The sequence below is a fragment of the Nonomuraea sp. WAC 01424 genome (assembly GCF_003947315.1).
In the GTDB taxonomy this organism is placed as follows: Bacteria; Actinomycetota; Actinomycetes; order Streptosporangiales; family Streptosporangiaceae; genus Nonomuraea; species Nonomuraea spiralis.
In genome coordinates this window covers 111,866-157,165 of record NZ_QHHZ01000026.1, presented here as the reverse complement: position 1 = coordinate 157,165, position 45,300 = coordinate 111,866, and the positions used below count along the sequence as shown (strand labels likewise).

The 45,300-nt window shown below is 68.6% G+C and carries 34 protein-coding genes and 1 pseudogene (1 of these 35 running past the window's edge); 15 read left to right on the top strand and 20 right to left on the bottom strand.

Features of this window, described 5'->3' with window-relative positions; genetic code table 11:
- Positions 1-51: 51 nt before the first annotated feature.
- Complete coding sequence (locus tag DMB42_RS48755) at positions 52-3,675, bottom strand: hypothetical protein (protein ID WP_125647781.1); 3,624 nt, start codon at positions 3,673-3,675, stop codon at positions 52-54.
- 1,755 nt (positions 3,676-5,430) lie between these two features.
- On the opposite strand from DMB42_RS48755, the gene DMB42_RS48750 reads away from it, so the two are divergent.
- The gene (locus DMB42_RS48750) at positions 5,431-5,859 is read left to right on the top strand and encodes an RICIN domain-containing protein (protein WP_125647779.1); all 429 of its coding nucleotides are present in this window, start codon (positions 5,431-5,433) and stop codon (positions 5,857-5,859) included.
- Positions 5,860-6,421: 562 nt separating this feature from the next.
- On the opposite strand, the gene DMB42_RS48740 is transcribed toward DMB42_RS48750, so the two are convergent.
- Positions 6,422-7,414 (bottom strand): hypothetical protein, encoded by a 993-nt coding sequence (locus DMB42_RS48740; protein ID WP_125647776.1) that lies wholly within the window; start codon positions 7,412-7,414, stop codon positions 6,422-6,424.
- A 299-nt stretch (positions 7,415-7,713) separates the two neighbouring features.
- On the opposite strand from DMB42_RS48740, the pseudogene DMB42_RS56550 reads away from it, so the two are divergent.
- Positions 7,714-7,962, top strand: a pseudogene (locus DMB42_RS56550) (transposase); the annotation flags it as partial.
- 167 nt (positions 7,963-8,129) lie between these two features.
- Here the strand turns inward: DMB42_RS56550 and DMB42_RS48730 are convergent.
- Both DMB42_RS48730 and DMB42_RS48725 read right to left on the bottom strand, forming a co-directional pair.
- Positions 8,130-8,462 carry a hypothetical protein gene (locus DMB42_RS48730; protein WP_125647773.1) on the bottom strand — a complete coding sequence of 111 codons (333 nt, stop codon included), beginning with the start codon at positions 8,460-8,462 and terminating at the stop codon, positions 8,130-8,132.
- 162 nt (positions 8,463-8,624) lie between these two features.
- On the bottom strand, positions 8,625-8,948 hold the full coding sequence (locus DMB42_RS48725; RefSeq protein ID WP_125647770.1) for a hypothetical protein: 324 nt from the start codon (positions 8,946-8,948) through the stop codon (positions 8,625-8,627).
- Between the two features lie 812 nt (positions 8,949-9,760).
- Here DMB42_RS48725 and DMB42_RS48715 point away from each other — a divergent pair.
- Entirely contained in the window at positions 9,761-10,630 is an 870-nt protein-coding gene (locus tag DMB42_RS48715; RefSeq protein WP_125647764.1) for a sigma-70 family RNA polymerase sigma factor, read from the top strand.
- Entirely contained in the window at positions 10,611-11,345 is a 735-nt protein-coding gene (locus tag DMB42_RS48710) for a TetR/AcrR family transcriptional regulator (RefSeq protein WP_260478383.1), read from the top strand. The genes DMB42_RS48715 and DMB42_RS48710 overlap by 20 nt, the downstream gene beginning before the upstream one ends.
- Before the next feature lie 94 nt (positions 11,346-11,439).
- Here DMB42_RS48710 and DMB42_RS48705 read toward each other — a convergent pair whose 3' ends face one another.
- From DMB42_RS48705 to DMB42_RS48690, 4 genes are all read right to left on the bottom strand, one after another.
- Positions 11,440-13,347: a caspase, EACC1-associated type gene (locus DMB42_RS48705; protein ID WP_125647761.1), complete on the bottom strand. Its 1,908-nt coding sequence runs from the start codon at positions 13,345-13,347 to the stop codon at positions 11,440-11,442.
- Between the two features lie 139 nt (positions 13,348-13,486).
- Positions 13,487-13,855, bottom strand: coding sequence for an effector-associated constant component EACC1 (locus tag DMB42_RS48700; RefSeq protein ID WP_221762698.1), 369 nt, complete (start codon positions 13,853-13,855; stop codon positions 13,487-13,489).
- A 209-nt stretch (positions 13,856-14,064) separates the two neighbouring features.
- Positions 14,065-18,570, bottom strand: coding sequence for a caspase, EACC1-associated type (locus DMB42_RS48695; protein WP_125647756.1), 4,506 nt, complete (start codon positions 18,568-18,570; stop codon positions 14,065-14,067).
- Positions 18,551-18,976, bottom strand: coding sequence for an effector-associated constant component EACC1 (locus tag DMB42_RS48690; protein WP_125647753.1), 426 nt, complete (start codon positions 18,974-18,976; stop codon positions 18,551-18,553). The genes DMB42_RS48695 and DMB42_RS48690 overlap by 20 nt, the downstream gene beginning before the upstream one ends.
- A gap of 760 nt (positions 18,977-19,736) precedes the next feature.
- Here DMB42_RS48690 and DMB42_RS48685 point away from each other — a divergent pair.
- The 5 genes from DMB42_RS48685 (at position 19,737) to prfH (ending at position 29,053) form a co-directional block, all read left to right on the top strand.
- Positions 19,737-25,760, top strand: a complete 6,024-nt coding sequence (locus DMB42_RS48685; protein WP_125647750.1) for an RHS repeat-associated core domain-containing protein — start codon at positions 19,737-19,739, stop codon at positions 25,758-25,760.
- 62 nt (positions 25,761-25,822) lie between these two features.
- Positions 25,823-26,728 (top strand): hypothetical protein, encoded by a 906-nt coding sequence (locus tag DMB42_RS48680; RefSeq protein WP_125647747.1) that lies wholly within the window; start codon positions 25,823-25,825, stop codon positions 26,726-26,728.
- A 25-nt stretch (positions 26,729-26,753) separates the two neighbouring features.
- Positions 26,754-26,879 (top strand): hypothetical protein, encoded by a 126-nt coding sequence (locus DMB42_RS55750; RefSeq protein WP_260478382.1) that lies wholly within the window; start codon positions 26,754-26,756, stop codon positions 26,877-26,879.
- Between the two features lie 291 nt (positions 26,880-27,170).
- On the top strand, positions 27,171-28,361 hold the full coding sequence (locus tag DMB42_RS48675) for an RNA ligase RtcB family protein (RefSeq protein WP_125647744.1): 1,191 nt from the start codon (positions 27,171-27,173) through the stop codon (positions 28,359-28,361).
- Positions 28,358-29,053, top strand: a complete 696-nt coding sequence (prfH, locus tag DMB42_RS48670; RefSeq protein WP_125647741.1) for a peptide chain release factor H — start codon at positions 28,358-28,360, stop codon at positions 29,051-29,053. Before DMB42_RS48675 ends, prfH begins: the two co-directional genes overlap by 4 nt.
- Before the next feature lie 339 nt (positions 29,054-29,392).
- On the opposite strand, the gene DMB42_RS48665 is transcribed toward prfH, so the two are convergent.
- From DMB42_RS48665 to DMB42_RS48645, 5 genes are all read right to left on the bottom strand, one after another.
- Positions 29,393-29,692 (bottom strand): hypothetical protein, encoded by a 300-nt coding sequence (locus tag DMB42_RS48665; RefSeq protein WP_125647738.1) that lies wholly within the window; start codon positions 29,690-29,692, stop codon positions 29,393-29,395.
- Between the two features lie 160 nt (positions 29,693-29,852).
- Entirely contained in the window at positions 29,853-30,650 is a 798-nt protein-coding gene (locus tag DMB42_RS48660) for an ABC transporter permease (RefSeq protein ID WP_125647735.1), read from the bottom strand.
- The gene (locus DMB42_RS48655; RefSeq protein WP_125647732.1) at positions 30,647-31,411 is read right to left on the bottom strand and encodes an ABC transporter permease; all 765 of its coding nucleotides are present in this window, start codon (positions 31,409-31,411) and stop codon (positions 30,647-30,649) included. Before DMB42_RS48655 ends, DMB42_RS48660 begins: the two co-directional genes overlap by 4 nt.
- A complete protein-coding gene (locus tag DMB42_RS48650; RefSeq protein ID WP_125647729.1) occupies positions 31,404-32,318 on the bottom strand; it encodes an ABC transporter ATP-binding protein in 915 nt (304 codons plus the stop codon). The genes DMB42_RS48655 and DMB42_RS48650 overlap by 8 nt, the downstream gene beginning before the upstream one ends.
- Before the next feature lie 68 nt (positions 32,319-32,386).
- Positions 32,387-32,677 carry an antibiotic biosynthesis monooxygenase gene (locus tag DMB42_RS48645; RefSeq protein ID WP_125647726.1) on the bottom strand — a complete coding sequence of 97 codons (291 nt, stop codon included), beginning with the start codon at positions 32,675-32,677 and terminating at the stop codon, positions 32,387-32,389.
- A 60-nt stretch (positions 32,678-32,737) separates the two neighbouring features.
- Here DMB42_RS48645 and DMB42_RS48640 point away from each other — a divergent pair, with 60 nt between their 5' ends.
- Entirely contained in the window at positions 32,738-33,400 is a 663-nt protein-coding gene (locus DMB42_RS48640; RefSeq protein WP_125647723.1) for a TetR/AcrR family transcriptional regulator, read from the top strand.
- Here the strand turns inward: DMB42_RS48640 and DMB42_RS48635 are convergent.
- The 7 genes from DMB42_RS48635 to DMB42_RS48605 form a co-directional block, all read right to left on the bottom strand.
- Positions 33,397-34,512: a VanZ family protein gene (locus tag DMB42_RS48635; RefSeq protein WP_125647720.1), complete on the bottom strand. Its 1,116-nt coding sequence runs from the start codon at positions 34,510-34,512 to the stop codon at positions 33,397-33,399. The genes DMB42_RS48640 and DMB42_RS48635 overlap by 4 nt on opposite strands.
- 80 nt (positions 34,513-34,592) lie before the next feature.
- Positions 34,593-35,423 (bottom strand): urease accessory protein UreD, encoded by an 831-nt coding sequence (locus DMB42_RS48630; RefSeq protein ID WP_125647717.1) that lies wholly within the window; start codon positions 35,421-35,423, stop codon positions 34,593-34,595.
- Complete coding sequence (gene ureG, locus DMB42_RS48625; RefSeq protein ID WP_125647715.1) at positions 35,420-36,097, bottom strand: urease accessory protein UreG; 678 nt, start codon at positions 36,095-36,097, stop codon at positions 35,420-35,422. The genes DMB42_RS48630 and ureG overlap by 4 nt, the downstream gene beginning before the upstream one ends.
- A gap of 91 nt (positions 36,098-36,188) precedes the next feature.
- Positions 36,189-36,863, bottom strand: coding sequence for an urease accessory protein UreF (locus DMB42_RS48620; RefSeq protein ID WP_125647712.1), 675 nt, complete (start codon positions 36,861-36,863; stop codon positions 36,189-36,191).
- A gap of 47 nt (positions 36,864-36,910) precedes the next feature.
- Complete coding sequence (locus DMB42_RS48615) at positions 36,911-38,683, bottom strand: urease subunit alpha (RefSeq protein ID WP_185845266.1); 1,773 nt, start codon at positions 38,681-38,683, stop codon at positions 36,911-36,913.
- On the bottom strand, positions 38,680-39,339 hold the full coding sequence (locus DMB42_RS56205) for an urease subunit gamma (protein ID WP_125647706.1): 660 nt from the start codon (positions 39,337-39,339) through the stop codon (positions 38,680-38,682). The genes DMB42_RS48615 and DMB42_RS56205 overlap by 4 nt, the downstream gene beginning before the upstream one ends.
- A gap of 196 nt (positions 39,340-39,535) precedes the next feature.
- Positions 39,536-41,077, bottom strand: a complete 1,542-nt coding sequence (locus DMB42_RS48605; RefSeq protein WP_125647703.1) for an alpha/beta hydrolase — start codon at positions 41,075-41,077, stop codon at positions 39,536-39,538.
- Between the two features lie 136 nt (positions 41,078-41,213).
- Between DMB42_RS48605 and DMB42_RS48600 the strand changes: the two genes are divergently transcribed.
- From DMB42_RS48600 to DMB42_RS48580, 5 genes are all read left to right on the top strand, one after another.
- Positions 41,214-42,341, top strand: coding sequence for a histidine kinase (locus DMB42_RS48600; RefSeq protein ID WP_260478381.1), 1,128 nt, complete (start codon positions 41,214-41,216; stop codon positions 42,339-42,341).
- A gap of 19 nt (positions 42,342-42,360) precedes the next feature.
- Positions 42,361-43,035, top strand: coding sequence for a response regulator transcription factor (locus tag DMB42_RS48595; protein ID WP_125647697.1), 675 nt, complete (start codon positions 42,361-42,363; stop codon positions 43,033-43,035).
- Positions 43,036-43,161: 126 nt separating this feature from the next.
- Entirely contained in the window at positions 43,162-43,695 is a 534-nt protein-coding gene (locus tag DMB42_RS48590) for a hypothetical protein (RefSeq protein ID WP_125647694.1), read from the top strand.
- Between the two features lie 27 nt (positions 43,696-43,722).
- On the top strand, positions 43,723-44,742 hold the full coding sequence (locus DMB42_RS48585; protein ID WP_185845263.1) for a hypothetical protein: 1,020 nt from the start codon (positions 43,723-43,725) through the stop codon (positions 44,740-44,742).
- A gap of 23 nt (positions 44,743-44,765) precedes the next feature.
- Positions 44,766-45,300 carry the 5' portion of a Dyp-type peroxidase gene (locus DMB42_RS48580; protein WP_125647691.1) on the top strand. Its footprint extends 800 nt past the window's final position, so only the first 535 of its 1,335 coding nucleotides appear in the window; its start codon is at positions 44,766-44,768; the stop codon falls past the right edge of the window.

The window sequence follows — 45,300 nt, the reverse complement described above, 5'->3', positions numbered from 1 at the left end:
CAACCGGCTGAAGAACTTCCGGGCCGTGGCCACGCGCTATGACAAGCGCGCCTACATCTTCCTCGGCACCGTCACCCTGGCCGCCCTGGTCATCTGGCTCCGGACCTGATCCAAGAAACAGCTCCTAACTGCAGGCGCCGGCTGCGACATAGCCTCCTGGATCACATGCTGACTGATGGCGTCTGCGAGCGATGCCATGCCCTCGTCGTCAGCGTCCTCCGTGTGCTCGGTCTCCGATACCACGCTGGGCCGCCAAGGAATCTTGCGGCGCTTCAACTCGCGCTGCATTTCCAGTGCGGATCGGCAACGCAGCAAGAAATAGACAGCGTCGCCGAGAACCTGTTCGCCGAGCCGCCCTGGGTCGGCCAAGACAGCGACCGTATTAGCCACGGACCGGCGCAGCTCATGAGCGCTCACGACCCGAGCGAGGACGATCTGATCGTCGCCTACGTCGTAGTCCGCGTCCACGGCGACCTCGTGTCCGCCGATGCGATACCTGCGCTGTATCCCGCTGACAATAATGATCCGCGCGATCTGAGCCAGCCGAGCTGTGAAGCTGGCAGTGGTACGCGATTGGTCTGGCCCCGAAACTGTAAAGGCGAGAGCAGCAACCGCAGACACGAAATTCGGGTCGCGAAGTCGGGCAAGCATGCTTTCTGCTCGCAATCTTGGATCCGACTCGATTTCGGGCCCATACTCGATATCCGCGAGGGCCGCTGCTCCCGACAGCGGCTTGGCCCCGGCGGCTTTGGCGAACCCGATGACGCCATCGGAAGGTTCGGCGAAGGATAAGGGGGCGCGCGCGGCCAGCGCTGCGGATGCCAGCGCGGGATCGTCGTTGATGAGGAAGCTCCCCGCAATCGCCTCTCCTAGGGTGTGCAGGCCACCCTCGTCGTCCAGGAGGCAGTATGTGCCGGGGCGTAGCCCCTCGGGAAGCTTGTCGAGGTTGCGGTACGCCCGCCGCAACGTCTCGGCCACGAACCGGGGGATCGGCTTCTGCGTGCGGTAGCGTTCGCCGATTCGCTCGAGCAGACGCCGCCAATGTGCATCAGTAGGCCGCTGGGGAGCACCGAGGAAGACCCAAGCATCGTGCAGTCTCTCCGGAAGCACCGTGACGGCGTCGAGGAACGTCTTGCGGTTGTCCCTGCCGACGAGGCAGTCGCCTGCTGTCTCCCATCTGTTGCCGGTCCAGATGACCTGTCGATTTCGCAATTCGCCGGGCGGTCGCTTCTCCCGGCGCAACGCCGATACCAGTGCCTGGTAGACAAGATCCGGCCTGTTCACGCGGCCACCGGTCTCGCGCAGTTTCGCGAGCGCTGTGAGGATGTCGTCTGCTTGGGGTTCGGTACGGCATCCCAGCTGCCGCAGCATGGCCGATGACAAGCCCACGGAGTACGGGACATCCTCCCCCAGCACGGCGACCAACTGGTCAGACCGTATGTAGGTGTCGCAAGGGGCCGCGACTTTACTCGGTCCGGCCTCGAGAAATTTGATCGTTTTCATCTGGCTGAGCACGGATGGGATAAGCAGTCTTCGCTGCCGCGTCACCGCCTGTCGCATGACTGCCGGGGAAACACTGCCCTGCTCCACCAACCGCGCCAGCGTCACAAGGTCGCTGCCACGAACTGCGCGCCGAAACCGCAAATGCTTGAGCGACACGTTCGCCTCGTCAGCGGGCGTGGGCAAGTGCAGTGCCGGCGCTAACAGTGATGCCCCGCTCGCCGATCGGCTCACCATGTCCACCGGAGCAACCCACTCTCCGCGTTCATCTTGGAGCACTGGGGAACGGCGAATAGCAGCCCATGCCTTCCCTGTCAGGGTCGGTCGGCCGCGGATATAGCGTCCGAGAGCATCACGCTCCTGCTCGGAGGCAATCCTCTCCTCGACACGTCTCGCCGTCTCGATCGCCCATTCAGAGAACTTGAACGACCTGCACAATTTGGCAAGGACAAGAAAATCGGCCAGCTCAGGATGCAGGATCTGATCTTGGGGAATCACGTCGGCAACCGTCTCGTGGACTAGCCAAAGTTCGTTCGGTGAGCTAAGCGTGCCTGCGCCAGTCAGCGTTGTGGGCGACGTGCAGAGGTCCTTCTTGTGGCTGGCGTTGAGCTCGCTTCTGCACGCATCTAGGGCGACCGCGAACCGCTGCTGGAGCGGAAGGCTGCGCAGTGCGTCGGGGAAGCGCGTGAAATAGCGCTCCACCTCAGTGGCCGCATCTACCTCGGTCGCCAGCCCCCTTGCACTCACTCCAGCACAGCGCAGGCGGATCAGCGAGTTGACGGTGAACGCCTTGCCTCCCAATTTGGTCGCCATCGCCCGGGCATCTGGCCGCGAAGCGAAGCCGGAGTGCAGGAGGTTCTCCGCGTCCAAAGTGCCGGCAGCGAAGGTCGCGAGCGCCGGGCTGACCGGTATCGCCAACGACCCGACCGTGGTGCACACCGGTCGCTTTGCGCGGCCTGTTGTCGCCTGGGTCGGCCAGCACGGCTCGCTACGAAGCAGTCGGTCAATCTCCTCGCTCAGGACAGGCACTGTCGACGAGTCGGCAGACTGCGGGTCGAAGGCGAGGAAAGCCTCGGCGCCGAATTCAGCAAACAGGCGCTCGGGAAGCAGCCGAACGGCGAACGCGGCGGATTGCTGGAGAAGCCAGGCGTTCCACTCACTGTTCTGGGGATCGACAAGCTGGCTACGGTCCTCGGTCATCTCAAACGGGGCGCTGATGCTGAACGCGAATCCCGTCCGTGACCGCGTGGCGCCAATCGGGTAGTAGAAAATCCCGGACGTACGCAGATCCAAGCGACCACGCCGAGTCCGGACCGAGACGCCCAATCGGACCCGGCCTCCGGGAACCCGGAAGTAGCCGGGCACATTCGGCTTCCGGAGACCAGCTGGCGGCATCAGGACATGCTGATACTCCATCTCAGTGATCGTTTCAAGCGCGTCGCCCAGCGACGGGCCGTGCTCCTGCAGCCGGGCAGTCCGCCTTATCACGTTCGGGCCGGACGACCCAGCGCGGGCAGACTGCCGCCACCGCAACTCGTGCCCAAGACGTGCGGAACGAAGCACCACAGCCCGCAGATTCTTTCCCCGCCCGGGATGCGCCAACTTGATGAGCGTAGGCGCGAGCTCGCCAGCAATGGTTTTCAGTGCCTCGGCCTCACGACGCTCGTCGAAGGCCAGCAGTGCCCCGTCGTCAACCTGACGGTACGGGACCACAAGGGTCGCCCCTGGCCATGCCTGCGATTCCGGATGGGCCAGCGGTGCAGCCAGCGCTCCCTTCGAACGATCAAGGATCGTGTACAGCCCCCCGGACATGATGTGGATACGGTCCCCAAACAAGAACAGAGACCGGAGACCGAAGTTCTTCGACCCGATGCCGTTGGCCTTCGGCTCGACACGGTCACCTGCACCCGGTATCAGACCGTGGCCAAGCATTACGCTCAGCCGACTCCACCCCGCACGGTCGATGGTCTTCCCGCTGCCTCGGACGATGACAGCATCCGGACCGAAGTCGATTACTAGTTCGACTCCTCCTGCGTCGTACTCATTCTGCACCAGCTCTCGCAGAACGTCCGCCGGGGTATGGCCGCGCACGAACTCGGTGAGCAGGCTCGCACCGATGCGGAACTGGAAGTCGAGGTCCGCAGAGTTAGCGGGGATAGGGGATTGATCAGGCACGTCTGTTATCCATCAAGCAGCTCCAGGGACGAATATGATGATGCCAGGCCCTGCCGACAGAAACGGTCACCCGACCATCCTGGGACACTGTGTGTCGTTTCGGAGATCGCCCTGACTTGTGGGGGCAAGCATGGAATCACGCTGCGCTCTACGGCCGTAGTGGTCGAGCGCTACCCGGCCGCCAACTCGACGATTCAGCGCGCGGCTCCTAGTTCTCGGGAAGAGGGCTTCGTACGAGGACAGGTCGGCAAGGGCGTGTTCGAGCGCGAGAAGCAACCGTTCCCCGTCACCGCGACGTGGCCAAGGTTCGAGACAAACAGCTTGGGGACATGCGCGGGATGATCACGGAAAGGACCGAGGCATTACATTGCGTTTTTCCAGCTCAGCACATATAGCCAAGCCCGCCCGCCCGCGCTCTCCTAAAGCGGGTGCCGCAGGTTTGAATCCTGCCAGGGGCACGCATCTGAACAGGCATTTCCGCCCCTGACCTGCGGTTTCACAGCCGCAGGTCTTTGCTGTCCAGACCTTATAGGCAGCCAACAGTGCCCGCATGCCGCCGTAAGACCACGCTCAGGGGATACAAGATGGATAATCTTGAAGGCGTTTCTCCAGGTCGGGCCCTGAGTTTGGGCTATTCGGGGCTCCGGTAGCCCGCTACAGCCGCCCCGGCGTGTGACGAACACAGCCATCAATCGTGCCAAACACGTGCATACATTCCGAGCGTCGCCCCGCCCCGGCCGTCTGGCTTTGTTCGTGAGTTTGGGCGCCGCCCCCTCGGTGGCGGCGGAGTGCATCTGTCTTCGGCCAGCGCTCCGCTCACGCACAGTGACGGGTGTCGGAGGCGGGACTCGCCTTGTCTGCGGACCGGCTCGCCGTCAAGGGGCGGCTCCCACAGCGGCCTGCTGGTGGCCACCGCCATCCAGAGCCGTACGCCGCCGCTGTGTGCTCCGACGCCGTCACCGACCTAATCCGCTACCTGTACTTCGGCCTCGGCCCGTGATGGACGCCCGAACCCGGCGACCCACCGACCCAGCCCACCTGCCGGACCTGCTCGACTACTCGCCCCATCACCAGGTACGACCGGGGACCGCGTACCCAGCCGTCCTGCTGACCACCCCACGCACGGACACCCGCGTGGACGCCATGCAGTGGACGCCATGCACACGCGCAAGCTCACCGCAGCCCTCCAGCACGCCACCACCTCGGCAAACCCCAACCTGCTGCGCTGCGACGACGGCGTGGGACACGGCGCCCGCGCCCGCGTCTCGCTGAAACGACCTTCAGGCCGACGCGCCGGCTTTCCGCGTTGCCCACACCGGGCTGACGCCCGCCGGCTGCGGATCCGATCGGCTGATCTTCACTTCTGCCACCAATGTGCGTCGCATCCCTCACGTCCTATGGAACCGCGATGTTGCGCCCGATGGCCTCGAAACGGTCCCGAAGCTCAATCCTGCCCACCGGCGTTCGGAACGGGTCTCGGGACGATCGTTCCTGCGGAAACGCGATCATGGGTCCGGCCCGGCAGACCGTCCCGCAAACGACCACTTCCGGGACGCCCCCTACCTGGTGGCTGGGGACACGTTCAGGAGCGGAGGGCCAACCAGGAAGGGTGGTCGACGGGCTACCGCCGCCTTCCTGCAGCGGGAACCCTGTCCGGAAGCGGTCACGACCGAAGGATGATTTCCCGTGCGTAATCGTCTCTTATGGAGACAAGGCGGCGCACCGCCCCCTCTGCTCCAGTTCGAGAGGACCCCTATGGACATCCCGGCCCGAGCCACCCTGATCAACAAGAAGTCCGGGCTCGCCCTCGACATCGCGCAATGCGACATGTCCGACGGTGGCTGGGTGATCCAGTGGACCCCCCACGGCCGGACCAACCAGATCTTCCGCCTGGAACCCGCCGATGGCGGCTACAGGTTCATCGCCGAGCACTCCGGCAAGGCCCTGGACGTCAGCGTGGCGAACCAGAACGCCGACTTCGCGATGCAGTGGAGCATCAACGGCAGCCCCAGCCAGATCTGGTACCTCAAGGAGCACGAGGCGGGCGTCTACCGGCTCATCGCCAAGCACTCAGGCAAGGTGCTGGCAGTCGCAAACGCCTCCACCGACCCGGGCGCGCGCGTGGTGCAGTTCGAACAGGGTCGTGACGAGAACGAACTCTGGCTGCTCAAGGCCGTTCTCTAGCGCCAGTGCGCGGCGTGGGCGCGTCCTGGAACAGCGCAGCGGGTCTCCCTTCCAGGTCGAGTCCCCGCGGACCCCGGCCTCGCCCACCGGGCCGCCGAGCGTTTTCTGGTCGCCACACTGGGCGGTGACCTCGGCGGGCCGATGGACGTCCTCGCCCCCGACGTCACCCTGTGGACCGACGGCGGCGGTGCGGTGCGGGCCGCGCTGCGTCCCGTGAGCGGCTCGCCAAGCTCGGTCCCCGTTATGATCACAGCTGCGCGTACGCTGGCTCCCGGGCGGCCGGCCCACCGCGCTGCTGACGACCGGTGACGAGCTGACCGCCGTCCTTGTGCTCGATCTGGACGCCTCCACATGCCGGGCACGCCACATCTACAGCGTCCTCAATCCGGGCAGACTCGGCGCCGCCCGCTGGTCATCCCGGGATTGCTGCGCTTCACGCTGACCCGCCACTTCCCCGGGATCAAGGTCCTCGATCCCGGCAGGACGTGGGCACCGGCGTCCGGTGACCTCGCCCGCTCCGCGGAGTGGCGGGGAAGTGCCGGCGCGACAAGGCCCCGTGATCTCAGGTGCACCGCCAGACGGCCGCGGCCGGCAGGTTGTTCTGGCCGCGTGTCGTACCGCCGATGGTGTCGTCATCCCCGATCGTCGTGACGGAGGCGGCATCGTCGAGCTGGCCCACCAGCGTTCCGAACCGCCAGACCCGATACGGCGTGGACGTCAGGGAACTGACGATGAGCCCGTTCCTGTTGATGTGCGCGGCCAGTGCGCTCTCGGGCAGCACGTGCGGCTGCCCGTTCCTGTCCCAGTACGCCGGCCGGTCCGGGTCGGAGCCCAGCCGGATCGATCCAGCCACCAGCCCGTCGGCGATGACCCGGGCGTACCCGAACTGCATGTCCGGCGCCTCCGACAGGCGGGTGAGCCGGCCGTCGCGCCACACGTGCGGCCATGGATAGGTCGCGTCCGTCCCCATCAGCAAGGTGCCGTCGTGGTCCACGTCGATCACCTTCATGCCCTCGGGCAGGCCGGGCACCCGCTCGACGACGCCCGAACGGTCGTAGGGCCAGCGCACCACCACGACGATGTTGCTCGTGCCCTGCCAGACCACGGCGTGGCCGTAGACGTCGCCGCTGTCGCTGATCCCTATGGCCCTGCTGTTCAGCTCCGCGCCGGGCAGCGGGGCCAGTCTCTCCCACTGGCCGCCGCGGATGCGGAAGGAGATCGCCGACGCTCCGTAGAGGCCCGTCACGGACGTTCCCGCGATGGTCCCGCTGCTGTTCTGGCCCACGACCCGGTCGGTGCCGTGTCCGGAGGATCCATAGTCGATGACCCGGCCGTCCTTCCAGTACATGACCCGCCAGCCGGTGCCGGGGAAGTAGGCGACGCCGGAGTACCCGCCGTTGTGGTCGGTGGCGTGGACCTGATGCTGCGTCGCGCCGGCGGGCGCCTGGAGCGCCTGCATCCGCCAGGCGCATGCCGAATTGGCCGCCGCCGCCTGGGGCACGACGGCGAACGCGGCGATGACCAGCATCGCCACCATCACGAATCTGCCTGTCATGACTCCAGTCGATCGGGATCCGCCGGGGCGGGCATCTCCCTGAATGCTCAGGAGCCGAACGCGCGCCGGCGAGCAGGGCCTTGGGCGTTGCCATGACGCTCGGCTGGCGGGGGGTGACCGGTTCAGAGGCGGGCGCGCGGACGCAGGAGCAGATGCGGCAGCGGAACCTGAGTGAGGTGCTGCGGCGCGTCCACGGGGTATGACGAGCATCCGAGCGAAAAGTCCCGTTAGCGGCGAGGCGGCCTGAGCACGAAAGTCCACCTTGCCGGCGACAGCCGAGCACGGCCACTGGCCTTCATGTCACCGCAGGTCAGACGGGTGACGCACCGGCCTTCGAGGCCATCATCGCCGGCATCCGTGTTCCGCGGGTCCGGCCCGGAAGATCGAGGACCCGGCCGGAGGCCGTCCTGGCGGATCGCGCGTACTCATCCCGCGCGATCCGGGATCACCTCCGGCGGCGCGGGATTCGTGCGGTCATTCCTCATCCCTCTGACCAGATCGGCCGCCGGCTGCGCCGGGGCCGCGAGGGGGCCGACCGCCCGCCTTGAATGCCGAGGCATACAGGCAGCGCAACGCTGTTGAACGCTGCATCAGTCGGATCAAGCAATGGCGAGGTCTGGCCATGCGTACGGACAAGCTCGCCCTCGCCTACCAGGCAGCTCTGCACCTCACCGCCCATCTCATCCGGACACGAAGATGATCAAGGAAGCAGAACTCAGGACGGGATAGGCGGGCACTCGAGGACCTCGATCGAGTTCCCTGGCATCAGAGCGATATGAGGGTGGTCACTGAAGAGCCGCGCCGCGTCTTCATGCGTCTCGGCCTCCACGATCGCGTATCCGGTCTTCGAGTCAGTGAAGTCCTCGACGCCTTGGGCCGTCACCAACTTCTTGCGAAAGAGTGGTGCCCCGGGATCGATCAGGGCGTGTTCGTTCTTCTGAGCCCACGCCGCCCAGGCATTCATGAACTCACTCTGCTGCTGCTCGGTGAGCTTCGCCTTGTCAGCGTTGTCGGCCGCGCCGTTCAGGACAGCGAGAAACTTACCCATGGCTGGAGGGTAGCCCACGAACAAAGAGACACCCTCTAGCTAGGCCGTGGAGTTCATCGCGGACATTCAGGTACCAGCCGCCAAATCCGTAGCCAACGACATACCTTCAGATATCACTGGAGATCATGCCAGAGCCTCTGAGGTGATACGCCTGTCGTGCGATCAGCCGGATGCGCACAACCTGTTGAACTCCGCGACGTCCGTATTGATATCCGCGATCACCTGGTTGGGGTCGCCGCCGGTCATGCCCGTCAGACGGAAGCTCAGTTCCTGAAACTCTGCGGCCAGTCGCCTGATCTTCGCCCCCACCGCTCCCTGCGCGTTGAGGCCTGCGCCCATCAAGTCGCTGTACGTCTGCTGGGCCGCGGCCGCCTGGCCGCTGCGGCTGGTTCCGGCATCCCTGCGGTAGGCGGTCAGGGCCGCCGCCGTCTCGTCGCAGCCGGCGGACCGGGCCTCCGGCAGCGGTGGAGGGGAATCCTGGACCACTCGCGTGCGGCTCGGTGGCCGGGACGCGCTGGACTCAGGCGACGAGTCCGCAGGCGATGGTGATGGCCGGGTGACGACCCGACCCGGTGGGGATGCAGGCGGGGACGGACTGAAAACTACCGTGCCGGGCGGGGTCCTGGGCGGCATCAGGTAGGCGAAAAGCGCGACCACGGCTGCGATCGAACCCGCCAGAGCGCTCACTGCCGTCCAGTTCAGGCGCGAGCCTGCTCCCCCGCCGCCCGCCCCCGCTGATCCACTTCCGGTCATGTCCTCATCGTGGCCGAGCCGCCGAACTCGGTCCAGGATGCCTCCCGCAGACGTTCTTGATCCGCAGGAGGCGCCGGCGCTGGCTACGCCCTTGCCGCAGACCATCCCGACCGTGCGGCCACTATCCCGTCGCCCCTTCCCTACCAAGGGATCGGCTCAGCCGACCCCACGGTCGCTCTACCGTCCGATGACTGTGTGGAACAGGGCCAGCGCTCCGCCGGCGGCTCCGCCGGCCAGCAGGAACGCTGCCGGGAGGGGTTGGCCACTGAGAGAGGCGAGCAGTCCTGCAAGCAGACCTACGACGGCCGCCAGCAACAGGACGACGGCGGAACGAACACTCAGCAATGGTCCAGGCGGTGCTGCCACGAAACCTCCCGAGGGTGATGACGGAAACCGTCGCTCCTAAGTCACGCAGGAGAGGTCATCCCACGAGAATCATCCAAGAGGGCCACACGAAAGAATCTTGGAGAGTTCCGTGGGGTCTCTGCGGCGCGCCCACTTACAAGGGAGTCATCCAGATCAGCGTCAGCAGAAAGGCTGAAACGGTGAGCGACAGCGAACAGATCACGGGCTCGGCGCCTGTGGTCAGCGCGCTTGCCCAGCCGGTAAAACCTGCTGAACAGGATCTTGTCGATCTTGACGTGCCGGCTTGCCCCGAGATGGTGCAGGCGATCTCGGCATCGCACGCGGTCGAGACACATCAGCTTCGAGAAAGCCTGGAACGTCGCGCGGCCGACCAGCGGTTACGCGATGAGATGGCCCGGTACGACTTCAGCGGAGAAAGGTATCAACAGTTCGAGAACGAGTTGGCCCGGTACGGCATGTCAGTGCTTCGTGGCTGGATGTACACCGGATACATCTTCAAGCTCGCCGCCACTCGCAAACTCTTCCTGGCCCCCACCGATGCGGAACTCGAAGAGCTTTACCGCGACTCAGATGCCCGCGAGGAACTGGCCACGATGACTGTCGCGCTTGCTCTTCCGCGGTTCCGCCAGCGCGCACTCGTCGAGGGCGGCTGGCGCTCCGAGGGCGGCGCGAGCCTTCCCACCTACTTCATGGGAGCGTGCCTGTTCGTCTTCCCCAACGAGTTCCGCAGGCGCCGAGCACAGCAGAAGAGGTGGTCCCGTGCGCTCGCCCAGGAGGCCATCATGCTGGACCCGGACGCCGGCATCACCGTCGACTTGGAGTCTCAGGCTTTGGGACGGATCCGCGTTCGTGATGATCTGCGCCGTGCCGGTGAACGCACCCGGGCGATTGTCGCCCTCACCATCGACGGCTACAGCCAGGAGGAAATCGCCGAGTTGCTCGGCGAACCCTCAGTCCGGGCAGTGGAGGGGGCACTGTATCGGTGGAGAAAGATCGAGCAGCAATACGCCCCGGAAGGAGGGATCTCTCGTGAACAGCACGGCCGGTGAGCCGTTCGAGGAGCTGATCGAGGAGTCCTCGCTCGGCGCGCCCGGTGCGCGCCAGCTTCGACAGCGCACCCCCCAGCTGAAGACTGACGAGGTCCGGCGCATCCAAGAGCAACGAGCCGGACGACATGTGGGGCTGAGCGCAGAACAACGGCTGGCGGATCGACGTGAGCGTCTCCTCAATGCTGCGTACACCCTGTTCGCGAAGCCGGGCTTTGACGCCACCACCATCGAACGACTTTGTTCAGAGGCTCGCATCTCGAACAGGGCCTTCTACGAATGCTTCGGTGGCCGCGAGGAATTGCTCCAGACTTTGTACGAGGTCGTCGTGGACGACACTCTCACCCAGGTCGCCAAAGCGATGGAAGAGGCTTCCGCGCCTGAAGATCGGTTCGTTGACGGCATAAGGCGATACATCGAGTTCACCATGCAGGATTGGCGTCGGGTGCGCATCATGCATGTGGAAGCAGTTCGAGCCGGTTCCACCGGAGCGGCCCGGCGACAGGCGCTCAGGCGCTTCGCCGAGGTCTTTCACGAGGTTGTGATCAAGCTGCCGGGGAATCGCGCCCACGATCCGTACCTGTACGCCCTAGGGGTGCACGGTGTGCTCCACGAGCTCATCCGCGAGATGCTGGAAGCCGAGCGGCCACCTTCGACTGAACTGCTGGTCGGGACCGTCGTTCACATCTTTCTGGGAAGGGCTCGTACGGCCCCTTGAGCGTTGGCGACGGGCAGTCGACATCACTGGATACATGCACACAGATGACCTTCCGCGAGAGAACCAGCAGCTCCGCCAGGAGTATCGGCCCCCCTTATGCGTGGTCAGCGCGAGGTTTCCGAGCCGCAGGGATTGTGACGACGATCGTCCCAGCCGCCTTGTCGAGAAGTGATCGGCCCAGCGGCTTGTCCCAACGGGCCCACAGGAGAACAGCGATCCAGTAGAGCCACATGAGCACGTAGCTGAATGCCGACCCGAACGCGTCCATCAGCAGCACCGGCGCCACGAGCGGCAACGTGCGCTGGAACGCGGCGAGGTTTGACAGACCGGACGCCGGCGGCGCGCCGATCTCCACCACCTTGATGCGTGTGAGCATTTTGCCGGTGCTCTGCCCGCGGACCTTCAGCAGCATGAATTCGCACACGAAACACAATCCGAATATCACCACTGGCATCAAAGCGGTTCCATCGGCGAGCAATGGATCCAAGATGAGGTAGATGAGATAGCCGCACGTGACGGCGATCACGTAGTTCAGCGCAGCATCGATCAGCCGCGCAACCAGGCGTCGCCGCCACGGGGCAAGCCGTTGGAGAATCTCAAATGCGGGGAAGGCCGTTGGAGAAGCCGAAGCCCGTCTCGGCGCCACCGCATTGGCCTCGATGTCCTTCACTCTCGGCGGCCACACGAGAGCTCCGGACGGTCGCAGGGAGCTGATCGGCATGGGCTGCGTTGCCCGTACGGCGTCAGGCACTTCCACCGACACCTGGACCTCGATCGTGGTCTCTCCAGCCGGTGCCGTCAGGGTCCCGATTCCCGCCAGCCTGCCCGCAGCATCCCCGAAAACCTGGGCCGACAACACGCGATCGCGGACCTCCAACCGCAACCACGGCACCGACGGCACTGCGGTGACCGCACATGCCACAGGCGGCCCGTTCAGCGCCAGTTCGACCTTTTCGGACCAGGTCGAGAGGTCGATGCTGCCGAAGTCCACGAGTGGCGCCGTCACATGCGGTCTGGCTTCGGCGAGCAGCGCCTCAGCCGCGCGGGAGACCTGGCGGCTGTCGTCCTCGGCCAGCGTGTGCAACATCTGGCACGCGGTCAATGCCTGACCGAGATCCTCGCCCAGCAGGCGCTCCCGAAGCTCGTGAACCACCCCGAACCGCGCCCCTGCGAGCGGGCTGTTCATGGCTTCGACAAGCACCGCGGGCACAGGTGTCGCCACCACCTGCGAGGCTCGGACGCGCGCCATGCGCACATCCCCCTGAGCACCGAAGATCCAAATATGCGGCGTCTGATGCGGGGTCGTCTTACGCACTTGATCCGCTACGTAGTCGAACAGTTCCCGAACCCCGATCCAGCCATCGCCGTCAAGGTCCGCATCCCCGGTGGCGAGTCCGTTGATCACGGCGGCGGTGAAGACAGACGGGCTGAGATTCGTGTCGGGAACCATGTCGCGTCCCTCGAAGGCGTACTCGATTGCGCTGGAGGCGGTGACCACCACGCGCCCTCTGTCCGATCCGGCGCGCTCCTGCCGGAGGAACGCTTCACCGACCGCCGCGTCCGCCGTGCCGCGAACGACCATTCCTCGGGGAAACGCACCGCCATAACAACAGTCCAGGAAGAGCACGACACGCTGGGCACGGGTCTCCAGCATGAGCCGGCTGACGTACTCGGCTGACAGGCCGGTGGACGCGAGCCGGTCCGGACGCGTGTCCGAAGCACTCAGGTAGAGCTCACCCGATGGGCTCTTGAGGCCGTGCCCTGAGAAATGCAACAGCAGCAGGTCGTCTCTGGCGGCATCGACGAAGAAGTCCTCTATGGACAGGCGCAGCTCTTGAACGTTGGCATTTCGCCGTACTTGGACGTCGAATCCGCCGATGTTCTCGTCGCCAAGCACGTCGGCGAGCCCGATCGCGTCCTGGTTCGGCGCCAGCAAGGCCGCCAGGCCTGGATCGGAGTATTCGTCGTTGGCCACGATGAGGGCCCGGCGTGCACCAGACATGCCCAGCTACTTCATGGAGTGAGGGCGAACCCGCTGGTCCGCGAGTCGATCTTGAGGTTCGAGATCCTGTCCGTCAGTTCCAGCCATCCCTTTCAGTACGTGTAGGTGAGGTCCACAGCGCGAGCCGGCGGCCCGCTCGCTATTCGCCCGAATGCCGTTGGAGGAAGGCCCCGATCAGTTCGCGCCGCTCGGCATCCGTGACCCGGTCGAGTTCGATGGAGTCGCCGTCGATGGTGAGGACGATCCGGTGCCGTGCCGACTGCCGGTCCAGCCAGTCCTTGAGCACTCCGACCAGCGAGGTGAACACCCCGCCGGAGGCGCTGAAAGCTACCAGGAGCGCGCCCACCGTCACCGGGTCCGCGCTTTTCGCGCCTTCTGGTGCCGGGCCGCCGGCCGCCGGCCGGACCCACTCGACATCAAGCTCGTTCAGTTCACCGTGGAGCCCACGGGTGAGACGATCGTGCAGGTCGATGTCCACATCCGCATCCGGTCTCAGCTCGACGCGCATGCTTATCACCCCGTCGGCCTCCGGACTGCCGTTCATCCCGCCCCCTCCCGCGCGTAAACCGGCGGGAGCCTGCGCGCGCCTGTTTATCGTTGTTCCATTCGGTTTCCGTTACACCCCGGACGCCGTCGTCGAGGACGTCAGCAGTGGCCCTTTCCAGATGGGGCAGAGATAGATCATCTGACGCCTCGAAGGGCGTGCGTCATGGGGCATCATCGCGCCGGCGGACAGTCCTCCTGGTACGGAATCCCGGGCGCGTAGTGCGTCCACTCCTCTTGGGTGAGCCCGCGTCCGGCCACTGTGCATCCTCGTTCTCGGGGATGCACGAGAACATCCTGCAGTTCCGCGGTGCTCCACAACGCCACGTCTCCGGGACCGCTGCCGTAGCCGGTGAGGAGCCTGCGCTCGTCGGCGCTGAAGGTGTACGGCGGGTAGAGGGGCACTTCGTCGGTCATGGCGGGCAGTCGGCGAGGTGCCGCCGGATCGGTGATGATCCAGAACTCGGCCGCGTCGGCCCGTCCCCAGAGGTCCTCGCCAGTCGGTCGTGGCCCCCAGTGGCTTATGTGCCGGTTCTCAGACGATCCGGTGATCAGGAGGTCTCCGCTCGGGTTGAAGGTCAGCCAGTGGACGTTCTTCACACTGGTCAGGACCGCAATACGTGAGGGCGCCGGCTGGGTGGTCAGGTCCCAGAGCGTCACTGTGTTGCCATTCCCCGTCGCCAGCAGGCGCCCGGAGCCGTCGCCACCGAAGGCGACAACGGATGCCGGGGGCGCTCCGTCCCAAGTGACCCTGCGGGGAGCTCTCGGGTCGCGCACGTCCCAGAGAGATGGCGGCCGGTCGTCGTTGACGACCGCGAGGAAGTCGCCATGCTCGTCGAAGGTCGGGGTGCCGCTGGTACCTTTGGCGCCGCTGGACAAGGCGGACAAGCGTGCCGCGCGTGCAGGATCGCGTAGATCCCAGAACGACACGGCGCCGTCCTTTCCCGTCACTGCAAGCATCTTCCTGCCGGGATGGAACACGACGGATGACGACTCCTCCGGCATGTTGACCGGCGCCACAGCTACCCGGCGCGGTGACGCCGGGATCCGGATGTCCCACACCTCGATTCTGATGGCATCCCAGGCCGTCACCACGACCAGTGTTGCCCCGTCGGAGCTGAAGGTGAGCTGGCCCACGCGGGCGCCGATGCGGATGGAGGAGATCTGCTTCGGCGTGGAGTCCTGACGTAGATCCCACAGCTTGACGGTTTCCATCTCCGCCATGGCCAGGATCGAACCGTTCGGATGCAAGGCCGCCGGTCCGGTGCCGGACACGTCGAACAACATCCGGGGGGCCGCGGGGTTGGTCACGATCCGCAAGCGCATCGTTCCGTCCTCGCCGCCGATGGCGAGCAGGCGCCCGTCCGGGTTGAACCGTAGGGCGGTGACTGCGGACGAATGCTGGAGCACCGCCTTCTGTTCCCTCCATTCCCACAGGATGACGGCGGCATCGCCGCTGCTCGCCGTCACCATTCTGGTTCCTGAGGGGTTGAAGGCCAGCCTGTCCACAGTCCCCTGGTGGGCGGCCGACTCGCTGATGAGCTGTGGCCGGCGGTTGTCGCGGATGTCCCAGAGGGTGACCAGGGGGGAACTGCCGACAGGCAGGAAGACGCCTCGGCCGCCCGCAATGGCCAGGTCGTTACCATCGGGATGGAACGCCACGTGCTTGGGAAGGAAAAGCTCCTTCTTGATGGTGGCGACCCGATGGGGACGTGTCGGCGTGGAGACCTGCCATAGCTTCACGGTGGCGTCGTCGCTCGCCGTGGCCAGCAGGCGGCCGTCTGGGGAGAACGCGATCGACGAGATCGGCTTGTCGTGCCCGCTGATGGTGGCGAGGCGCAGTGGTTTGCCCGGGTCGGTGACGTCCCACAACGCCGCCTTCGCGTTCTGCCCTGCGGTCGCCAGTACGGCGCCGCGCGGGCTCAGCGCGACGGTGTTGACGGCGCCCAAGTTCTTCAGGACCGCCGCCTGCCTTGGGTGCCGTGGATCTGCCGTGTTCCACAACACGACCCGCCCCTTGGCGTCGCCGGTGACGAGCAGAGAACCGCGGGCGTCGAATTCCGCAGACGTCACCGGTCCCTCATGGCCGGTGAGGACGGCGGCCTTTCCGGGCATCACCGGATCGCGGATGTCCCACAGGATGACGGCGGAGTCACTGCCGCCCGTCGCGAGCGTGCCGCCATCGGGCGTGAACGCCACCGCGTTCACCGGCCCTCGATGGGCGGGGAACGGCAGAGGCAGCGAGTCACCCAAAATCGCGGCCGTCAGGTTGGCGCGGGCTTCGCCGTGCACCGGACCGTCGGCCCCCGCCAGTCCGTACGCGGCGAGGTTCGCGCGAAGCGCGCCAATGGGATCGTTGTCCCGGCGGACCTCGGCCTCAGCGGTCAACTTCCTGGTTGTGGCGATCCTGTTGCGTTCGTCGGCCGTCCGCCATTGCACGACGGTGACCGCGAAAAGCAGGAGGAACACGGAGAAGATGGCGAAGGCACCCGTCCTCCGGCGTCTGGCCCGTCGGATCGACGCTTCAGCGAACTCACGCGTGCCGCCGTCGAGCGTGCGCAGTCCTTCCGGTTCGATGGCCCAATCGCGCAGGATGGCCAGCGATGTCGCCTTGGCAAGATCGCCTGCTTTGCGGCCACTCCGCTCCCAGGCCCTGGCTTCGCTTGCCAGGCGATGCCGGAGGCGCAGGTCCGCTCGGTCGGCTTCGATCCAGGAGCGCAGCGTCGGCCAGGAGTGCAACAGCGCCTCGTGGGTGATCTGAACGGTGTCTCCGTCCAGCGTGATGAGCCGGGCGTCATCGGCCGCCAGGGTGTGGAGCACCTTGCGGGCAGCGTCCGGTTCGGGCGCGTCGTCGATGAGTTCGCCGGGTGAGGCGCGCTGTCGCGTGTCGTCGGTGCCCTCGCCGACCCGCACCAGGCGCAGTAACAAGTCACGCGCCGTGCTTCTGCCCTTCTCATCCAGTCCGGCCAGAACGGTGTCGGCGGACGTGGCGAGTGCGCCGCCGATGCCGTCGATCTCCCTGTAGGCCGCGACAGTGAGGACATCGCCATCACGCCGCTGCCAGACGGCCCGCAGCGCGTGCGCAAGGAGGGGTAGCCGACCGGCTTCGTAGGCGGGCTGAGTTTCATCGCCGCCGCGACGGACGCCGAGGGCGGTGAGCAGCACCTCGGTCAAACCCGCTTCGAGTGACAACTCCACGCGCTCGGCGGGGCGCTCGATCGCGTCGCGGACCTCTTGCGGCTTCATCGGGCCGACGACCATCGTGTGCCTGCTGATTGCCTGAGTCAGCTCGCCATGATCAGCACACCGTCCGAAGAAGTCGGCTCGGACGCCGAGAACCACCAGCGTGGTCGGTTCGCCACCATGCCCGCTCCACGTGCTGTGCAGCGCACGGATGAACGCCTGCCGCTCCGCCTCGTCGGAACACTGGGTGAAGAGCTCTTCGAACTGGTCGACCACCAGCACGATCCGGTGCCCTGGCGGCGTACGGCTCAGTGCCTCCTGCAGAGCCTCCGGTCGTGCGCGGATGAGCTCTTCCAACTCGGCGGGATCCCTGTGGATCAGTGGCGTGATGTTCGCCGCGAGCGCCGCCAGGGGCCGCGCCGTGGGGGTGAACGCCAGACGCGGCCATGTGGACGAGCCGGCGATTTCCAGATCTCCGTGGCCGATCGCCGGGAGCACGCCGGCGTGCAGCAGTGAAGTCTTTCCCGAGCCGGAGTTGCCCATGACCAGCACAGGCGCCGGCTCGTCGTAGCGCTCGGCGATCTTCTTGACGAGTTTCCCCGTCAGTTGCTCGCGGCCGAAGAAGAGGGAAGAGTCCGCGGCGGAGAAGGCCGCGAGCCCCGGGTAGGGGCACTGTCTCCTCTCCGTGCCCGCGGGGCGAGGTGGTGCGTCCGCCCCCTTGGAGCGCCAGGCGCGGTTGAGGGCGAGGACCAGGTCTCCGGCGAGGCTCAACCCGCGGCCGACGGGTCGTGCGCAGCCCTTCGCGGGGAGCATTCGGGCCAGGTGCCGGTACGCCGCGGCGACCGTGATGGTGCGGTCCGCCTCCGGGTCTCCATGGTTCAACAGGTCCACCAAGGTCCCGAGGAACGCGGTGCGCTGCCCGCCGGGCAGGACCAAGGCATACTCGTCCCGCCCCGCGGAGGTCAGGACATACGTGCCGGCGATCTCGGCGACGTTGGCGATCTCGTCCTGGTCCGCGGCGAGGGCACTGACCGCCCTTCCGGAAAAGCAGCAGTCCAGGATGACGATCTTGACTTGTGCCCTGCTCTCCAAGACGTAGCGGCGCAGATTGGCGTAGGGCCACGCGGTGTGCTCCAGCCGTCCGTCGCCGCCGCTTTCCCGTGTCGCCAGGTAGAGCTGGCCGTCGCTGCTGCTCACCATGCCGTGCCCGGCATAGCAGACCAGCAGGACGTCGCTTCTGTCCGCGCCCTCCGTGACGGTTTGCAGAGCGTGGCCGAACTCGCCCGGGGTCTGCGGGTCGAGGCACACGTCCAACGCGTCCCTGCGTACGCCGCACTGATCGACCAGCGCATGCTTGAAGGCGATCAACGTATCGGCGACGGCCTGCTCGTCGCGTAGTCGCGAGCCGGGGAGGTGCGTCGCCGTGCCTACGAGGAGTACCCGGGCCCGCCCGAGACCCGATCTTGAGCCGCCGCCGTCAGGAAGGTCCTGTGCCATCGCCGGGCCCCAGGCCGCGGCCGGTGGCCGGCACTTCGGCGTCTTCCCCGTTCAGCCATTTGGCCAGCTCGGCAGTGATCTCACGAACCTTCGCACCGTCGATCGCCCGGACCGTCTCCGCCTGGAAGCGCAGCTCTGCGTTGTCAGGTCTCTTCAGCGTGATGGACACCGATCGTTTGCGGTTACGGATCCATGTCACGAGCACGGCGGCAGCGGCGGTGACGAGCCCTCCCGGCGCCAGCGCGATGATCAGTGCATCGGCGATGTCGCCGAGGGCGTCCGCCGGAGGGCCCGAGATCCGGTCCTGCGCGATGCCCGCCAACTCGACGTCGTCGGAGAACTCCTTACGCAGCGAGTACAGCTCGTCAGACCGTTCCTCGCCATCCACCACTACGAGAATGTCCAAGGGATCTCCTCTCGTGCCCCACTGGTTACTTAGGCACCCTAAATCAAGTTCCCCGAGTCCCCAAGAGCCAGCATGCATCTCCGACACGCTGTTCGACGGCACCGATATTGTGCATGACCGGACAAAGTGGGCCGCGCGGTGTGGCTGACGGACAGGAGTTGCACCCGGCCCATACGGGCCAGGAATGCCGGCGACGTCGATTTCTTTCGCAGCAGATAAACGCGAACCGCCCCTGAGTGCCGTGCAGCGAAAACCCTGTGCAGCCATTTTGTCGCGGTCCAAAGTCGTTCTCACGGTCGATGACGCATCGCGGCAGGACGTAGCACCACGGCGGCCCAGCCCAAGGAGGTCATGGCGTCAATATGACATAGATCACAGACGACAACACATTGGCCCGCCGAGCGCCTGCCGCACATGTTGATCAGCTCAAATGTCGACCCTTCCCGTACACCCGGGACTGTCGATCCTGAAATGGCGCCAACTTTACGGGTTGACCGCTTCTACGAAACTCTTCAACATCACCTGTGAACCTTATATTCACCTTATGACGTGCCGGCCCGTCCATTGGAACGGGCCTGCGTCAGCATGCCTGAAAGGTGTAAGGATGCAGGGTTGGCGTTCTTGGAAACGGGCGACCGTCGCGTTACTGGTTGCCCTGACCATGGTGGCCTTCGATGTCAGAGTGCCGCTCGTGTTCGGCCAGGAGGCATCGGCGGCTGTGTCGGGCCCCGAAGCTGAACCGTCGGTCAAGGGGCACCCGGTGCCGGTCCCGAAGACGGCCAAAGGCGCGGAGGAGAAGCAGCCGCGAGTCAAACGATCCGATCCCGTCTGGCCACGCCCCGGCCGCGGCGAGGCAGTGCTCACCGGCAAGGCGGTCCAGGTCGGGGCGCTGCCGATCGCCGTGGCCGAGACGAAGAAGACGACCTCGGGCAAGGTGCGCGTCGAGACGCTGCCCGCCGACACCGTCAGCCGGCTCGGCGGCGTCGGCATCGCCGCCCGGGTGACCCGCGTCGAGGGAGCGGGGACCGTACGGGCGGAATTCTCCTACGCGGGTTTCCGCGACGCCTTCGGCGGCAGCTTCGACACCAGGCTCGGCCTGCTCAGGCTGCCGGCGTGCGCGGTGACCGTCCCGCGTCCCCGCGACTGCGTCGTGCGCCCACAGCCAGTGGCGGCGCACAACGACCTCGCCGCCGGCAAGCTGATCGCCGATGTCCAGGCCGATCCGGTCACCGGGGCGAGCCTTCCCGTAACCGTGGCGCCGAGCAGCCGTCCCAAGGCAGCCGAGCTGGCCGGGAAGGCGTTCCAGACCGGCTCCGTGTACGTGCTGGCCGCCGGGGTCGCAGGCACGGACGGCAACTTCGGCGCAACCGACCTCAAGCCGTCGGGCAGCTGGCAGGCCGGCACCTCCGGCGGCGGCTTCGACTACAGCCTGCCATTGCCCGAAGCCCCCTCCCCTGCGGGCAACGGCCCTGAGCTGTCCCTCCGCTACGACTCCTCCTCGGTGGACGGGCAGGGCCGCTGGACCAACAACCAGTCAGGTACGGTCGGCGCGGGCTGGGACCTGAACGCCGGATTCATCGAGCGCAAGTACCGCCGCTGCTACGTCGACAACTTCTACCATCCGGAAACGGCCGAGCTGATCTGGACCGCCGACGAGATGGGCGTGGGCGGCAGGGCGGTGTGCTGGGAATCGCCCGACGCCAACGACAACGACCCCACGACCAACGACATGAGCCAGTCCGAGCTGGTCATCAACGTCGGCGGGCGGTCCGCCGCCATCGTCAAGGACACCTCGGGCGGCTGGAAGACCGTCCCCGAGCTGGGGTTCAAGATCGAGCAGCTGGCCGGCGGCGCGGACAGCCAGCCGTACTGGCAGGTCACGGGTCAGGACGGCACGGTCTCCAGGTTCGGCTACCGCAAGGACGCCCAATGGCAGCTCCCGTACGTGGGCAACGACGTCGGCGAGCCCTGCTACGACCGGTACTACAACGACGCCATCCCGCCGACCTGCACCGGTGTGTGGCGCTGGAACCTCGACAGAGAGACTGACCGCAACGAGAACGTGCTCGACTACTCCTACACCCGCGAGACCAACTACTTCTGCCTGCCCTCCTGCGCTCACGAGCTGTACCGGGTGCTGCCGTACGACAACGGCGGCGTGCTGGCCAAGGTCGAGTGGGGCCACAACTCCCAACTGGCCGGTACGACGCCGACCTCCCGGACGGTCTTCACCACCGCGGCGAGAGACGGCGGCGACGTGCCGACCGACCTGCAGTGCGCCGCTCAGACGCCCTGCGACAACGATGCGATCGCCTTCTTCTCCACCCGCAAGCTCACCTCCGTGACGGCCGAGTCGGCCAACCCCGCGACCGGCGGATGGGATCCGGTCGAACGGCTGGACCTGCGCCAGACCTGGATCTACACGAGGACGGACTTCGGCCCGCCGCGCGATCCGGTCATGTGGCTGGACACCGCGCAGCAGACCGGGCTGGCCACGAGCCCCACGATCACGCTGCCGCCGGTGGACTTCGACGCCGCCATGCTGGCCGGCCGCATGGATTACGACGACATGTCGGACTGGACCGACCTGCTGTCATGGCGGATGGTCCCCCACGTGAGCGGCATCGCCAACGGCATGGGCGGGCGCATCGAGGTCACGTACGGCCAGGCCGACCCCTGCTCCGGCGGGAAGGGCCGGGACGGCACCGACTACTTCGCCGACAAGACGGGCGACTGCTTCCAGGTCGACTACAGCATCGAGGGCAACGAGAGCTGGGCCCGCTTCTACAAGCACCTGGCCACGAAGGTCGTCGAGCGTGACCTGGTCGGCGGCTCACCCGACATCACCCACGCCTACGAGTACCTGGGCGGCCCGGGCTGGGTGGGCCCCACCGAGTACGCGGAGCCGGGGCTCAAGCCGGCCTCCTCCGACTGGCGCGGATACGGCCAGGTACGCACGATCACCGGATCAGGCTCTGACCCCGACGGTTACACGGTCACGTCCGAGACGTTCCTGCGAGGCATGGGCACGCTGGTCCCCGACTTCGACGGCGGGACCATCCTGGACGCCTGGCCGCTGATGGGGCAGACGCTCCAGCGGCAGACCTGGAAGATGACCGCGACCAGCCCGCGGGCCTACGCCGAGGTCGAATCGACACGCTGGGAGTATCTGCTCAAGGCCAACGGTGACGTCCCGGGCGCGCTGGACCCGTACTTCGTCCTGCGGGTGCGCGAGCGCACCAGGGAGAAGGCGGCCGACGGAAGCTGGCGCTACAGCGACAACAAGACACTGCACAACGCCGACGGTCTGCCCATAAAGATCAATTCGTACGGGCAGGACGGGGTGTCCACCGACAACTCGTGCACATCCATCTCGTACGCGCGCAACACCGACGGCGGCCAGTGGTTGATCGGGTTCCCGTCGGTCGTCGAGAAGCGCACGGGCGATGACTGCGCCGCGGGCACCCTCGTCGGGAAGACCGTCACCCTGTACGACAACGGCACCGACCCGGCGACGAACAAGCCCAGCGACGGCAACGCCACCGAGACCCGTGCCTACGCCGACACGAACACGGTCTCGACGGGCAAGGCGTCCTTCGACGACTACGGCAGGCAGACCGAGGTGGTCGACCCGCTGGGCAAGCACACCACCACCGCCTACAACCCCACGACAGGCTGGCCCTCGAACGGCGTCGTCACCACGAACCCGCTCAACCAGCAGGTCATGGCCACGACATCACGCCTGCACGGCGAGATCGTGTCGATCGTCGACGCCAACGGCAAGAAGTCCGAGCTCGACTACGACGCCCTCGGCCGCGCCGTCGCGATGTGGGCCCCCGGCCAGCCGCGCTCGGGAGGGACTCCGACGGCGACCGCGGCCTACGACATCCCCTCCAGCGGCGGGCTGAGCCAGCCGACCGCACCGATCAGGACCACGCTCAAGCGGCTGCTCACGGGTACGGGCTCGTCCGCGCAGATGGTGAGCACGTACAGCTACGAGGACGGGCTCGGGCGCACCCGGGAGGCACAGGCCACCTCACCCTCCGGCGGCCGGGCCGTGGTCGTCACCACCTACGACGCCAGGGGCCTGCCGCTGGCCAAGACCGAGCCGGTGCACAACGCCGCCGCGCCCGGCTCCGGCCTGCTCAACCCCACCCTGACAAACGCGGCACAGTGGGCCAAGACCCTCTACGACGGGCTTGAGCGCCCGGTCGCGATCATCTCCTACCACCTCGCCCAGGAGTTACGCCGTACCACCACCGTCTATCCCGGTGCGGACAGGACCGAAACGGTCCCCCCGGTCGGCGGCAAGACCGTCACCGTCACCGACGTCTTCGACCGGACCACGAAGATCGAGGAGTGGAAGGACGGCTCCTCCCACCAGGACACCGTCTACACCTACGACGTCAGCGACAACCTGCTGACGATGACGGACGCCAAGGGGAGCGTCCGCACGTTCACCTACGACTGGCTCAAGCGGCAGACCGTCGCCGCCGACCCGGACGCAGGGACGACGACCACCGGGTACGACCTGGCGGGCAGGGTCGCGTGGAAGACCGACGCGACGGGCCAGAAGATCTCCATCGGCTACGACGACCTGGGCCGGGTCACCACCCAGTGGAGCGGCGAGGCGGGTACGGGCACCAAGCTCGCCGAGTGGAGTTACGACTCCGTCGCCAAGGGCCAACCCGCCTCCTCCACCCGCTATGTCGGCGGCCAGCCCTACACCCAGAGTGTCACCGCCTACGACGACAACTACCGCCCCACCGGCAACAAGATCAGTATCCCCACGGTCGAGGGCGCCCTCGCCGGAGACTACGTGTTCACCTCGGCCTACGACGCGGCCGGGAACCTGCGACGGCAGGGCATGCCGGCCGCGGGCGGACTTCCGGCGGAGACTCTCGACTACACGTACACCGACTACGGTCTGACCAAGGGTCTCAGCTCCGACCTCGGCGGGTTCACCTACGTCAAGGACACCCTCTACTCGGCGACCGGGAAGCTCGCCGAGCGTCAGTTCGGCACGACCGGCAAGATCAAGCGCACGATCGAGCACGACGCCACAACCGGGTGGCTCAGCCGGGTGACCACCACGGCCAAGGCCGACACGGCAACGCCCGAGACCGTTCAGGACGACAGGTTCGGCTACAACATCGCCGGCCAGCTCAACCGCATCCAGGATGTCCTGCAGGGCCAGTCGGAGTGCTTCGCCTACGACGGACTGCTCCGTCTGTCGGCCGCCTTCACCACGACCGCGACCGACTGCGGCGGCGGGGGCGACGGCCTCGGGCCTGACCCGTACAACCAGAGCTACACCTACGACGCCGCGGGCAACCTCACCACGCTGACCAGCAACGGGCAGGCGGCCACCTACACCTACCCGGCCGCGGGCGCCGGTGCGACGCGGCCGAACGCGGTCACCTCCATCAGCCGCCCGAGCGGCACTGACACCTACGTCTACGACGCCGCCGGCCGGCTGTCCTCCAGGACGGTGGGCGGCAAGCAGGGCACGTTCGACTGGGACGAGCTCGGCCAGCTGTCCAAGGTGACCATCGACGGCCAGCAGACCTCGATGGTCTACGACGCCGACGGTGAGCGGCTGATCCGGCACGATCCAGGCGCCGCCACGCTCTACCTCGGTGTCATGGAGCTCAAGCTGTCGGGCGGCCAGGTGACCGGCACGCGGTACTACGCCACCGCCGACGGCACGACGGTCGCACTGCGTACGGGCAGCACGGTCACCTGGCTGATGGCGGGGCTGAACAACAGTCAGCAACTTGCCGTCGGCGACGCCGACGGTGCCGTCGTACGCCAGCGCTACCTGCCCTTCGGCGGTCGGCGCGGTGGTGACGCCCTGCCCTTCACCGACCGCGGCTTCCTCGGCAAGACCGAGGACGCCACCGGGCTGGTCTATCTGTCGGCCCGCTACTACGACCCCGGCATCGCCAAGTTCGTCAGCACCGACCCGGTGCTGAGCCTGCAAGCGCCGGACTGGGCGAACCCCTACAGCTACGCCGCCAACAACCCCATCACGCTGTCCGACCCCGACGGGCTCAAGCCGCGGCGCGCCGCGAAGACGGCGGACGGCGACAAGCCGTGGAAGTACAACGCCTCAAGGCACAACCGCGCGGTCGACGTGGCGGCTCTGCTGATCAAGTGGATGGCGCTGCTCGGCTACCCGTCCGGGAAGATCGTGCTGGAGTACCACATTCCCGGCGCCAAGAAGCTCGGCACCAACGGCAAGGCCGACATCGCCCTGATCACGGAGGACGCGATCTACCTGTGGGAGGTGAAGCGCACCACGGTCGCCGCCCAGGGCAAGGACGAACTCGCGATCTACATCAAGGCGCTCAAGGCGCTGCCGAAGCAGACCGGCGGACGCAGTGTCCTCCCCGGCTTCGACCTTCTGCTCCCCGTGCCCAACTACGTCAAGGAGACCAACGAGATCGTCATCGCCTACTCCAACGCCGCCAAGTGGGGCAAGAACTCGGGAGTGATCGAATACTGGGTGACCAAGAGCCGGGGACCGCAGCAGGTGCCCGTGGTCTCGCCCAAAACCCAGCCGCAGCCCTTGCCGTTCCCGACGCCGCATTTGATGCCGCACGTCGGGGATCCTGGCTACACGCTCGAGGATCTGCGTCGTAACGCGGAGAACAGGCCCAAGGGCCTGCCTGCCCTGCCGCCGCAGTTGCAGGGCACGCTCACCGGGGCGGCCATCCTCGGAGGCATCGCCCTGTCCATCCTGAGCTTCGGCCTCTACCAGCCGCCGGGACTCGCTTACTGAGATGACGCGGCCCGCCGGAACCTCCGGCGGGCCGCTAGGCTGGTCGGCCCGAAGGAGGGACAGTGACGCTCGGTTCCAACAGGTTGTCGGCCGAACTCGTCGTCCGCGCGAAGTCGGACGACCGCCGCGCCGACCTGACATCGGACTGGTTGTCGGGCGCGCTGGCCGATTTCGCCCCGGACCTGGCGTCGCTGCTGGCCCGCGCCCCCCGGATGAACCCCGCCGCCCTCGACGACGGGACGGGCCGCACCCCCTCCGGGGAGCCGGGCGGCTTGTGGGCGCAGTTCCGCGTCAAACCCGCGCTCTCCCGCCCGTTCTCCAAGACCATGCCGTACTCCGAGGCGAGCCTGCGCGCGGTCGCCCGTGCGGTCCGACGACGCCCCCAGATGGTCGAGTACATCGTCACCCCACTCGACGAGCGGGGGTTCCCCGGGAACGGCACCGTGTGGATCAACGTGTCCGCTCCTGCCGGGGAAGCAGAGCCGTGGCTCAAACTCAGGGTGGAACAGGTGCCGCGTTCCGGTGACCGGCATCCGCCCGAGGCCCAGCAGAGCTGGGCGGAGGCGCTGAAGCGGCGGGCCGCCGTCACCGGGGCCTGCTTCGGCCATGTCACCGACGACTGCCTCACCGACGAGACCCCCTTGGAGACCGCGCTCGGCGCCCTGGACGCCGTCACCGTCCCGCGCTGCGAGCTCGAACTGCGCGGTTACTCCTGGGTCACCGTGTGCGCGGGCACGCTGGCAGCGCGGCTGGGCGGACCGACGGCGCTGGCAGCGACGGGCGCCTTCGACGAAGTCGACGAGTTGCCTGACGGATCAGTGTTCCTGCGGGCCACCCCGACACTGGACGACTATGACGAGACCGCGATCGAGCGGGTGTTCACCGTGCTCCAGCCCGTCCTCATCAAGGGGAAGATGCGGCGTGTGTTCGGGATGGAGCATCTCAGGCTGCACTTCCCCACCGGCTGAGAGTGCCATCGCACCCCCTTGAGAGGTGGCAGAGTCGTTCGCCCGCTGGTGGAGGGAGGCGGCTGTTCGCGTCCAGTACCAGCCGATCGGCCAGTGGCTCCCTGAGCCGGACGGTGCCCTCGCCCGGCTGCTGCGGACGCCGTACTCGTAGGTCACCCGCAGCGTGCGCTCGTCGAGCGTCTCGAAGCCGCTGATGTCGGCCGGCGGGGAATGCCGGGTGTCGGTGGCGGAGGGCGTGTTTGCGATCGGGCGTGCTGGTGGCCGCGCGGCCCCGCAGGTCCGTACGGCTCGAAAATCGTTTGCCTGGTACGGCGGGGCTCCGCGAATGTGGTGTCCATGAGGCTCTGACGGACAGCACCCCCGCCACTTCGAGATGTCACGGCGCCGGCTCGCGCCGTCATCCCGCATGCCCATAACCCCCTTTTCAGCGAAGAGAGCGTCTTTGTCTCAGCGTCACTCCCCCCAGGAGCTCCCGCCGCCGTCCACGCCGGCGGAGAAGGCGGCCACCGTCACCGTGTTCGCCTCCCCTACGAGCTGGATCGAGTCCGATGCCGTCGCGCAGTGCCATCAGGTGGCCGCCCTCGACGGCATGACGCACGTCGCCGCCATGCCGGACCTGCACCCCGGCAAGGGCGCGCCCATCGGCGCCGCCATGACGTCGACCGTCCTGTATCCGTTCCTGGTGGGCTCCGACATCGGTTGCGGGATCGCCGTGTTCCCCGTCAGGCTCAAGCGCGCCGTACCCGAGAAGCTCGCCGCCCGCTTTCCCGATCTCGATCGCGCGCTGGATCCTGAACGAGATGCCGACGATCCCGCCTGGACCGTCATGAAGGGTGACATCCCCGCGGGTCACGTCGAGGGCCTCGGGACGGTCGGCCGGGGCAACCACTTCGTCGAGCTGGCCCGGATCGGGACCGTCCTCGACCCGGACCACGCCGCCCGCCTCGGTCTCGACGCCGGCGACCTGGTGCTCATCGTCCACAGCGGTTCCCGGGGGCTGGGCGAACGGATCCTGCGTGAGCACACCGCGGTCCACGGCGCGGGTCCCGCCCCTGATCCTGGCGCGTACCTGGCGATGCATGACGAGGCCGTACGGTGGGGGTCGCTCAACCGGCGGCTGCTGGCCGCCCGGGTCGCCCACGCGCTGGGGTTCGAGCCCGCCGAGCCGATCCTCGACCAGTGCCACAACCTGGTCGAGCGCCGCGACGGGGTCTACCTGCACCGCAAGGGGGCGGCGCCGGGTGACGGCCGCGATGTGCTCATCGCCGGTACCCGCGGCACCCCGTCCTACCTCGTGGCCGCCCACGCCGGGCCGGACGCCGGCCACTCCGTGGCGCACGGCGCGGGCCGCAAGATGTCGCGCGCGGACGCCCTGCGCCGCGGGCGGGCCAAGCACACGGTCGAGGAGTTGCGCCGTACGCCGGTGGGGTCGCTGGTGGTGTGCGGCGACCGCCAGCTTCTCTTCGAGGAGGCGCCGACGGCGTACAAGCGCATCGAGCAAGTGATCGCCGACCTCGTCGACCACGGCCTGGCCACGCCCGTGGCCACCACGATCCCCCTGGTCACCTACAAGACACCCGACCTCGGGCCGGCGTCCGAGAGGAACCGGCGGCGCGGGCGAGGCCGGTCATGAGCGTCCACCTGCTCCTGTCGGCCGGGCGCGGGCCGCAGGAGTGCGCCTGGGCGCTGGCCCAGTTGCTGCGCCGCCTGGAAGGCGACGCCACCAGGCAGGACCTGGAAACCCATCGGGACCACACCGTTCCCGGTGACCGGCCCGGCACCTACCGGTCGGCCCTCGTACGGATCGAAGGGGACGACGCCGAGGCGTTCGCCGCCTCGTGGACCGGGACCCTGTGCTGGCAGGCCCCCAGCCCCTACCGGACCGGGACCGGCCGGAAGAACTGGTACGTCATCGCCCAACCGTGCCAGGTCGACATCCCGCGTACGACGTTCACCGAAGCGGACGTCGACATCGTCGCCTGCCGCACCGGCGGCCCCGGCGGCCAACACCGCAACAAGGCCAGCACAGCCGTACGGGCGACCCACCGGCCCACGGGGTTCGTCGTCGTGGTCGACACCGAACGGCAGTTCACCCTCAACCGCCGCATCGCCATCCGTCTGCTGCGCGAACGCATCGAACACGGCGACCAGGTGATAGAACGCGCCGTCACGACCGCCCGCTGGCGTATCCACGACGAACTCGTACGCGGCGACCCCACCCGAATCGAACGCCCCGAACCATCAGATCAGGACCCGGCCCCGCAGAAGCAGACACGTCAGCGACGGCGGTCGACCTCACCGACATTCACTGACGACTCGCCCTGAGGTCGCGCGCCCATACTGGCATGGGCCTTGAAAAGCCCTTCGGGTATTCCGTGGCAGTTCGTAGATGACAGAGCAGAAGTCCGCCACCAAGGTGATTTCAGGATCGCCTGCGGCTAGCCGCAGGCCGTGGCCCCCTGCCCCCGGAATCAGTGTGAACGAGGCTCCGTACGGTCGAGCCTTCGGGTGCGGGTGCGAGGACGGTTTGCAGATGACCCCCGCTGACGGGCTCCGTCTGAAGCGCCTCCCTGGCGCGGGGCCGTTACGGTGTCGCGATGGGTCCTGAGCCTCGGCGCATAGTGGGCCCCGCGTTGTGAGTGTGTGCGCGGGGCCCGGTTGGGGTTACACGGTGGTGGCCAGCCAGCCGATGGTTTCGCGGGTGTGGTGGCCGTCGCTCTTGACGGCTCCGGCGAGGATCTCGTTGATGCGGATTCGGAAGCCGTGCGGGGTCACGTCCGCGATGCGGAGGCCGGGGGTCTCCGGGCCGTTGAAGGTCTGTACGAAGGGGAGGACCACCACGCGCGACCCGGCGGGGAACGGCGTGGGGAAGGTCACCTGGGTGAAGGTGGAGGTGTCGCCGCCGGTGGTGGCCACCGGGTTGGTGGAGTCCAGGTCGAGGACGCCAGTCTGGATCATGCTCATGCGGGGGCTCCTTCTCCTTCTGTCGCGTTCTTGGGTCCGGCCGCACTCGTTGATCCACTTCGTACGGCCGGTCCGACCATCGACACATAACGTAGTCATAGATGCGCATAGAGTGACATGACCATAGAGTGATGCTCGCGTGACTCTGTGGCATCTCGGCCTAGGGGCGGCCCAGGGTGCCTCGGTGCCGGGCGAGGTTCTCGAGGCGGTTGAACAGGAGCACCCCCGCCACCGTGATGAGCAGCGGCTGGGCCAGCAGCCAGCCGAGTCCCCAGCCGGTTGGGAGGGTGGCCAGGGAATGTCCGCCGAGCAGGATGTCGCGCATCGCCTCGATGCCGGGCGCGATGGGGACGACCAGGCGGCTCAGGTCGGCGATCGGGACGGGCATGGCGGCCAGGGGCACCAGGGTGCCGCCGGCGATGGCGTAGACGGCCACGGACAGCTGGGTGATGATCTCGATGCGTTTGAACACCAAGGTCAGGCCGCACAGGATGAGGGCGAGCCCGCAGGTGCCCAGCACGATGGAGGCCAGCGGCACGATCACCTGCGCGTCGACGGGCAGGCGCCCGCCTTGGAGGGTGATCGCGGTGGCGCCGGTGGCCAGGACGGCCAGCGCGGCGGGTACGGCCGCGATCACGGCGGCGACCTGACGTCCGAGGATGCTCGCGGCCGAGGGAAGCGGGGTCAGGTAGGTCTGTTCCAGCACGCCGGACTGGATGTCGCCCAGGTAGCCCCAGAACACCCGGTTGACCTGCTCGTGGATGAACGTCAGCGCCACCATGCCGAGCAGCACCGGCAGCAGCAGGTCCGCACGGAGCTGGCCGCGTCCCATGAACAGCACGATGAGCAGGTAGAACAGCGGGGACGTGATCATCTCCAGCAGGACTTCGCGCCATCCGGCGAGCAAAGTGAGCAGGCCCTTGCCGACTTCGGCGGCGAATCCGCGGACGAAGGTCATGACGACTCCAGGGCACGTCGGTGGTTGCGTACGAACAGCAGGCCCGCGACGGCGACGAGGGCGAGGGTGTGGGCGAGCAGCCAGGGCAGCGAGCCGCCGGTCCAGACCCCGGCCACGCCACGGCCCTCGAACAGCGTCTCGGCGAGCACCTCGATGCCCAGCGTCGTGGGCAGGACTCTGGCCGCCGCGGCCAGCCAGTCCGGATACAGGTCCAGCGGCAGGAACGAGCCGTTGAGTAGCAGCACCAGCGAGGTGAACAACGACTGCAGGGCGCCGATCATCGGGTTGACGAGGGCGAGGGAGGCCATCAGGAGGGTGAAGGCGAGTACGTTGATCAGCAGGAGCATGGCGGGCAGGAGTGCCGCCCAGTGGAAGGGGATCACGATCCGGGCCGCCAGCATCGGTACGAGAGCCGCGACGGCGGCGACGCCCAGCCCGAACACCGACGCGGTGATCAGCCGGCCGAGCATGGGCAGCCACGGCGGCGCCGGGCTCATCTGGGAGTGGGCGAAGGTGCCGGCGCGCTTCTCCTCGACGAGGTCGGCCACCATCACCAGGCCCGCGTACTGCAGGAACCAGTAGCCGCCGATCGCGACCAGGGTCGGCGGCAGCAGGTCCTGGCGCAGCTCGCCCTGGCCGAGGACGAACTGCAGGCCGAGGTACATCATGGTGCTGATCAGCAGCGTGATGACGTGGCCGACCGGGTGGGCGAGCTGGACGCGCAGGCCCTTGCCGATCTCCGCCCGCAGGACCTCACGCATGGGACGGCTCGCTCACCAGGGCGAGGAACACGTCCTCCAGATCGGGCTGCACCTGCGTCAGCGACTCCAGGACGACGCCTTGGGCACGCAGCCGTTCGACCACGTCGTACACCTCGCCCGGATCGTTCACCCGTACGTCGATCGTGGTGACGCCTTCGTGGGTGACGGCGTCGAGGCCGGGTGGGGGCGTGCCCTCGATGCGGATCTCGTACCTGTCGCGTTCGCGGAAGCGGGCCAGCAGCTCGTGCGTGGGCAGGTCGGCCACGAGCCGCCCGCCGCGCATGACGGCCACCCGGTCGCACAACTCCTGGGCCACGTCGAGCTGGTGCGTGGTGAGCAGGACGGTGGTGCCGAGCTCGCGGGCCAGCTCGGTGATCCAGTCCTTGACTGTACGGGTGGCCTCGACGTCCAGGCCGAGCGTCGGCTCGTCCAGCAGGACGATCGGCGGGTCGGCGATCAGGGCGACGGCGATCGCGACCTTCTGCTGCATGCCCCGGGAGAAGCCGCCGACCTTGTCGTGGCGCCGTTCCCACAGGCCCAGATCGGTCAGGAGGTCTTGGGCGCGCTCGGCGACCCGGGCCTTGCGCAGGCCCTTGAGCCGGCCGAAGTACATCAGGTTCTGCCAGGCCGACAGGCTCCAGTAGACGTTGCGGGAGCCTTCCAGCACGGCGCCGAACTGCGCCATCGCAGACGATCGCTGCCTGGCCACGTCGAAGCCGCCCAGCCGGACCCGGCCGGAGGTGGGGGTCAGCAGTCCGGCCAGCATCTTGATGGTCGTGGTCTTGCCGGCGCCGTTGGGCCCCAGAAAGCCGAAGACCGAGCCGGCGGGGACGTGCAGGGACACCTCGTCGACCGCCGGGGGTCGGGCGGTGCCGTACACCTTGGTCAGCGCTTCGATTTCGATCATGTCGTCTCCTCGGTTCGGGGGGACCCCGGCCCACGGTTTCGGGGCCGGGGCCGGGTCGAGGCAGGCCGTCAGAGCTCGGCCAGGATCTCGATGTCCTCGGCCGTGACGTCGCGGGCGACCTCGAACGCCGCGACGGCCGCGGGGGCGCCGGGCGCGGCCTGGCGGGCCGCCCGCAGGTCGTCGGCCGAGTTCCAGCGCCAGACGCCGACCCACGTCTCGTCGTCCAGCCGGCCGAGGCGTGCCTCGGTGAGACCGGACCGGGTTTCTCTGATGGCGGCGACGAGGGCGGCGTGCCGGGCCTGGACCTGCTCGCCGTCCGCGGGATCGGCGTGGAAGCGGGTGACGCTGATGACCGTCATGACTGGATCCGTTCTCTAGAGTTGACTTCTAGCGACTGAATCTAGAGATAGACTCTAGCCATGAGCGATGTCAAGCGGACGAACAAGCGGGCCCAGAAGGCGAAGGAGACCCGCCGGCGCATCCTCCAGGCGGCGCTGGAGCTGTTCGTCCAGGACGGATACGGCGCGACGAACCTCCAGGACGTCGCCGAGAAGGCCGAGGTCGCGGTGCAGACGATCTATTTCGTCTTCGGCAACAAACGCGCCCTGCTCAAGGAACTGGTCGACGTCACGATCGCGGGCGACGACGAACCGGTCGCCACGATGGACCGGCCCTGGTACGCGGCGGCACTGGCCGCCGGCACCGCCCAGGACATGTTGCGCGCCTACGTCGCCGGCACGACCGCGGTGCTGGAGCGCGTCGCGCCGATCGGCAAGGTCCTGGAGGCGGCGGTCGCGAGCGACCCCGAGGTGGCCGCGTTGTGGCCGCAGGACGTCGATCCCCGCTATGTCGTCCAGCAGCACGCGGCCAAGGCCCTGATCTGCAAGCCCGGGGCACGGGCCGAGGTGTCCGCCGAGGAGGCCGCCGATCTGCTGTACGGCCTGCTCAGCCCCGAGTTGTACCTGCTGTTCGTGCATACGCGCGGCTGGCCGGGCGAGCGCTGGGAACGATGGGCGTTCCAGACCCTGCACGCGCAGCTCTGCTCCGACCAGGAGGGCGGGGGCGGCCGATCCACCTCTTAGACAGTGTGGGCGACCGGCTCCCCCACGACTTCCGCCCGGCGGGCGGCGGCCCGGGTGACGAGCCGCGTCCCGGTCCAGCGCGCCATGGCGCCACGCCGTTCCACTTCCAGGACGAGGAGGAGGGCGAGGACGGGCACCACCCCGCCGACGACGGAACCCGCGACGATGGCCAGGTACGGCGCCGCCGAGCGGATCAGTCGCGCGAGCACAGGCGCGGGCCGCCCGGTCACCGCGTGACAGACCGCCACATGTACGGCCGCGCGGCCCGGTGTGGCGCCGTCCCCGCGCAACACCGGGAAGAGCACGAAGAGGACCAACCCGGTCATCGCGTACGACAGGCCGGGCAGGACGTCCCTCAGGAGGGCGTCGTCCGGCATGGGTCCCCCCGTGACGAGCCGGTGGGCCTGGACGAACAGCAGCCCGAACACCGGCGAGGCGAAGAACCACACCACGCCGTCGAGCAGCATGGCGAGCGCCAGCCGGGCGGCGGTGGGCGGGGCGAGGTCCTGGCGGGGCTTCGGCCACGGTCCCGGCAGCAGCCGCGCGGCCGGGCCGGCCAGCGCCCAGCCGAGTCCGGCGCCGGCCGTGTTGATGATCAGGTCGTCCAGGTCGAACAGCCTGTACGCGCAGGGGTAGAGGCCCCACAGGCCGGTGAGCTGGGTCAGTTCGATCGCCAGGGAACCGGCGAAGGAGATCGCCAGGGTTCGGGCCACGCCTAGCCGCTGCCGGTAACGCAGGAAGAAGCCGAGCGGTACGAACAGGGCGACGTTGAACACGATCTGCAACACCGACCTGCTGTACAGGGCGGCGGGCAGGCCGCGTCCCGCGTTCTCCCTGAGCACGTCCTGGATGCTCGACAGGGGTTGCCAGCGCGGCGCGGCGAGGCTCTGCCTGGTCGCGCAGAAGTCCGGGGTCACCTCGGGGAGCGGGAAGAGGGTGAAGGCCACCACGCCGCAGGCGTACAGGACCAGCGCCGCCGTGACGAAACCCGACCAGCGCCCGATGTGCCCGAAGCGGCCGTACTGACGGGAGACGAAGGGCAGCAACAGCAGCGCGATGGCGAGCGGGGCGAGAAGCAGGGCGATTCTCGCCTGGGTCAGGTAGATCTCCACAAGCGGCGAAGTCTACCTAAAGAGGACATATCGGCATATTTCGGGAAGGAGGGCTCGTCGGTGAGGTGCTCGCCGGGCGATCACTCGACGGGGTGGGCCGCGTCCAGCAGGCGGCGCAGGCGCAGGCTGTCGGGGGCCACAGCGGTGATCAGGACGGCGGGCCCGGCCAGCGGGGTCAACACGGCCAGGCCCTCCGCCGGGTCACCCCCGAACAACCGAGCCTGAAGCGGGGGCTGGGGTGAGAGGGCGGGGGGGTGGTGGGTGAGGGTTGGGTCGACTATGAGGAGTTGGCCGGTGGCGCGGTGGTCGGCCAGGATCGCCGGGCCGTCCCAGCCGGGTGCGTCCGGGCCGTAGGCGGTCTGCTGGTCCAGCAGGAGGCGTCCGTCGCGACGGACGATGAGGCGGGTGGCCAGCCGCCCCGGCGGTTCGCCCGTACGGCCGAGGATCTGTTCCTCGCGCAGGACGAGGCGCGCGGTGGCGGCCAGGTCGACGGTGAAGGTCTGGCGCAGGTTGCTGCCGGCGGCGGAGATCAGCGGCTGGGGCAGCCAGTGCAGGCCGGCGCGGTCGCCCACGGTCAGGTGCACGTCGTAGGCGGCGGGCTCGGTGGTGGGGCCGCGCAGGGCGATCGTGACCGAGGCGGTGGTGACGTGCAGGTGGGCGTCGGGTTCGGCGGTGGCCTCGATACGCAGCCGGTCGCCGCCGAGGGGGGCGACCATGGCGCCGAGTACGCACACCCGCGCCTGGTCGCCGTACGAGCGGATGCGGCGCAGGTCGAACGGGCCGTCACCGGCCAGGACCGACAGTACGGTGCCGCCCCCGGCGCGGGTCGCCGTGACGCGAGCGGTGGCGCGTACGCCCGGCACGACCGGCGCACCCGGCACGCCCGGCACCACCTGGGGCGCGAGGGTCATGCGGGGCCCGGGACACGGGTGGCCAGGCGACGCAGGACCCAGTCCACCACGGGCCTGATGCCGTCCTCGGTCTTCAGGGCGGTGAAGGCGACGGGCAGCTCGCCGCGCTGGGCCTTGGCGTCGCGGGCCATGGCCTCCAGGTCGGCGCCGACGTACGGGGCGAGGTCGGTCTTGTTGATGACGAGCAGGTCGGACGTGGTCAGGCCCGGCCCGCCCTTCCGGGGGACGTCGTCCCCGCCGGCCACGTCGATGACGAAGACCTGCGCGTCGACCAGGCCCTTGGAGAAGGTCGCGGTGAGGTTGTCGCCGCCCGACTCGATGAGGATCAGGTCGAGCGGGCCGAGCAGTTCTTCCAGGTCTTCGACGGCCTGGAGGTTGGCCGAGATGTCGTCGCGGATGGCGGTGTGCGGGCAGGCGCCGGTCTGGACCGCCCTGATGCGTTCGGCGGGCAGTACGGCCTCGCGCAGCAGGAACTCGGCGTCCTCGCGCGTGTAGATGTCGTTGGTGACCACCGCGATGGACAGGTCCCGGCGCAGTGCGCGGCACAGGGCCGCGACGGTGGCGGTCTTGCCGGAGCCGACCGGGCCGCCCAGCCCGATGCGGAACGCGCCGTGGCGGCCACCGGGGTCATGGGCCTGGCCTGCGGAGACGTCGTGGTCGTGGTGGAGGTGCATGGTGCTCCCGTGGTCGGACGACAGGCGTACAGATGACGACAGGCGTTCGTACAGATGGGGACAGCTACGGGCAGATGGGGACGGCTGCGGGTCAGGAGGCGAACAGGCGGGCCGGGCGGGTCGCGTGCTGTTCGGCGGTGATGTCGAGCAGCGGCGCCGAGGCCGCAGGCAGCGCCGCGACGCCGTCGGCCTGGACGCGGCCCGCCGCCTCGGCGGCCCGCCGCGCGACGTGGTCGAGGTCGGCGGCCAGACGGGCCAGGACGGCGGTCGCGTCGAAGGGGTCCAGGCTCAGCAGGCGGACGGTCGCGGAGGCCGGACCGCTGACGCTCTCGTACGCCGCCACACAGGCGACGTCGTACGGGCTCAGACCCGCGGCACGGGCGGCCACGCCGAGCACCACGGGCTGATGGGCGCCACGCGGACGGGCCGTGGCCAGGTCGTCGAGCTCGGCGCAGGGCCAGACGGCGCGGGCGGCGCGCAGCAACTGCCGTCCGAGCGTACGCGCGACCTGCCGCAGCGCCGGGGAAGGCGTGCGGGCGTCGGCGGCCTCGTCCAGCAGCAGCGGGTCGCACCGGGCGGCGGCCGCGGCCGCGAGCGCCGCCGCGGTCAGGCCGCTGGTGTGCAGCCGGCCCCGGCAGAACCGCTCCAGACCGGCCGCGTCACGCACGCGCCCGGCCGCGACGGCCGCCTCGGCGCCGCCGGAATGAGCGTGCCCGCCGGCCGGGAACCGGCCGACGGCCAGGACGAGCAGCGTGGCACGGCTCATCGGCGTGCCCCACCTTCCTTGCGCGGTCGAGGTCGTGGAACGGCGGATCAGAACAGGAAGTAGAGCTGCGCCATCGGCAGTTCGGTGGGGGGTTCGGAGTAGTCGATGCGCCGGCCGTCGATCCGCACCTCGTAGCCGTCGGGGTCGACGTCGATGGCGGGGGTGGCGTCGTTCCGGAGCATGTCCTGCTTGAACACCCCGCGGGTGTCGCGGATGGGCGTGAACGATTTGTCCACCTCGATCCGGCCGGGCAGACCGGCCGCGATCGCGTGTTCGCTGACGAAGTTGACGGAGTTGGCGCCGGGGGCGCGGCCCGTCGAGCCCCACATCGGGCGCGGCAGGATCGGCTGCGGCGTGGTGATGGCGCCGTTGGCGTCGCCGACCTGCGCGTACGCGATCTGGCCGCCCTTGATCACCCGGTGCGGTTTCACGCCGAAGAACTTCGGCTCCCACAGCACGAGGTCGGCCAGCTTGCCCACTTCCACCGAACCGATCTCGTGGTCGATGCCGTGCGCGACGGCCGGGTTGATGGTGTATTTGGCGACGTAGCGGCGGGCGCGGTGGTTGTCGGTCTCGTCGGCGCCGCCCCGGTCGCCGGCCAGCGGTCCGCACCGGAGTTTCATCATGTGCGCGGTCTGCCAGGTCCTGATGATCATCTCGCCGATGCGGCCCATCGCCTGGGCGTCGGACGACATGATCGAGATGGCGCCCAGATCGTGCAGGAGGTCTTCGGCGGCCATCGTGGCGGGCCGGATCCGCGACTCGGCGAAGGCCCGGTCCTCGGGCACCTGCGGATTGAGGTGATGGGCGATCAGCACCATGTCGAGGTGCTCCGGGACCGTGTTGCGCGTGTAGGGGCGGGTGGGGTTGGTGGAGGCGGGCAGCACGTTGGGCAGGCTCGCCATTTTGATCATGTCGGGGGCGTGGCCGCCGCCGGCGCCCTCGATGTGGAAGACGTGGAGGGGTTCGTCGCCGATGGCCGCGATGGTGTCCTCGACGGTGCCGGCCTCGTTCAGGGTGTCGGCGTGCAGGGCCAGCTGTACGCCGGTCGTCCGGCACACCTCCAGGCAGTGGCGCAGGACCGCCGGGGTGGCACCCCAGTCCTCGTGGATCTTGAAGCCGAGGATGCCGGCCTTGACCTGGTTGTGGAGGGATTCGGTGGACATCGTGTTGCCCTTGCCGAGCAGCCCGATGTTGACCGGGAAGGCGTCCAGCGCCTTGAACATCCGGTCGAGGTGCCAGGCGCCGGGCGTGACGGTGGTGGCGGTGGTGCCGTCGGCGGGGCCGGTCCCGCCGCCGATCAGGGTGGTGACGCCGGAGGCGAGCGCCTCGTGGATCTGCTCGGGGCAGATGAAGTGCACGTGGGTGTCGACGCCGCCCGCGGTGAGGATCTTGCCGTTGCCCGAGATGACCTCGGTCTCGGGGCCGATCAGGAAGTCGGTCGCGACGGGATGGCCGTCGTGCAGCCGGTTCATGGTCTCGTCGTTGTAGGCCTTGCCGAGCGCGGCGATGCGGCCGTCGCGAATGGCGATGTCGGCCTTGACCACGCCCCAGTGGTCCAGGATGAGCGCGCCGGTGATGACGGTGTCGGGCGGTTTCGGTGCGCCGGGGGTCGCGCTGTCGCGTGGCGCGAGTGACTGACCCATCGATTCGCGGACCACCTTGCCGCCGCCGAAGAGGATCTCGTTGCCGCTGCGGCCGGGACCGCCGGCCCAGTCCTCGGTGATCTCGATCCACAGGTCGGTGTCGGCCAGGCGGACGCAGTCCCCCGTCGTCGGGCCGAACCGGTCGGCGTACTGTTCGCGCGTGAGGGACATCAGAGAGGGCCTCCGACCTTGCCGTTCAGGCCCGCGATGATGCGCCGGCCCTCGATGGGCACCAGTTCCACGTCCTGCGGCATGTTGGGGGCGAAGCGCACCGAGCCGCCGGCGGGGATGTTCAGGCGTTTGCCGTACGCGGCGTTGCGGTCGGGCTGGATGTCGAGGCGGGAGTTGGCCTCGTAGAAGTGATAGTGGGAGCCGACCTGGATGTGCCGGTCGTCGGTGTTGGTGACCCGTACGGTCGTGATCGGGCGGCCGTCGTTGAAGCTCACACTGCCCTGAGGGGAGAAGTCGATCGCGCCGGGCGGACCCTGCCTCCCCTTCGCGGCCATGCGGGGCAACGGCGTGGGCGCCAGAGGGATGGGCTCGCGGAGGGTGACCATTTTGGTGCCGTCGGGGAAGGTGGCCTCGATCTGGAGGTCGGCGATCATCTCCGCGACCCCCGGCATGACGTCGTGCGGCATGAGCACCGGCGGCTGCTGCGTCGCCATGAGGTCCGTCACGGTCCTGCCGGCGCGCGCCTCTTCGAGAACCCAGGAGGTCAGGATCGCGACCGCCTCCGGGTAGTTGAGCTTCACTCGCCCCTTACGCTTGAGGGCCACGTCCGCGGCCACGTGGATCATCAGCCGTTCTTGTTCGTGCGGGGTCAGGTGCACCCGGTCACCTCGGTTTCGCTACTGCCCCGGGGCCTGGCCGCCGGGGCCGATGGTGCGGAACGGGAGTCGTGGAGGGGTTCGGTGGCCACCGCCCGATTGCGTGCTGAGCGTAACTAATTAGATACTCTGTGCGATATGACCTGAAGGTGAAGGGTGCATCGCGCCACGGCTACACCGACGCCTCACCCGTCCCGCGTCAATCACTGACGCAGGTCACGTCGGCGGTGGGGAGGACGCCGGTGGCCAGGTAGGCGTTGACCTTGGCGTCCACGCAGGCGTTGCCGTGTTCGCCGTAGATCCCGTGGGCGGTGGCGCCGCGCAGGGTGAGCAGACGGGAGCCGGTCAGCGCCCGGTGCATGGCCTTGCCGCCCTCGTAGGTGGTGGCGGTGTCGCCGGTGGCGGACACGATCAGCGCGGGCGTGGGGTTGGCGACATGGGTGAGGGGCTCGCGCGGCTCGTTCGGCCAGAAGGCGCAGGGCCAGATGTTGTTCTTGAGAGGGCCGAAGAGCGGGTGGCGCGCACGGCTGCGCTGGACGTCGTTCCAGTAGGTGTCGGGGTCGCGCGGCGCGGCACGGTCGCCGCAGACGATCGCGGCGGTCGGCCCGGCGAACGGCGAACCGGCGCTGGTCAGGACGAACGCGAGGAATCCGGCGAGTTCGGCGCCGGGCTCGGCCGGGCGGCCGTGGGCGGCCTCGTTCAGGGTCCGGACCGTGGACGCGAACTCCGCGCGGGCCGCGGGACGGTCGTCGCCGGACCCGACGGACAGCAGGTACGGCACCGCCTGGTCGTCCACCTCGAACCGTCCGACGCGCAGCGGGCGCTCCTGCGCGGCGGCGACGATCGAGTCCACGGTGGCGAGCACACGGGCGGTGGTGGCGCCGAGGCCGTACGTGCCGTGACGTCCGGCGGCCCAGGCCGCCCAGCCGCGCAGCGCGCGTTCCGCCTCGTCCTCGGTGCCCCGCGTCGCCCTGGGGCCCCACTTGTCCGGGTCGCCCGCGCTGTCCAGCACCACCCGATCGGTACGGCCGGGGAACATCTGGGTGTAGACCGCGCCCAGATAGCCGCCGTAGGAGTAGCCGAGGAAGGAGATCCGGCGCTCCCCGAGGGCACGGCGGACGAGGTCGATGTCGCGGGCCGTGTCGCGCGTGTTGGCGTACGGCAACACGTCGGCGTGCCGCCGGGCGCAGCGCTCGGCCAGGTCACGCTGCACCGCCACCTGATGATCGAACCGGGCGCGGGTCGCCCCGGCCGAACGGACCCACAGGCCGACGGGCCAGCCGCAGTCGAGCGGCGTACTGCGTCCGACGAAGCGCGGGTCCAGGCCGATGAGGTCGTAACGGGTGGCGACGTCCTTCATCGCCGCGCGCGTCCGCAGGGGCATGCCCAGCGTGCTCTCGCCGGGCCCGCCGCTGTTGAGCACCATGGTGCCGATGCGATGGGCGCGGTCGGCGGCGGGGAGGCGGGACAGCGCGAGCGTGATCGTAGGGCCGCCGGGCCTGGAGTGATCGAGCGGGACGGCGAGCTCCGCGCACCGCGCGCCCGCCCGGTCGAGCTCACCGCCGATCGCGTCGTCGGCGCCCTGGGAACAGGGCTTCCAGTCGAGCGACGAGGACGGGCCGCCTCCCACTCCCACCGGGAGCGAGCCGCCGTCCGCCCTGGCCGGGGGTGCGAAGGCGACGGACAGGGCGATCAGGGCGAGGGCCGGGACCAGGCGTCCGCGGGCATACGTCGGTTTCATGGTCGGGGACGCTATTTCGCCCCGGACCTCCGGCACGATACAGCCGGCCGCAGGCACGCGGGTACAGCCCGCTGTAGTTTCCGGCCCGGACCGGCACCGGATAATGAACCCCGTACGGCGTCGTGAGGAGGTACGCATGCGTGACCGTGCGTTCTCCGGCTCGGTCTACCTGCTGGGCACGCTGGCCACCGCCGTGGTGACGGCGTTCGCGTTGCCGGTGCTGCTCGCGCCGCCGGTCGCCCAGGGCTGGGCGGCCTGGCACCGCCGGCGGGCCGGCCGGCTGCTCGGCGTCGCGGCCGAAGGCCGGCCGGGCGGGCGGCGGGACCTCGGCTGGGCGCTCGCACACGTCGCCGTCGGGTTCCCGCTCGGGCTGGCCGGCCTGCTCTGCCTGGGCAACATCGTGGTCGCCGCGGTGGCGATGACCTTGTGGTGGGCGTTTCCCGCCGACGCGCGTCCCACGCTGTTCTCGTTCCTCGACGTCCCCGTGGACGATTGGGTGACCGCGCTGGCCGGGGGTTCCGTCCAGATCGCCGTCCTCGGTGCGGTGGCCTGGTGGGTGCTCCCGATGCCGGCTCGCCTCCACGCGCGGTTGTGCCTGGCGGTGCTCACGCCGTCGGCCCGCGAGCGGCTCACCGAGCGGGTCGACGTACTGACCAGGAGCCGGGTCGGCGTGGTCGACGCCCATGGCGCGGAGCTCCGGCGGATCGAACGCGATCTGCACGACGGTACGCAGGCACGCCTGGTGACCATCGCCATGCACCTGGGCCTGGCCCGCGAGTCGCTCGCCGACGACCCGGACACGGTCGCGGCGCTGCTCGACCAGGCGCACGAGACGACCGAGGAGGCGATGGCCGAGCTACGTACGGTGCTCCAGACGATCTACCCGCCGATCCTCGCCGACCGCGGGCTCGACGGGGCGCTGACGACGCTGGCCGCCCGGTCGGGCGTGCCCGTTCGCATCGAGCTCGCCGAGCTGGGCGCGCTCCCGGCGACCGTGGAGACGGTGGCCTACTACGTGATCGCCGAGGCGCTGACGAACGTGACCAAGCACGCCGCCGCCACCCGGGCGGCCCTCCGGATCGAACGTGCCGGCGACGTACTGACCATCGAGGTCACCGACGACGGCAAGGGCGGCGCCGACGAGACGCGCGGCACCGGGATCCCCGGGATACGCCGCCGGGTCGCCGCCCTGGACGGCGTCGTCCGGCTCGACAGCCCGCCGGGCGGGCCCACCACGCTCGCCGTCCGGATGCCGTGCGCATGATGATCGTCCAGGAGGTCCCGTGCGGGTCGTGATCGCCGAGGACAACGTCCTGCTGGCCAATGGCCTGAAGTTGCTGCTGGCGGCGAAGGGCTGCGACGTCGCGGCGGTGGTCGGCGACGGCGAGGCGTTCCTCCTCGCCGTCGCCGAGCATCGGCCCGACATCGCCGTCGTCGACGTACGCCTGCCGCCGACGTTCCGCGACGAGGGGATCCACGCCGCGCTGCGGGCCCGCCGCGAGCACGGCGCGCTGCCGGTCCTGGTGCTCTCGCAGTACGTCGAGCGCGAGTACGCCGGCGAGCTGCTCTCCGACGGCCGCGGCGGCATCGGCTACCTGCTCAAGGACCGCATCGGCCGGGTCGCCGAGTTCGTCGACGCCCTGCGCCGTGTCGCGGCCGGCGGCACCGCCATGGACCCCGAAGTGGTCGCCAAGCTGCTCGCCCGCCGCGCCGACGACCCCCTGGACACCCTCACCGCCCGCGAACGGGAGTCGCTCGCGCTCATGGCGCAGGGCCACGACAACGCCACCATCGCCGAACGGATGCGCATCTCCGACAACGCCGTCCACAAGCACATCGGCAACATCTTCGCCAAGCTCGGCCTGGCCCCGGACGACGCCGGCCACCGCCGAGTCCGCGCGGTGCTCGCCTACCTGGACGGCACACCCGGACCGGGCATCCGCGACACCGGAAGGTGACGCACTGTCATGGTCATCTCGACGGATTGTGACGGACGGCTTGCCGCACAAAGCTCCATCGTGGCAGGATCGTCACTTAGAGGATGATTTCCCCTTCCCCCGGAGCACAGCCACGGAGGGATCGGCATGGAGATCAAGCCGCAGGCGGCCGTCTTCCCCAAGGAGACCAGCCACCTGGAACAGGGCAAGTACGGCCCCGTCTACCCGCGCAGCCCGGCCTGCTACGGGTTCACGATCATCGCGAAGGTCAAACCCGGCCGGGCCGACGCGATCCGCGGCTACGGCCACACGCTGGCCAAGGCGCTGGAGGACGACCCGGACCTGCTCGCGCCCCTGAAGCTGCACTACCTGCGCTGGGTGCTCTTCGACGACGACACGCGCTTCATGTACCAGGGGATCTTCGACACCGACTTCGACAAGTACACCGAGGACGCCATCGCCCTGTTCACCCGGGCGGGGGTGAACACGGCCTTCGAGAACCTTGAGGGCTTTCCCGAGGACTGGAAGACCAACCCGGACGCCTTCGTCAGGTTCGTCCGCGAACACCACTGCCCGAGCTTCATCGAGTACGGCGAGTATCCGTACGTCACGGCCGACGAGGTCAAGAAGGCACTGCGAATCAAGAGCGCGTTGTCGGAGATGCTCGACCAGTTGCAGTGACGTCCACCGGTGTCTCCTGGAGATGAGATGAGCGAGTCCGCCACCGCGCGCACCTACAACCAGAACCATTTGCCGCGCCCGTACCGCGCCGGTCGGCGCCGGATGAGCATTTACGTGGCGTGGAGTTTCCCGGCCGAGGCGGGCCGGGACGTGACCGTACTGGACAACCGGTTCTCCACGATGACCGAGATCCGCCGGGTCCAGTGGCCGGCGTACGAGGACCCGCAGTGGGCGGATCCGCTGCGTTTCCAGCAGGGCATCGCGGGCGGGCTGGAACTGTTCTTCTGGGGCTGGCGGCCTTTCCAGCAGTTCGTCGAGGAGACCACCGGCTATCAGGTGCCCGTGTACCAGCGTGTCGATCAGGCGGGTTTTCACACGCCGCTGGACGAACGCGTACTGGCCGACACCGACACCCTGTTCGTCTGGGGCCTGGATCACATGATCACCGGGCAGGACGCGACCCCCGCGGAGATCGAGGCGCTGCGCGACTTCCTCCGCCGGGAGGGAACCTGCCTGGCCCTCGGGCCGCACCACGACGTCGGCGCGTCGGACGATCTGACGGTGCGCGACTTGGAGTACCACCACCACGGCGACGCGCTGGTGCCGCGCCAGCAGCGTTTCGGACGGTACACCCGGTCGCTGATGGCGGGCCTGGGCGTACCGGTAGAGAACCGCTACGGCCTGCGCCCCGCGGTGGTGGACGGCAACAGGAGCGCCCCGCTGTCCATCGCCGAGGACCTGGACACCAAGGGCTGGCTGCGGGGCGTGACCCGCTTCAACTTCCACATGCATCTGCCGCACTACGCCGTGACCACCGACGATCCGGACGTCGTCCAGGTGCTCGGCAGGCAGTCGGTCGACCTGTCCAGGCCGCCGAACCCGTTCACCGAGGCGGGGAACACCGAGTTCGACATGTTCCTGTGGATGCCGCCCGCGGGCGACCGGGCCGGCGACGTGATCCTGGCCGACAGCACGATCTTCAGCTCGCTGTTCGGCGTCGACGAGAGCCTGCGCACTTTCTGGCGCAACCTCGTCGAGATGACGTGAGCGCGGGCGGGGAGGCCGTTCCGATGAGCGAGCAGACGCGGTCCACGCTCGAACTGCACGACATCCAGCGTGGTGTCCTCAGCCCCCGGCCGACGCCGTACGCGGCGACCTACATCCTGTTCCGCATCGACGACCGCGAGCAGGGACGGGAGCTGATGCGGCGGGCGAGCGCGGTGGTGACCTCGGCCGCCGGCACGGTGAGCCCGCTGGGCGAGACCTGGGTCAGCATCGCGCTCACCTACCACGGCCTGCGGGCGCTCGGCGTTCCTCAGGAGTCGCTGGACACCTTCGCCTGGGAGTTCCGGCAGGGGATGGCCGCACGGGCCGCGGCGCTGGGGGACGTCGCCGAGAGCGGCCCCGAGCACTGGGAGGCGCCGCTCGGCACGTCCGGCGTCCATGTGGTCCTGGTGGCGCTCGCGCCCGACAGTGCGCGGCTGGAGGCCGCGGTCGATCGTGCCCGACCCGCCTATGAAGCCCTGCCGGGCGTGACGGCCGTCTGGCGGCAGAACTGCCATGCGCTGCCCACCGAGACCGAGCCCTTCGGCTACCGCGACGGCA

What these genes read in the sequence shown, in the direction of transcription:
- DMB42_RS48750 (WP_125647779.1), top strand. Translation starts at nt 5,431, where the DNA reads ATGGACATCCCGGCCCGAGCCACCCTGATCAACAAGAAGTCCGGGCTC.
- DMB42_RS48740 (WP_125647776.1), bottom strand. Translation starts at nt 7,414, where the DNA reads ATGACAGGCAGATTCGTGATGGTGGCGATGCTGGTCATCGCCGCGTTC.
- DMB42_RS48730 (WP_125647773.1), bottom strand. Translation starts at nt 8,462, where the DNA reads ATGGGTAAGTTTCTCGCTGTCCTGAACGGCGCGGCCGACAACGCTGAC.
- DMB42_RS48705 (WP_125647761.1), bottom strand. Translation starts at nt 13,347, where the DNA reads ATGTCTGGTGCACGCCGGGCCCTCATCGTGGCCAACGACGAATACTCC.
- DMB42_RS48700 (WP_221762698.1), bottom strand. Translation starts at nt 13,855, where the DNA reads ATGCGCGTCGAGCTGAGACCGGATGCGGATGTGGACATCGACCTGCAC.
- DMB42_RS48695 (WP_125647756.1), bottom strand. Translation starts at nt 18,570, where the DNA reads ATGGCACAGGACCTTCCTGACGGCGGCGGCTCAAGATCGGGTCTCGGG.
- prfH (WP_125647741.1), top strand. Translation starts at nt 28,358, where the DNA reads ATGAGCGTCCACCTGCTCCTGTCGGCCGGGCGCGGGCCGCAGGAGTGC.
- DMB42_RS48665 (WP_125647738.1), bottom strand. Translation starts at nt 29,692, where the DNA reads ATGAGCATGATCCAGACTGGCGTCCTCGACCTGGACTCCACCAACCCG.
- DMB42_RS48660 (WP_125647735.1), bottom strand. Translation starts at nt 30,650, where the DNA reads ATGACCTTCGTCCGCGGATTCGCCGCCGAAGTCGGCAAGGGCCTGCTC.
- DMB42_RS48655 (WP_125647732.1), bottom strand. Translation starts at nt 31,411, where the DNA reads ATGCGTGAGGTCCTGCGGGCGGAGATCGGCAAGGGCCTGCGCGTCCAG.
- DMB42_RS48650 (WP_125647729.1), bottom strand. Translation starts at nt 32,318, where the DNA reads ATGATCGAAATCGAAGCGCTGACCAAGGTGTACGGCACCGCCCGACCC.
- DMB42_RS48645 (WP_125647726.1), bottom strand. Translation starts at nt 32,677, where the DNA reads ATGACGGTCATCAGCGTCACCCGCTTCCACGCCGATCCCGCGGACGGC.
- DMB42_RS48640 (WP_125647723.1), top strand. Translation starts at nt 32,738, where the DNA reads ATGAGCGATGTCAAGCGGACGAACAAGCGGGCCCAGAAGGCGAAGGAG.
- DMB42_RS48630 (WP_125647717.1), bottom strand. Translation starts at nt 35,423, where the DNA reads ATGACCCTCGCGCCCCAGGTGGTGCCGGGCGTGCCGGGTGCGCCGGTC.
- ureG (WP_125647715.1), bottom strand. Translation starts at nt 36,097, where the DNA reads ATGCACCTCCACCACGACCACGACGTCTCCGCAGGCCAGGCCCATGAC.
- DMB42_RS48620 (WP_125647712.1), bottom strand. Translation starts at nt 36,863, where the DNA reads ATGAGCCGTGCCACGCTGCTCGTCCTGGCCGTCGGCCGGTTCCCGGCC.
- DMB42_RS48605 (WP_125647703.1), bottom strand. Translation starts at nt 41,077, where the DNA reads ATGAAACCGACGTATGCCCGCGGACGCCTGGTCCCGGCCCTCGCCCTG.
- DMB42_RS48600 (WP_260478381.1), top strand. Translation starts at nt 41,214, where the DNA reads ATGCGTGACCGTGCGTTCTCCGGCTCGGTCTACCTGCTGGGCACGCTG.
- DMB42_RS48590 (WP_125647694.1), top strand. Translation starts at nt 43,162, where the DNA reads ATGGAGATCAAGCCGCAGGCGGCCGTCTTCCCCAAGGAGACCAGCCAC.
- DMB42_RS48585 (WP_185845263.1), top strand. Translation starts at nt 43,723, where the DNA reads ATGAGCGAGTCCGCCACCGCGCGCACCTACAACCAGAACCATTTGCCG.